The following is a 57,061-nucleotide window of genomic DNA, read 5'->3' on the forward strand; positions in this document are numbered from 1 at the left end:
AAGAGTGTCTGCAAAATTAGTGAAATTCCCTGCGTCGAGCCAGCAGTAATCAATAAGTCCTGATTTTTTAAGGAGAGCTGGAATTTTTGGGCTAATTTTTTTGTAATTGTAGCCTTTAAGGGCAAATAACCAGTATCCCGCAAATTTTTTTCTTCTTTAATAATTTGGTCCCAGGATAAAGCCGGAAATTTAAAAGCCGGAATTAAGTCCTGGGGTAGCTCGCCATTGGCTAAATCGATTGTTTGCAAGTTTTTACGCAATTGGTGTTGTGCTTTACTGTAAGGATCTTGCTGACTGCGACTGGCCAGTAAATGCTGCCATTGAAATTGCGGTGCTTGCCGCGAGCCCCACCGACCCTTGGCGACTTCGGTTCCGCTGCCTTGTTTGCGGACAAGCCAGCCTAAACTGGTTAACTCTTCTAATGCATGGTTGACAGTGGAACGGTTAACGTGATAAAAGTCGGCCATTTTTCGCTCGGGCATGAGGCGATCACCAGGGGCTAATTTTCCAGATTCGATTTCTGCGATGATAACTTCCATTAGTTGTTGGAACAAAGGTGTTTTACTTTTACGGTTTAAAGTCATAAATGCTCCTTTGTAAAATTAAGATTTTGCTTTCTAGAAATTATAGTCCAAAAATTAATTGGTTGGTTTCAAAATAAACCAATTGGTCGTTTCCGTCAAGAAGTACAAGCCCTATACTTAAAATTAGTATCCGCAAAAATGAGTTTAGCAAAAATGGGCTAATAATAGGTATTTAAAAAGGAGTGGTCAAATGAAAAAGGTATTAACAATTGCGGGTTCTGATTCTACCGGTGGTGCCGGATTGGAAGCCGATTTGAAAACCTTCGAAGAATACGGTGTTTTTGGTTTTGCGAGTATTACTTCGATCGTCACAATGGATCCCAAAACAGGTTGGTCCCATGAAGTGACGGAATTACCGGCTGAACTGTTGTTAAAGCAACTTATTTCTGCTTTTGCCGGAGCGGATATGGCAGCTTTGAAAACAGGGATGATGGGAAATGATGCCAATATTTTAGCGGCTGTTGATTTTTTGGACAAGCAGCAGGTGGAAAATATAGTCGTCGATCCAGTTATTGCCTGTAAAGGTACGGCGCAAATTTTGCAACCGGAAGTAGTTACGGCAATCAAAAAATATTTATTACCGCTGGCGACGATTACCACCCCTAATTTAGTAGAGGCCGGAATTTTAGCGGAGCTAGGTGATTTGAGCAATCTTACGGATATGAAAAAAGCGGCCCGGGCCATTTGGCAACAAGGGGCAAAAAACGTTGTCATAAAAGGCGGTCATCGCTTAGGAAGTGATAAAGCTATTGATCTATTTTACGACGGGGCTGAATTTGTCACCTTTGAAAATGAATTGTACCAAACCGATTTCAATCATGGTGCGGGCTGTACTTTTGCTGCGGCAGTGACAGCCGGTCTGGCTAAAGGGGCTCCGATGAAACGAGCTGTGGCGATGGCCAAACAATTTGTCGCCGCTGCTATTAAAGAAGGCGTGCAGATTAATCCTTATGTCGGACACGTCTGGCATGGTGCTTACAACAAGGCGCAAAAAAGAATGGAGGCCATCCAATGAAAAAAGATTTTTCCGTCCAAGCAATTGTCTTAGTAGCGTTGTTTACTGCTTTGACTGTAATCGGAACCACGATTAAAATTCCACTACCCACCGGAGCTTTTGTCCATTTAGGCAATGCGGTATTATTATTGGCAGTTTTATTATTAGGCTACTTTAAAGGTTCATTAGCAGGTGGGTTGGGATTTTTCATCTTTGATATGTTAAACGGCTACGCCACAGAAGCACCGTATTTTATTTTGGAGAGCTTTATTGTTGGTGCAGCAGCCTATGGGGCATTACTTCTTTTTAAGAAAAAACCAACAGCGCTTTGGCAAGTTGTTGTCATTGGTTGTGTGACAGGGATTGCAAAAGTGGCAATGACCCAAATCAAAAATACAGTGATGTTAGTCATCGCCGGAGCGGACGTACAGGCAGCTTTTGTAGGCGCAGCGGCGAAATTACCAGCAACGTTAATCAATGTTAGCATGACTGTTTTGATTGTAGCCTTTTTGTACTTTCCGCTAAGAAAAGCTTTGACTGCTACGATGAAACGTTCTTTTGTTTAATTTAAAAGCTACTGTTTGTAAAAATAGTTTTGGCGAAGTGTTAAGGCGCTAAAACCATAGAATACAGACAGTAGTTTTTTTCACTTGGTGGGGAATGTTCGTGTTTTATCCGGTTTTCAGCGTAGTAAAAAGCGATTATCTCTTAGAAAAAATATTAACAAGCTTGTTTTGGCTATGGTTAGCAATTAAGAAATTTCTTTTCATTATTGAATAATAAAAGTGAAGGGGATCTTTCAAGTATTATTTACCTAAAAACTAGATAAATTCCCTGCCTTTTTTAAAAATATTCGTCTTTTCAAGCAGTTTAAATTATGTTATTATTTGTTCGCAGTGAAATCTGTGCTGTAGTTATTCATTATGGGAGGATATTATGTTTAAAAAAGTTTTGAAAGTGGGTTTGGCAAGTGCGGCAGCGATGCTTTTACTAGCTGGCTGTGGTAATTCTTCATCAAATGATAGCAAAGGTGAAAAAGATGCCGATGGTAACATCAAGTTGGAAAAGCTGACAATTGGTTTTGTACCGTCTCGTGACGCAGATGAAATCGTAACAGCTACTGAACCTTTGAAAAATCTTTTGAAAGACCAAATGAAAAAAGAAGGCTATAACATCGAAAACGTGGATATCTCTGTTGGTACGAGTTATGAAGCGGTTGGTGAATCATTGTCTTCTGGTACGCTTGATGTTGGTTTCATTCCAGGTGGGACGTATGTCTTATACGAAGATGGAACAGACGTATTATTAACTGCAACACGGAAAGGTTTATCCATTGATTCAGACGATGCGAAAGTTTGGAACGATGAAAAACCAACAAAAAACACAGACGAACAAGTTGCTTACTACCGCGCATTGATTATTGCAGGTCCTTCAGCAAAAGGCCAAGCTTTAGCTAAAAAAGTTAACGCTGGTGAAAAATTGACTTGGAATGATTTAAACAGTGCTTCTTGGGCAATGGCAAACTCTTCATCTTCAGCAGGTTACATCTACCCAACCTTATGGATGAACAAAAACTACGATAAAACATTATTAGATTTAAAAGATGCGGTTCAATCTGACTCTTATGCAAGTTCATTTGCCCGTTTAGCGGCTGGTCAAATCGACGTTGTGATGGCCTATGCCGATGCACGTTTAGACTATGTTGACACTTGGACAAAAGAATTTGGTCGTAAAAATGATATTTGGTCTGAAACAAACGTTATCGGTGTAACAGACCCAATCTATAACGACACAATCAGCGTCAGCAAAAATGCACCAAACATGGACGCAAAATTGAAAAAAGCACTAAGCAAAGCCTTTATTGAAATTGGTAAAACAGATGAAGGTAAAAAAGTAATCAGCATTTACAACCACGAAGGTTATAAAGAAGCAAAAGCTTCTGATTACGACGATGAGAAAAAAGCACAAGAATTAATCAAAAAAATTAGCGAATAATCGCGCAACTAGCACGAAAAATAGTAAAGCAGGGGTTGTGTTCATTAACACAATCCCTTCCTTTCTGTTTGCAATGCTGGAAATTTTTACGGGATAAGCCGAAATTTTAATGGTTCTTGCCAAGTAAAAGCTTTTACCTGAGGTAGGATGGCTTTGCAGTGAAATTAAAATTTCGTCTTATTGTGGGAAAAAGTGTTTTTCGACAGTAATTAGTAATTATTAAAACTTCAGTGTGAAAGGATACAGCAATGATTAAATTTGAAGATGTGCAAAAAGTTTATCCTAACGGTACCGTTGCACTAAAAGACATTAATTTAGAAATCCAACAAGGTGAATTCGTGGCAATTATCGGCCTTTCCGGCGCAGGGAAGTCTACTTTAATTCGTTGTATTAACCGCATGCACGACATTAATTCTGGCACGTTACTTGTTAATGATGTCAATGTTAGTCAATTAAAAGGAAAAGAAATTCGTGAATTCCGCAAAAATATTGGGATGATTTTCCAATCTTTTAACTTAGTAACACGTTCTACGGTTTTAAAAAATGTTTTGGTTTCTTCAGTGCCAGACATGCCTTTGTGGCGTCGGACCTTAGGGATTTTCCCCAAAGAAGATAAAATCCGTGCGCTAGAAGCATTAGATAATGTTGGAATCTTAGACAAAGCCTATACTCGAGTAGACCAACTTTCCGGTGGGCAACAACAACGGGTCGCTTTAGCCCGCACGCTAGCCCGCAAGCCAGGCATTATTTTAGCTGACGAACCGGTAGCTTCTCTTGATCCTGTTACAGCAAAATCAGTTATGGAAGATTTACGTCGTATCAATCGAGAAATGAATGTTTCTATTTTGTTGAATATTCACCATGTGGAATTAGCGTTAGAATATTGTGATCGTGTTATTGGGATTCGTCAAGGTGAAATCGTTTATGACGGACCAACCGATGTAGTGAATCAAAGCATCTTGGATGAAATTTACGGCAAAAATCAACCTGTGGAAGCGTAGGTGGTCAGCTTGTTTAAAAAGACATTAACTTTAAGTAATGGCAAACAAGTGACGAGCAAACGGTCATTTTTGCCAATTTATATTTTAATTACAGTAATCTTCATGTTTGTAGCAGCAGACGTAACGAATTTTTCATTTAGCACTTTAATTTTAAGAAGTAAACAGTTCTTTGTTATTATCGGCGACATGATTCCGCCAAATTGGAAATACATGAATCGGGTCTGGGGACCATTATTAGAAACAATTAAAATGTCATTGCTCGGGTCGATTATCGGTTCGCTATTGGCGATTCCTTTTGCGGTATTATCTTCTATTAATATTGTTAAAAATCGGTTCGTTGCCGGTGTTTTCAAATTTATTTTGAGCGTATTGCGGACATTGCCAACTTTAGTCGTTGCTTTGATTGCTACTTTCATTTTAGGTTTAGGGGCATTTGCCGGTACGATCGCTATCTTTATGTTTACCATTTCCTATGTTGGTAAAATTATGTACGAACAAATTGAAACAATTGATATGCGAACTTTTGAAGCGATGGAATCTTTTGGTTTAACTAAGATTCAAGCTTTCCGATATAGCATTTTACCAGAAATTTTACCTAATTATTTATCGACTTCAATCTTCTGTTTTGAAGGAAATGTCCGGTATGCGTCTATTTTAGGCTATGTTGGTGCCGGTGGTTTAGGTTTATTGTTAAATGAACGTTTAGGCTGGCGCGATTATGCCAGTGTTGGTTCCATTTTATTGATGTTAATTGTCACTGTTGCGCTAATCGAGATGTTAAGTGAATACTTGCGTCAGAAATTAAAATAGGGGGACGCCATGAATACATTAGTAGAAAAACAATTGGCAAAAGAGCCCAATAAAAAAGTACAATACGCTACGATTGCTTTAATCGTTGTCGGAATGTTTATCTGGTCGTTGACGGCCATTAAAATTAATAAAACCAGTACGGATGGCTCCCAAGTTGCCTTGAATATTTTAAAAGGGATTGTGACACCGGATCTGAATTTTCTTTTTGATTTCTCTAGTACTGGGGTTGCCTATTTATTATTTGAAACCATTTGTATCGGTTTTTTAGGAACTATTTTAGGTTCGATCTTTTCAATTCCGATTGCCTTTTTGATGTCACCTAGTATTATGCCTAAACCAGTTTACATTTTGACGCGCTTTTTGGTGGTCATTATCCGAACTGTGCCGGCTTTGGTTTATGGGTTGATGTTCGTACGGGTAACAGGGACGGGTCCTTTTGCTGGGGTAATGACGATGTCAGTCACTTCGATTGGGATGGTTTCTCGGCTTTATGTTGATGCAATTGAAACAATTGATACTGGCGTTTTGGAATCAATGACCTCAATTGGGGCTACGACCTTCGACAAAATCCGTTTTGGAATTTTACCGCAATTGCTAAGTAACTTTGTTTCGATTACGATTTATCGTTTTGATATGAATTTACGAGATGCGACGATTTTAGGTTTAGTTGGTGCCGGTGGTATTGGTTCGCCGTTGATGTTTGCTATTAACGGTTACAAGTGGAATCAAGTTGGCTCAATTTTAATCGGCTTAATCGTTTTAATCTTAATCGTTGAAGTCGTTTCAAATAAAATTCGTGCAAAATTAATTAATGGCTAAAAGTAAGGGCGATGACATTTTTTATGTCATCGCCTTTTTTGTGAAATTACCCATAACGAGTTTCTTCCTATATATAAATTGACTAAGCTTCAAAGGATAAAATGTCCTCAGATTAGCCAGTCTATTTTTTGCACATTACATCCTTGCTTGTGCTATTGCCTGGATTATCCTCTTTGAAGTGAGAATAGATGAATAAATTCTTCTGTCACCATCTGTACTTGAGGTGCAATCATTTTGAAAGATTCGTTGATGTCGATGAACTGATTGTTGCTATCAAACATTTCTTTGGCGATGTTTAGCGGTGGGTTGACAGACATGTTATACATATTCAAACCTTGGGTAACCAACTTCATTGCAAGTAATCCTTGGAAACCACCGTGCCCTCCGTAGACCATGATGCTAACGGGTTTGTGTTGCCATTCTTCATATAAAAAATCTAGCGCGTTTTTCATCACGGCAGGATACCCCCAATTGTATTGTGGGAAGAGTAAAACAAAACCGTCATAATTTTTAATTAGGGCGCTCCATCGTTTTGTATGTGCTTGTTGATAATGCCCTTTTGCAGGAATTTGTGGCTCATCAAGAAAAGGTAAATTGATTTTAGCTAAATCAATAATATCAACCATTAGCGCATCGTGTTTCATTTTGTCTTGTACCCAACGTGCGATATCGCCACCAATGCGATTAGGGCGATTGCTGCCTAAAATGATACCAATCTTTTTAACCATTTGCTCATCTCATTTCAATTTGTTATGTGCAACTTGCACACAATAAATTGTAGTTGATGTGTGCTATAATTGCAAATATGAAAACTGAAATATTTGATGCGCTTTTCACAATTGTCAACTTCTTTAATGATCCCAGACACGATGCTAAACTTTTAAAGAAGGCAGGGATAAGCAATGATCAAAATTTATTACCAGTAGTTGTTCGTGTTGGTAAAAGTGGAACAATAAGTGTGGGAGAATTAGCAGCGCAATTAGGAAAAAATCATTCTTCGACAAGTAGACAGGTTGATAAATTTGTGGAAAAAGGCCTCTTACTTTCCTATCCAAGTAAAGAAGATAAGCGTGTTAGAATCGTAACCTTAACCGAAGACGGAAAAAAACTTTATACCCAATTGACTAACGCGAGAAGTGAAGTGATGGAGGAGTTGCTTACTCACTTTACTTATGATGAAGTAAAAGAGATTAGTGTTAGTCTACAAAAGTTAGCAAAAATATTAGCTGAAAAAAATAAATAAGCCGATTAAAATACGCTACGCCGCATAGACAAGAAAGAAATTAACCATTTCTAGTATGGACTTTGCGGTGTAGTGTGCTCATTTTACGTCAATTATTTTTAATAAAGCTAGTTGGCTATTTTTTATCCAGCGTAACAAGTTAATAGAAAAAACAGAGATTTTTTTTATTTTTAAAATGAAAGCCTTTGCAAATAAAAAGTGGTGAAAAGTGCATGAAATCAATAAAAAATCCTTGCCAACACTACTTAGATATACTATAATCATAAAGGTGCTGCTTACAAATGTGTGAAAAGCACTGGTGGGATAAGGTTTTATTCTACCGGCTACGAAACGAGAGGTTGCGACACGCCCGGACGCTTTGCCATGGACGAGCGTGACGGAAATTTTCGTGGAGCTATGTCTACTTTTCAAAATAGGCGAAGGAGGGAAAACAATGGCAAAACAAAAAATTCGTATCCGTTTAAAAGCGTATGAACATCGTATTTTAGATCAATCAGCGGATAAAATCGTAGAAACTGCAAAAAGAACTGGAGCTTCTGTGTCAGGTCCAATTCCATTACCAACAGAACGCAGCTTGTACACAATTATTCGTGCGACTCATAAATACAAAGATTCTCGCGAACAATTCGAAATGCGTACTCACAAACGTCTAATCGACATTGTGAATCCAACACCGAAGACAGTTGATGCTTTAATGAAGCTAGACTTGCCAAGCGGCGTTAACATTGAAATCAAACTATAATTAATCAAATTAAGATGGAGGTGTAATCATGACCAAAGGAATCTTAGGGAAAAAAGTGGGAATGACTCAAATCTTCACTGAATCTGGTGAGTTAGTACCTGTAACAGTTGTTGAAGCTACTCCAAACGTAGTATTACAACTTAAAACAGTGGAAAACGACGGCTATGAAGCAGTTCAAGTCGGTTACCAAGATATGCGTGAAGTTTTATCAAACAAACCTGCGCAAGGTCATGTTGCAAAAGCAAACACGGCTCCTAAGCGCTTCATTCGCGAATTCAAGGATGTTGAGCTAGAGGGCTTAGAAGTAGGATCAGAAATCAAAGTTGATATTTTCGAAGCTGGAGATGTCATCGATGTAACTGGTACAACTAAAGGTAAAGGATTCCAAGGCGTAATCAAACGTCACGGCCAAAGCCGCGGACCAATGGCTCACGGTTCTCGTTATCACCGTCGTCCTGGTTCAATGGGTCCTGTAGCACCTAACCGGGTATTTAAAGGCAAACGTCTAGCAGGCCGCATGGGTGGCAACCGCGTAACAATCCAAAACTTGGAAGTTGTTCGTGTTGATGCTGAACGTAACGTAATCCTAATCAAAGGTAACGTTCCTGGCGCGAAAAAATCATTGATTACTATTAAATCTGCTGTGAAAGCAAAATAAGTAAACTTAAGGAAGGAGGAACTTAGGAATGCCGAATATTGCATTATTTAAACAAGATGGTAGCCAAAATGGCGAAATCACATTAAACGAAGAAATCTTCGGAATTGAACCAAATGAAAGTGTTGTCTACGATGCAATCATCATGCAACGCGCTTCATTACGACAAGGAACACACGCTGTGAAAAACCGTAGCGCAGTTCGAGGCGGTGGCCGTAAACCATGGCGCCAAAAAGGAACTGGTCGTGCTCGTCAAGGTTCAATCCGTTCACCACAATGGCGTGGCGGTGGCGTTGTCTTTGGACCAACTCCACGTTCATACAGCTACAAACTTCCTAAAAAAGTTCGTCGCTTAGCAATGAAATCTGTTTTATCAGCAAAAGTTGCTGAAAACAAAATGGTTGCAGTTGATGCATTAAGCTTTGACGCACCAAAAACAAAAGAATTCAAACAAGTTTTAGCTAACTTGTCAGTTGATTCTAAAGTATTAGTTGTACTTGAAGCAGACAACGACTTTGCTGCTTTATCAGCTCGTAACTTACCAAACGTGACTGTTGTTACTTCAAACAACGTATCTGTATTGGACGTAGTTTCAAGCGATAAATTGTTAGCAACTCAAGCTGCTCTGACTCAAATTGAGGAGGTGCTTGCATAATGAACTTACTAGACGTTATCAAACGCCCAGTGATCACTGAAAAATCTATGCTTGCCATGGATGACAAGAAATACACTTTCGAAGTGGACACTAAAGCGAACAAAACTTTAGTAAAACAAGCAGTTGAAGCTGCTTTTGACGGTGTTAAAGTGAAAAACGTTAATATCGTGAACGTGCGTCCAAAATTCAAACGCATGGGCAAATATGCAGGATACACAAAGAAACGTCGCAAAGCGATCGTTACTTTAACTGAAACATCAAAAGAAATTACAATTTTCGAAGCTGAATAAGCATTAAATTCTACTACTAAATAGGAGGGAAACAGGCGTGGCAATTAAAAAGTACAAACCTACCTCAAATGGTCGCCGTAACATGACAAGCTCTGATTTTGCTGAGATTACAACAAGCACTCCAGAGAAAACTTTGTTGGCACCGTTGAAAAACAATGCCGGTCGTAACAACAACGGTCGTATCACTGTACGTCACCAAGGCGGCGGTCACAAGCGTCAATACCGCGTAATCGACTTCAAACGTAACAAAGATAACGTTGTTGCTACTGTTAAAACAATCGAGTATGATCCAAACCGTTCTGCTAACATCGCGTTAGTACATTATTCAGACGGTGTTAAAGCTTACATCTTAGCTCCAAAAGGCTTAGAAGTAGGTATGACAGTGGTTTCTGGTCCAGAAGCTGATATCAAAGTTGGGAATGCATTACCACTTGCAAACATCCCAGTTGGTACTGTTATCCACAACATCGAAATGAAACCAGGTAAAGGCGGACAATTAATCCGTTCAGCTGGTACAAGCGCTCAAGTATTAGGTAAAGAAGGCAAATATGTCTTAATCCGCTTAAACTCAGGCGAAGTACGTATGATCTTAGCGACTTGCCGTGCAACAATTGGTTCTGTTGGTAACGAACAACACGAATTGATTAACATTGGTAAAGCTGGTCGTTCTCGTTGGATGGGTAAACGTCCTACAGTTCGTGGTAGCGTAATGAACCCTAACGATCACCCACACGGTGGTGGTGAAGGTAAAGCTCCAATCGGACGTAAAGCTCCAGTATCACCTTGGGGTCAACCTGCATTGGGTTACAAAACACGTAATAAAAAAGCTGCTTCAGACAAACTTATCGTACGTCGTAGCAAAGCTAAATAAGGTTTTTGACCATGTGGTCTACATTTTGGAAGGAGGTTCACCATGGGTCGTAGTTTAAAGAAGGGGCCTTTCGTCGATGAACACTTGATGAAAAAGGTCGAAGCACAACAAGGTGCCGAAAAGAAAAAAGTCATCAAAACTTGGTCACGTCGTTCAACAATTTTTCCGAATTTTATCGGTTTCACGATTGCTGTCTATGACGGACGCAAACATGTCCCAGTTTACATTCAAGAAGACATGGTAGGACATAAATTAGGTGAATTTGCACCAACCAGAACTTATCGCGGGCACGCTGCCGACGATAAGAAAACAAGACGTTAATATTTGAGGGGAGGATATCATCATGGCAGAACAAATTACAAAAGCTAAAGCAACTGCGAAAACAATTCGCGTATCTCCTCGCAAATCTCGTCTAGTGATTGATTTAATTAGAGGTAAAAGCGTTGCTGATGCAATTGCAATCTTAAAGTTCACACCAAATAAAGCTGCCGGAATCATCGAAAAAGTTTTGATGTCAGCAGTTGCGAATGCAGAAAACAACTTTGACTTAGATGTTGAAAACTTAGTTGTTTCCGAAGCCTTTGTTAACGAAGGACCAACAATGAAACGTTTCCGTCCACGGGCTAAAGGTTCAGCTTCACCAATCAACAAACGTACAAGTCATATCACTGTAGTCGTATCAGAAAAATAAGGAGGGATAATCAGTGGGTCAAAAAGTACATCCAATTGGAATGCGTGTAGGCATCATCCGCGACTGGGATGCAAAATGGTATGCTGAAAAAGAGTATGCTGACTTCTTACACGAAGATTTGAAAATCCGTAAGTTTATCGCGACTAAATTAGCTGACGCTGCAGTTTCTACTGTTGAAATCGAACGTGCTGCTAACCGCGTGAACGTTTCTATCCACACTGCTAAACCAGGTATGGTAATTGGTAAAGGTGGTTCAGAAGTTGAAAACTTACGTAAACAATTAAACAGCTTAACTGGCAAACGTATCCACATCAATATCGTGGAAATCAAAAAACCAGATTTAGATGCAAAATTAGTTGGTGAAGGAATTGCACGCCAATTAGAAAACCGGGTTGCGTTCCGTCGCGCTCAAAAACAAGCGATCCAACGTACAATGCGTTCAGGCGCTAAAGGGATCAAAACAATGGTATCTGGCCGTTTAAACGGTGCTGATATCGCTCGTAGCGAAGGCTACTCAGAAGGTACTGTTCCACTTCATACATTGCGTGCTGATATCGACTACGCTTGGGAAGAAGCAGATACTACCTACGGAAAATTAGGAGTTAAAGTGTGGATCTATCGTGGCGAAATCTTGCCAACGAAAAAGAACGCTCAAGACACTAAGAAAGGAGGGAAATAAACATGTTAGTACCTAAACGTGTAAAACATCGTCGTGAATTCCGTGGTAAAATGCGCGGAGAAGCAAAAGGCGGTAAAGAGATTGCTTTTGGTGAATTCGGCTTACAAGCTGTTGAATCACATTGGATCACCAACCGTCAAATCGAAGCTTCACGTATCGCTATGACTCGTTACATGAAGCGTGGTGGGAAAGTGTGGATTAAAATTTTCCCTCATAAATCATACACATCTAAAGCGATTGGCGTACGTATGGGTAAAGGTAAAGGGGCTCCTGAAGGTTGGGTTTCACCAGTTAAACGCGGTAAAATCATGTTTGAAATCGCCGGTGTTCCTGAAGAAGTTGCTCGTGAAGCATTACGTCTTGCTTCTCACAAATTACCAATGAAAACGAAGATCGTAAAACGTGAGGAAATGGGTGGTGAATCGAATGAAGGTTAAAGAAATCAGAGAATTAACCACTGCCGAAATGCTTGATCAGGAAAAACAATTGAAAGAAGAATTGTTCAACTTGCGTTTCCAATTAGCAACCGGTCAATTAGAAAACACTGCACGTATCAAAGAAGTACGTAAATCGATTGCACGCATCAAAACTGTGTTGCGTGAACAAGCGAAGTAATTGTGGAAGGAGGCCATTAGCGGTATGACTGAAAGAAATCAACGTAAAGTTTACCAAGGTCGCGTGGTATCTGACAAAATGGATAAAACCATTACTGTCGTTGTAGAAACAAAGAAAAACCACCCTATCTACGGTAAACGCATGAACTACTCTAAGAAATACAAAGCGCACGATGAAAACAACGAAGCAAAAGTTGGCGATATCGTGAAAATTATGGAAACTCGTCCATTATCTGCTACTAAACGTTTCCGTCTAGTAGAAATCGTTGAAAAAGCTGTAATTATCTAATTACACTTTGAAACTTGGTAGATAAATAAAGCGATAAAGGAGGATACAACCGTGATCCAATCAGAAAGCCGATTAAAAGTTGCTGATAACTCAGGTGCGCGTGAAATTTTGACGATCAAAGTCCTAGGTGGCTCAGGTCGCAAAACTGCTAACATCGGAGACGTGATCGTTGCTTCAGTTAAACAAGCAACGCCAGGTGGGGTTGTCAAAAAAGGCGACGTTGTCAAAGCGGTCATCGTCCGCACTAAATCAGGTGCGCGCCGTACTGACGGTTCTTATATTAAATTTGATGAAAATGCTGCGGTAATTATCCGTGACGATAAAAGCCCTCGTGGAACTCGGATCTTTGGCCCTGTTGCCCGTGAATTGCGTGAAAACAACTTCATGAAGATCGTTTCCCTAGCACCAGAAGTATTATAAGAAAACCTATTTTAAAAGGAGGTGCGAAACAGTAATGTTTATTAAAAAAGGCGACAAAGTCAAAGTTATCACTGGTAAAGACAAAAACAAAGAAGGCGTTGTTTTAGAAGCTTTCCCGAAAAAAGATAAAGTTGTAGTCGAAGGTGTTAACATCGTGAAAAAACACCAAAAACCTTCTCAAGCTGCTCCGCAAGGCGGAATCGTTGAAATGGAAGCTCCGATTCATGTATCAAATGTCATGATCATCGACCCATCAAACGGTGAAGCTACTCGGGTTGGCTACAAAGAAGTTGACGGTAAAAAAGTCCGCGTTTCCAAGAAAACCGGTGAAGTTTTAGATAAATAATTTAAGGAAGGAGGGGCAACTAAATGAACCGCCTGAAAGAAAAATACTCAAAAGAAGTAGTTCCAGCTTTAATGGATAAATTCAATTATAATTCAGTGATGCAAGCACCAAAAGTTGAAAAGATTGTTATCAACATGGGTGTGGGTGATGCTGTTTCAAATGCGAAAAATTTAGATAAAGCAGTAGAAGAATTAACTTTAATCGCTGGTCAAAAACCATTGATTACAAAAGCTAAAAAATCTATTGCCGGCTTCCGTTTACGTGAAGGTATGCCAATCGGCGCCAAAGTTACTTTGCGCGGCGAACGCATGTATGAATTCTTAGACAAATTGGTAAGTGTTTCACTACCACGTGTCCGTGACTTCCATGGTGTAAGTAAAAAATCATTCGATGGTCGCGGTAACTACACTTTAGGTATCAAAGAACAATTAATCTTCCCTGAAGTTGATTACGATTTGGTCGACAAAGTACGCGGGATGGACATCGTTATTGTGACAACAGCCAACACTGATGAAGAATCACGTGAATTGCTGACACAATTAGGCATGCCATTCCAAAAATAATTAAAGGAGGCGAACTACGTGGCTAAAAAATCAATGATTGCTAAACAACAACGTCCTGCTAAACATTCAACACAAGCTTACACTCGTTGCGAACGTTGCGGACGTCCACATTCAGTTTATCGTAAATTTAAACTTTGCCGTATTTGCTTCCGCGAACTTGCCTACAAAGGTCAAATTCCCGGCGTGAAGAAAGCTAGCTGGTAAACAAATACTCGCATAAAGGAGGTAAAGAACCCATGGTCATGACAGATCCAATCGCAGATTTTCTAACTCGCATTCGTAATGCTAACATGGTTAAGCACGAATCTTTAGAAGTGCCTGCATCAAAAATCAAGCGTGACATCGCTGAAATCTTGAAAAACGAAGGTTTCATCCGTGATGTTGAATATATCGAAGATGACAAACAAGGCGTGATCCGTGTCTTCCTGAAATACGGCAAAAACGGTGAACGTGTTATCACTAACTTGAAACGTATCTCTAAACCAGGCTTGCGTGCTTACGTTAAAGCTGACGAAGTACCAAAAGTATTAAATGGTTTAGGTATCGCCATTATCTCGACTTCTGACGGTGTAATCACTGATAAAGAAGCGCGTCAAAAAAATGTCGGCGGCGAAGTTGTCGCATACGTATGGTAATATAATCTTTTACAAGGAGGTGTCTTTAAGTGAGTCGTATCGGTAATAAAATCGTTGAATTGCCTGCTGGCGTTGAAGTTAAGCAAGATGGCAACAACATTACAGTCAAAGGTCCTAAAGGTGAACTTACACGTACTTTTTCTGCTGACATTACTATGAATGTCGAAGGAAACGTTGTAACTTTCACTCGTCCAAATGACACAAAAGAAATGAAAACAATCCACGGAACAACTCGTGCCAACTTCAACAACATGGTCGTAGGTGTTTCTGAAGGTTTCCAAAAAGCTCTTGAACTTATCGGGGTTGGTTACCGTGCCCAATTACAAGGCAAAAAATTAGTCTTAAACGTGGGTTACTCTCACCCAGTTGAGATCGAAGCGCCAGCTGGCGTTGAAATCGAAGTTCCAGCGAACACACAAGTGATCGTTAAAGGAATCAACAAAGAAGTAGTTGGCGAATTAGCTGCGAACATTCGTGGTGTACGTCCTCCAGAACCTTACAAAGGCAAAGGGATCCGCTATGTTGGCGAATTCGTACGCCGTAAAGAAGGTAAAACTGGTAAATAATAAAGGATATAGCCGAAGCCCGTATGAAAATTACGGCTTCACATCTTCCTTTTTTGAAGATGACTATATACTTTTCGCGGCTTAGGCCAGCAAATAGAAGAGGTGACAATTGTGATTACAAAACCAGACAAAAACAAGACACGTCAAAAGCGTCATCGCCGTGTCCGTAACAAAATCTCTGGTACTGCTGAGTGCCCACGTTTGAACGTATTCCGTTCTAACAAAAACATCTACGCGCAAGTTATTGATGACGTAGCGGGTGTAACGCTAGCAAGTGCCTCTGCCTTGGATAAAGAAATTTCAGGTGGAAATAAAACAGAACAAGCGCAAGCCGTAGGTAAATTAGTTGCTGAACGTGCTGCTGCTAAAGGTATTAAAGAAGTAGTCTTTGACCGTGGTGGTTACCTTTACCATGGCCGTGTGCAAGCTTTAGCTGAAGCTGCGCGCGAAAATGGACTAGAATTTTAGGAAAAGGAGGAACACCATTCATGACTTACATCGATCCAAATCATTTGGAATTAGAAGACCGCGTTGTTGCGATCAACCGTGTAACAAAAGTTGTTAAAGGCGGACGCCGTTTGCGTTTTGCAGCTTTAGTTGTAGTTGGCGATAAAAACGGACACGTAGGTTTTGGTACAGGTAAAGCACAAGAAGTACCAGAAGCTATCCGTAAAGCGATCGAAAGTGCTAAGAAAAACTTGATTGAAGTACCTATGGTGGGAACAACTATCCCTCATGAAGTTATCGGCGTCTTTGGCGGTGGGCGCATTTTAATGAAGCCAGCTGTTGAAGGTTCTGGGGTTGCTGCAGGTGGACCTGTCCGTGCCGTCTTAGAATTAGCAGGCGTTTCAGATATTACTTCTAAATCATTAGGTTCAAACACACCAATCAACGTTGTTCGCGCAACTGTTGAAGGTTTATCTCAATTAAAACGTGCTGAAGAAGTTGCTGCATTACGTGGCAAATCAGTTGAAGAAATTATCGGATAAGGAGGACAACAATAATGGCTGAATTAAAAATTACTTTAAAACGCAGTGTTATCGGACGTCCTCAAAACCAACGTGATACTGTTAAAGCGTTGGGTCTAGGTAAAGTGAATACAACTGTAGTGAAACCTGCTAATGATGCAATCAAAGGTATGGTTAACACTATTTCTCACTTAGTGGACGTTGAAGAAATTTAATCAAACTTAGTTTAACTTGTTAAGGAGGTGCCAACCCTATGAAACTTCATGAATTACAACCTGCAGAAGGATCACGCCAAGTACGCAATCGCGTCGGTCGCGGTACTTCATCTGGTAACGGTAAAACATCTGGTCGCGGACAAAAAGGTCAAAAAGCGCGTTCAGGTGGCGGTGTGCGTTTAGGCTTTGAAGGTGGTCAAACACCATTATTCCGTCGTTTGCCAAAACGTGGTTTTACTAACGTTAACCGTAAAGAATATGCAGTAATCAATTTAGATGTCTTAAATCGCTTTGAAGACGGTACTGAAGTAACACCTGTTACTCTAGTAGAAGCTGGAATCGTGAAAAACGAAAAAGCTGGAATCAAAGTTTTAGGCAACGGTGAATTGACTAAGAAATTAACTGTGAAAGCAGCTAAATTCTCAAAAACAGCCGAAGAAGCTATCACAGCTAACGGTGGGTCAATTGAGGTGATCTAATGTTTAAACTGTTGAAAGACTCTTTTAAAGTTAAAGATATTAGATCAAAGATCTTCTTTACCGTTTTTGCTTTATTCGTCTTTCGTCTAGGAGCACATATCACCGTTCCTGGTGTTGATGCTAGTCGCCTGCAAAGTATCGCAGAACTACCATTTTTAAACATGTTAAACATGGTAAGTGGTAGCGCGATGCAAAATTTCTCGGTCTTTTCAATGGGTGTGTCACCTTATATTACTGCTTCAATTGTGATTCAATTGTTGCAGATGGATATCGTGCCAAAATTTGTTGAATGGTCCAAACAAGGGGAAGTAGGTCGACGTAAATTAAATCAAGCTACGCGCATTTTGACATTGGTGTTAGCCTTTGTTCAATCAGTCGGGATTACAGCTGGATTTAATTCTTGGACACAGCTTGGCTTTGTGGATAACCCAGATGTGATGACTTTTGTTGTAATTGGTTTAATCTTAACTGCCGGTACAATGTTTGTAACGTGGTTGGGAGAACAAATTACTGAAAAAGGTGTCGGCAATGGGGTTTCTATGATCATCTTTGCTGGTATTATCTCTCGTTTGCCTGATGCGATTAAACAATTAGTTGAAGATTACTTCATTAATATCGAATCAAGTGAAATTTGGAAATCGGCATTATTTATGCTTGCTCTGGTAATTGCTGTTTTAGTAATTATCACGTTGGTCACTTATGTCCAACAAGCAGAACGTAAAATTCCGATCCAATATACAAAACGAGTTGCTGGCGCACCAACAAGCAGTTACTTACCGCTTAAAGTTAACGCTGCCGGCGTTATTCCAGTTATTTTCGCCAGTTCTTTCATTGCTACCCCGAATGCCATTTTACAAGCTTTAAGCGGCTCGTATCGTGGCGAAGGTTGGTATGAAGTAATGATGCAAATCTTTAATTATAATACGGTGCCAGGGGCAACGATTTATACATTATTGATTGTAGCATTTACGTTCTTTTACGCTTTCGTGCAAGTTAACCCTGAGAAATTAGCGGAAAACTTACAAAAGCAAGGAAGTTATATTCCATCGGTCCGACCTGGTAAAGGTACTGAAGATTATGTCTCCCGCTTATTGATGCGTTTAAGCGCAGTTGGGGCTTTGTTCTTAGGTCTAGTTGCTTTGTTACCAATCATTGCACAAATGGTCTGGAACTTACCACAATCAATTGGTTTGGGTGGTACAAGTCTATTGATCGTAATCGGTGTTGCACTGGAAACTGCTAAACAGTTAGAAGGTCTAATGCTGAAACGGAAATATACTGGTTTTATCAATTAGAGTGAAGGTGAAGTGTTGAGGGTCTTCCTCAACACCCCCACCATAAACTTACAGGAGGAGTTAGTATGAACCTTGTATTAATGGGATTACCTGGTGCAGGTAAAGGAACGCAAGCTGAAAGAATCGTTGCGGCGTATCAAATTCCTCACATTTCAACAGGTGACATGTTTCGGGCGGCTATGGCCAATGAAACAGCTCTCGGCCTGGAAGCAAAAGCTTATATGGATAAAGGTGAATTAGTGCCTGACGAAGTTACCAATGGTATCGTAAAAGAGCGCCTAGCAGAACCTGATACTGACAAGGGCTTCTTGTTAGATGGTTTTCCTCGGACAATTGATCAAGCAAAAGCATTAGATCAAATGCTTTCAGAACTTGGAAAAAAATTAGATGCCGTCGTTGAAATCCATGTTCCGTCAGAAATCTTAGTTGAACGCTTAGCGGGTCGCTATATGTGTCGCAATTGCGGCGCGACGTATCACAAAATCTTCAACCCAACTAAAGTTGAAGGCACTTGCGATCGTTGTGGAGGCCATGAGTTTTATCAACGAGAAGATGACAAACCTGAAACAGTCAAGAATCGTCTAGCTGTCAACATTAAAAGCAGTGAACCGATCTTAAGTTACTACAAAGATCAAGGTTTATTGCAGTCGATTGATGGAGATCGTGATATCGATGCAGTCTTTGCCGACGTGCAAAAGATCATCGGGTAACACGCGCAAACAGCTACCGACTTGCAAAGAAACTTTCTCTTGCTAAGTGTGATATATTATGATAGAATATGTCAGTCCGCCTTTAGCGTTAAATAAAGGCAAGTTTTGAGAATCTCAGGTGGGAACGCCAAGTTTCCGCCATTTTATCGTGTAAAGCGAAACAAGTACAAGGAGGTACTGTGCGTGGCAAAAGAAGATGTTATCGAAATCGAAGGTACAGTCGTCGAAACTTTGCCGAATGCAATGTTTAAAGTGGAATTGGAAAACGGACACCAAGTGCTCGCTACGGTATCAGGTAAGATCCGTATGCACTACATCCGCATCCTGCCCGGTGATAAAGTGACGGTAGAATTATCGCCATACGATTTATCACGTGGTCGGATCACATACCGTTTTAAATAATTGTACTCCGTAAACTTCAAGGAGGTATTATCATGAAAGTAAGACCATCAGTAAAACCAATGTGTGAACATTGTAAAGTAATTCGTCGTAAAGGACGCGTTATGGTGATTTGCCCAGCAAATCCAAAACATAAACAACGTCAAGGATAATCGGAGGTGTAACAAAATATGGCACGTATTGCAGGAGTAGATATTCCTCGTGATAAACGCGTAGTAGTTTCTTTAACTTACATCTATGGTATCGGAAACACTACTGCGAAAGAAGTGTTAGCTGAAGCTGGCGTATCTGAAGATGTTCGTGTTCGTGACTTAACGAATGAACAAACAGATGCTATCCGTGCAGCAGTTGACAAATTAAAAGTTGAAGGTGACCTTCGTCGTGAAGTCAACTTGAACATCAAACGTTTGATGGAAATCGGTTCTTACCGTGGTATCCGTCACCGTCGTGGTTTGCCAGTTCGTGGTCAAAACACTAAAAACAACGCCCGCACTCGTAAAGGTCCTTCTAAAACAGTTGCAGGTAAGAAAAAATAATAATCTAGTGAAGGAGGTTAAAACTTCATGGTAGCAAAAAAAGTGAATCGTAAACGCCGTGTCAAAAAGAATATTGAAACCGGTATTGCGCATATCCATTCAACATTCAACAATACAATCGTAATGATCACAGATACTCATGGTAATGCTTTAGCATGGTCATCTGCTGGTGCTTTAGGTTTTAAAGGTAGTAAAAAATCAACACCTTTTGCCGCTCAAATGGCAGCTGAAACTGCTTCAAAAGCAGCAATGGAACATGGATTAAGAACAGTTGATGTAACTGTTAAAGGCCCTGGTTCTGGACGTGAAGCAGCAATTCGTTCATTACAAGCAGCAGGTCTAGAAGTGACTGCAATCCGTGACGTGACTCCAGTTCCTCATAATGGATGCCGCCCTCCAAAACGCCGTCGTGTTTAATGAGTGCTGCTCAATTTGAGTTTCTACATTTTTACGTCATTGAACAAGACACTTTTCGTTTTGAAAGGGGTAAAAGATAAGAATGATTGAATTCGAAAAACCAAGAGTTGCAAAAATTGATGAAGAAAAAGATTATGGCAAGTTCATCGTTGAGCCTCTAGAAAGAGGTTATGGGACTACTTTAGGCAATTCCCTACGTCGTATTTTATTATCTTCATTGCCTGGGGCAGCGATCACAAGTATTCAAATTGATGGCGTCTTACACGAATTCTCCACCGTCAAAGGTGTGCGCGAAGATGTCGCACAAATCATTTTGAATATCAAAGGTCTTGCTCTTAAGATGTACACGCAAGAAGAAAAAACCCTTGAAATCGACATTACCGGTCCAGCGACTGTTACTGCTGGTGACATTATCGTTGACAGTGATGTAGAAATTTTAAACAAAGATATGTATATTTGTAGCGTTTCTGAAGGGGCAACTTTTCATGCCCGCTTGACTGTTCGACCTGGTCGTGGTTATGTGCAAGCTGATGAAAACAAACGGGAAGATATGCCAATCGGTGTTATTCCAGTTGATTCAATTTACACACCAGTGAATCGTGTTAACTACCAAGTAGAAAACACACGGGTTGGCCGTCGTGACGATTTTGATAAATTGACGATGGAAATTTGGACTGACGGTTCTATCATGCCGATGGAAGCGATGAGTTTAGCTGCGAAAATCATGACTGAACATTTGGATATTTTTGTGAATCTAACTGATGAAGCTAAAAATGCTGAAATCATGATTGAAAAAGAAGAAACACAAAAAGAAAAAATGTTAGAAATGACAATCGAAGAATTAGACTTGTCTGTTCGTTCATATAACTGTCTGAAACGTGCTGGCATCAATACAGTACAAGAATTAACCAACAAATCTGAACCAGAAATGATCAAAGTACGTAATTTAGGCCGTAAATCACTTGAAGAAGTGAAAGCTAAATTACACGATCTTGGTTTAGGATTACGTAAAGACGACTAATAGTCGCAGAATCAAAAAGGAGGGAATTCCACGTGAGTTACCGCAAATTAGGACGCACATCTAGCCAACGTAAAGCGATGTTGCGTGATTTAACAACTGATTTATTGATCAACGAACGTATCGTAACGACTGAAGCTCGTGCTAAAGAAGTTCGTTCAACTGCTGAAAAAATGATCACTTTAGGTAAACGCGGCGATTTGCATGCCCGTCGTCAAGCTGCTGCTTTCGTACGTAACGAAGTAGCAAGTGTACGGGAAGAAAACGAAGAAATCGTTATTGAATCAGCTTTACAAAAGCTATTTAACGATATCGCTCCTCGTTACGCAGAACGCCAAGGTGGCTACACTCGCATCTTGAAGACAGAACCAAGACGCGGCGATGCAGCACCAATGGTTATCCTAGAACTTGTTTAATATCACACTTTTCATCACTTTATCGATGTCCTTTAGAGTGTTATGATGTTGGAAGTAAATTCCGAGTCTAGCTCAGCGCCGCCCCTTAGTTTTACTAAGGGGCAGGCACTCATCATAAAGTGCTTTTTTTTTTACCCAAAATTTACTGTCAAGACAGTTTTAAAACAGAATGCCTCCTAAATTATTTTTTAACAGTTAAAAAAATGAAAGATTGTTTAGGAGACATTCAGTGATAACAATTTGTATTTGCCCTTATTTTCTGCTAAATTTAGTAGGAAAAGCTTTCAAATCAGCTTTTTTACCAGTAAATGTTCATTTTGTGAACAAGACTAAGGATTAAAGGACAGGAGTCGGCATGGAAGATATTATTGAACTTGTAGATATTAAATTCAGCTACGATCCAGAAGCTGAAAGAAATGCACTAGATGGTGTTAGCTTTAGTATCAAAAAAGGCGAGTGGGTTGCAATCGTGGGCCATAACGGTTCTGGTAAATCTACTTTGGCTAAAACAATTAACGGCTTGCTGTTGCCACAACAAGGAAGCGTTACAGTCGGTAAGAATTTATTAAATGAAGAGAACGTTTGGGACATTCGCCGTATGGTAGGAATGGTTTTTCAAAACCCTGATAATCAATTTGTTGGCTCAACGGTTGAAGACGATGTCGCCTTTGGGCTGGAAAATCAAGGAATTCCTCGTGAAGAGATGTTATTACGGGTGACAGATGCGCTAGAGCAGGTCCGTATGAGCGACTTCAAACAAAGAGAACCCGCACGTTTATCCGGAGGCCAAAAGCAACGGGTAGCCATTGCTGGTGTGGTAGCACTGCGTCCAGATATTATCATTTTAGATGAAGCGACCAGCATGCTAGATCCAGAAGGTAGAGAAGAAGTTATTGCGACCATCAAAAAAATTAAAGATCAAAATAATTTGACGGTTTTATCCATTACCCATGATATTGACGAAGCGGCCAACGCAAACCGAATTTTAGTAATGCAAGCAGGAAAATTGGCAAAAGAAGGAAGTCCGGCTGAAATTTTTTCTGCTGGCGAAAAATTAATTGAACTAGGTTTAGATTTACCTTTCCCTGAAAAATTAAAAGCGGCCTTAAAAGAGCGGGGCGTTGCTGTACCTGCTGAATACTTGACTGAAGAAGGGATGGTGGAGTGGTTATGGACATCCGTTTTGAACAAGTAGGCTTTACCTATCAACCGGGGACACCATTTGAACAACGTGCTTTGTATGATATTGATTTAGAAATTGCCACAGGATCGTATACTGCCATTGTTGGTCATACCGGGAGCGGTAAATCAACTTTATTGCAGCATTTAAATGCCTTATTAAAGCCCACTAGCGGCGCAGTTACAATTGGAGACCGTAAAATTATCGCTACGACAGATAATAAAAATTTAAAACCAATTCGCAAAAAAGTAGGTATAGTTTTTCAATTTCCCGAAGCACAACTCTTTGAAGAAACAGTCGCCAAAGATATTGCTTTTGGGCCGAAAAATTTTGGTGTCTCAGAAGAAGCCGCGAAAGCTTTGGCTGAAGAATACCTCGATTTAGTTGGCTTAGACGCCTCTTACATGGAGCGCTCACCATTTGACCTATCCGGTGGTCAAATGCGGCGGGTGGCGATTGCAGGGGTCTTAGCGATGGAACCAGAAGTCTTAGTCTTAGATGAACCAACTGCAGGGCTTGATCCCAAAGGGCGTAAAGATATGATGGAGATGTTTTTGCGACTACACCAAGAAAAAAATATTGCAATTGTTCTAGTTACCCACTTGATGGATGATGTCGCAAATTTTGCTGATTACGTATATGTATTGGAAAAAGGTGCCTTAGTAAAATCAGGTCGGCCTGTAGATGTTTTTCAAGATGTTAAATGGGTACAAGAAAAACAAATTGGCGTGCCGATGGCGACAGATTTTGCTTTGCGTTTACAAGAAAAAGGGATGCATTTTGATCGTTTGCCAATTACTGCTGAAGAGTTAGCAGATATGCTATTGGCAGGAGGTGGCAAAAAATGATGAATAAACTGATTTTTGGTCGCTATATCCCAGGAGATTCTTTGATTCATCGTTTAGATCCGCGGGCGAAACTAATTGCTAGTTTTTACTTTATCGCAGTTATTTTCTTTGCTAATAATTGGCAGAGCTATGCCTTTTTGGCACTGTTTACCTTAGGCTGTGTTGCGCTTTCCAAAGTTAAGCTTTCCTTTTTTATTCGCGGTGTGAAACCTTTAATTTGGTTGATTTTATTTACTGTCTTGTTGCAAGTCCTATTTACCACGGGTGGGAATGTCTTGTGGCATTGGTGGGTCTTTACGGTGACCGATTACGGATTGCTAAATGGTGCTTTCATTTTCTGCCGTTTTATTTTGATCATTTTTATGTCGACCTTATTGACGTTAACGACAGCGCCGTTGGAGTTATCCGATGCCATTGAATATATTTTGCGCCCTTTAAATGTTGTGCATTTTCCTGTTCATGAAGTTAGTTTAATGCTTTCAATTGCGTTGCGTTTTGTACCAACGTTAATGGACGAGACGGAGAAAATTATGAATGCACAGCGGGCTCGTGGTGTTGATTTTGGCGAAGGCAACTTAGTTCAAAAGATGAAAGCTATTATCCCGCTTTTAATCCCATTGTTTGTTTCTAGTTTTAACCGTGCGGAAGATCTAGCAACTGCCATGGAAGCACGAGGCTACTCTGGGGGCGAAGGTCGGACAAAATATCGGAAATTAGATTGGCATTTGCGCGATACCATGGTGGTAGTCGTCTTTGCAGCAGTTACAGTCTTGTTGATTTTGATTCGGAATTGAGGAAATAAATTTGCGCTATAAAGCTATCATTGCTTATGACGGTACAAACTTTCACGGCTTTCAACGGCAAGTGTCAGGGCGGACTGTCCAAGCAGAATTAGAAAAAACGTTAACGAAAATAAATAACGGCAATTTTGTCGAAGTTCAAGGCTCCGGTCGCACAGATGCTGGAGTACACGCCTTAGGACAAGTCATTCATTTTGACTTTCCCAAAGAGCGGCCTTTAGAAAAAATGCGCTTTGCACTAGATACGCAGTCACCAGCGGATATCGCTTGTAAAAGTGTTGAAATTGTTCCAGACGATTTTCATGTTCGTTATTTAGTTAAGGAGAAAACATATCAATTTAAAGTGGATATCGGTAAACCCCGCAGTCCATTTCGTCGCTTTTATGCCAGCTACTATCCTTATCCACTTGATTTGGCAAAAATTGAAGCAGCGCTACCGGCATTTTTGGGCACCCATGATTTTACTTCTTTTTGTGCTTCTGGTAGTTCAGTGGAAGATAAAGTTCGCACCATCCGGGTTGCAAAAATGGCCGTCAATGATAGTGGCGATGAATTGACGTTCACTTTTACTGGGGATGGCTTCTTATACAAAATGATTCGGATCATGGTGGGGACGTTATTAAAGATTGGCAATGGCCACATAAAAGCAGATGCTATTCCCGCCATCATTAAAGCTAAAGATCGTAATTTAGCAGGACCAACAGCTCATCCAGAAGGTTTGTATTTGGTTGAAGTGAAATATGACTAAAAAAGCGTTGTTGCGCTGTCTGAATACAGACAGCGCAACAACGCTTTTTATAATGGCCACGTAGCTAAAATTCCACAAAATTTGAAGAACAATTTAGTAGAATTAAATCTTAATGCTCGTGGACTGAGCGAGTTTGTTCCGCTTTTCTTTGATAAAAGCGGTCAAAGAAGTAAAAGAGGATAAGACAAGTGATAAACAGAACAACACCAAGGATAAAACCTGGTGGTAAGTAGCTTAATGTAATGGTGTGACTTCCTTGTTTTACTTTGACGCTGACAAAAGCATCTTGAAAGGCAGTAACTGGGACTTTCTTGCCATCGATTTTGACTTGCCAGCCTTTATCAAAGGGAATCGTCGTCACGAGTAATTGGTCAGAGGTAGCTGTAAAGTTACCGGTGGCACTGCGATTTCCGGTTTTTAGTGGCACGCCATTAGCTTGCAATTGTTTCATGGCCGTTGTATAAGCAGTCGTATCTAATGTGACAACTTGTGGGTTTTGTAACCCGATGGATTTAGTCCCATAAAAACTAGCAGTAAAGGTGATCGTGGTCTCTTTGTCGTAATAGCCAAGATCATAATATTGACCGCTAATATTAATTTGCGTTTTGCGCTTTTGCCCGTTGATTAAAATCGTGACAGTCGAGCTTTCTAATTCAGCGAAGTCTTCTGGATAAAGACTTAGGTAAGCTTGCTGGTGGGCTGGTATGGTCACGCTCCAAGTAATATCTTTTGCTAAATTGGCTTTTTGCTCTGTTAGGCGTAAAAAGTTTCCATTATCTGTTACAGTCGCGTTATCGGTTTTGACTAAAGATAAGGGGAGAAAGTCAAAATAACGGAGATTTTCGCCGCTTAATTTATTCACTAAGTTTGTTTGACTTGTCAAATTATCATTGGGCGGTTGGACGATTTTTGCGGCAGTGTTATCCGTTAAAAAGGCTAAAGGTAAGGCATAATCGTTTTCATATAATTGATAGTCAGCATTTTTGGCCTTTTCTTTAAAACCAAACTTATTTAACGGTGTTTTCGTTAAGTTGTATTTGATCCCCGTCAAGCCATCCATTAATAAGGTATTATTCGTATAGCGGATATTTAGGTTGGTACCACGCGAACGAAAACCCAATTGATCCAAGTAGCTGGAGGAATGACGATTCCGAATGGAAGAAAACATGCTGATCCCACTGTAACCATAATTAAAGCTGTCGTTACTAGAAACAGGATCAAGATTTTCTAAGCGATAAAATGTCTTGTTTGCGGCTTTGGTTTGATCTACAAGATTTTTAATCGCTGGATAAGGTTCAGTATAAAGACTGCGGGAAGCGTAATTCCAATCGTTTAAAATGCCGTGTACCATGCCGTTGGTATTAATCGCCGCTTCGCTGCAAACAACTGCCAACAGTAAAATGCGCGCGGTCTTTTTCGTGAAACTATTTTTAGCAGTAAAAGTAAAAACTAAAATATATAAAAGTAAAAAGCAAATCGTTAAGACAAAAGAACCAAATTTTACATAAGTGTATTCATGATCGCCTCTAAGCCCCATGGCTAAACAGAATACAAGCATCAAACCAATCATGATTGCTACTAGTTTGGGCCAGTGTTGGACCTTGAATTGTTCCCAGCCATAACCGGCTAACATAATCACTAAAAAAGAAAATAAGTAGGCATAACGGAATAAAAACATATTCGGTGCATGCATTCCTTGCCAGAATAAGTTCAATGGGACTAGATAAAAACTGGCAATTAAAATGGCAAATAAAGCAGCAAAAAGAATTTTTTCCTTGCGGCCAACCGCTTTGGTAACAAAATAAAACAAACAAAAGGCTAAAGGCAATAAACCAATGTAAATAAAAGGAATACTCCCGTATTTGGTAGTATCGTAGACCCCAATCATATTTTTCATGATAATATCTAAAAAACTAGTGGCTTCAGTTTTTAATTGGGTAATCTGGGTAAGTTCCTCACCGTTGGTCCGCAAATCCAAAACAGCCGGTAGAATAATAATCATGGCAGCTCCGCCAGCTAATAAAGAAGTTATGCCATAAGGTAGAATTGCATTTTTGTTCTTTTTGAAATTGCCAATAAGGCGTACAAGAAAATAAAGAACAGAAAAAATACCGATCATAAAACCCATGTAAAAGCTGGAAATAAATAAGAGCAGATAACTAAAAAATAAAAGACGCGGTTTCTTCAATAATATGAGTCGATCGATACCCCAAATAATTAAAGGCAGGTATACTAAGGCGTCAATCCACATGATAATTTCAGAATGGGCAACGATAAAAGACATTAAGGCATATGTTGTCGCTAAGGCGACATGAGCCCATTTATCAAGCTTAAAAGTATGTTTGGCATAAAACCAAAAGGCCAAACCGGCACTGCCGACTTTTAATAAAGTTAGAAAGTAGAGGGCGTCTGGCATCAACTGATTTGGAAAAAATAGCACTAAGGGTGTAAAAATTCCACCTAAATAATAGGAGATTAACGAAAGATAATTTAGCCCCAAAGAAGTATGCCACGAATACAAAAAGCTCTGTTTGCCGAGCATTGCGTTGCGGAAGCTCGCATGAAAGTTAGAAAACTGAGAAAAAGCATCACTGGCTAAAATACTCCGGCTGCTACCGGGATAAATCCCGATGGTTAAATAAATAAAGGCCAAAATAAAAAAAGGCAGGCCAAAACTCGCCAACATTAAAAGGCGATTTTCTTTTAGAAAAGACTTCACTTGCTGCATTAGGTCACCAAATTTCTCTAGATTAAAATTAAAACTCGTCTATATTTTATCACAACTCTGTGTCGCTGAAAGCTTTGGTAAAAAAAGAAAAAACTCTTTTAAAATTTGAAGAAGGAATAGGGGCAGAAAAAGTGAAATAGTCAAATAAATCAGCAAGAAAAAAGCGAATATGCGAATTGGTATATTCTCATTTTGGGGGGTGAAGCGTCTTGACACTTTACAAAAAATGCAGTATTTTTAGGGTATTAAAAAAACATATTTCGTCTCAATATTACACGGTTAATATTGGCACATATCTATAAAAAAGACTGGCTTTGTGTCAGTCTTTTTTTGCGTTTTTGTAGGTTGTGATGTTTTTGTTAGTGGGTTTCAAATTTATTTTTATAATAACGTTCTTTTTCTATTGGTCACTTTTTGTAAAAAAATTAGGATTTTACGCAAAAAGATACAAAAAAACCGTCTGAGTTTCCTCAGACGGTGTATTGTAGTCTAGTGTCAATTAAACGCGCTCAACTTTTCCTGATTTCAAAGCACGAGCTGATACCCAAACTTTTTTAGGTTTACCATCGATTAAAACGCGAACTTTTTGTAAGTTAGGTTTAACTGTACGTTTTGTAGCGTTCATCGCATGGGAGCGGTTATTTGCACTTGATGTTTTACGACCTGTAAAATAGCAAACTTTTGCCATGTGACTAGTTCCTCCTTTGACTTGCTATGGAGCGCATATTAGGGCTCATACTAACTGAATTTACCACAAACGATACAATTATGCAAGCTAAATTTGCCGGCAAATATTGACTTTTATCTTTAAACCATGTAAATTAAACAACGTTGCAGGCTTTATCAAAGTTTTTACTGCCGTTAGCTCTTTCTTTTATTTAAAGGGTAGCTATGATAAAATACTATAGAAGAAAATGGGGGAATTTGTGCCCCTCTTTTGTTATATTCAATTGAAGAAATTCAAGGGAACAAATTTTGTAAAGCTTAAATTAAGGGGGCTTATTTTTATGGCTGTAAAAATTAATACTGCATCTGGCACAATCGAAATTACAAACGAAGTGATTGCCACAGTGGTCGGTGGCGCTGCTACTGACGTATTTGGCATTGTCGGCATGGCCAGCAAGAGTCAAATCAAAGATAATATCAATGAAATTTTACGTAAAGAAAATTATTCCCGTGGCGTTATCGTGCGACAAGAAGAAAACGGCGTTGCGGTGGATGTTTACACCATCGTCAGCTACGGAACGAAAATCTCGGAAGTTTCTCGTAATGTACAAGAAAAAGTGAAGTACAATTTGGAAAGTATGTTAGGTGTAACGGCTAATTCCGTTAATGTTTTCGTTCAAGGTGTACGTGTACTGCCAGATTAGGCAGGAGATCAGCTTTTGAGGGATCGATTCTAAGGAGGATTATCAGTGAAAGTAACGGAAATAAGCGCAAGTCAATTCCAGGAAATGGTCCAGGCTGGTGCTAGTCGTCTGCAAGTCAATGCAGAATATGTCAACTCGTTGAATGTTTTCCCGGTGCCAGATGGCGATACCGGAACCAACATGAATATGTCCATGACCAGTGGCGCTAAAGCTGTTTTAGATTCTGCATCAGAAAATGTTGGGGAATTAGCCAATGTTTTAGCTAAAGGATTGTTAATGGGAGCCCGAGGAAATTCCGGTGTTATCTTATCGCAATTGTTCCGCGGTTTTTCAAAACAAATTCCAGATGTGGCCACATTAAATGCCACAGATTTAGCCAAAGCATTTACCCATGGTGTGGAAACGGCGTATAAAGCAGTAATGAAGCCAGTTGAAGGAACCATTTTAACTGTGGCTCGCGTTGCGGCAGAATACGGCGAGAAAAAAGCAGCTGAAACAGATGACTGTGTAGAAGTTTTAAAAGCAGTTGTAAAAGGCGGAAAACGCGCCTTAGCCAAAACACCAGATTTATTGCCAGTCTTAAAAGAAGTTGGCGTAGTGGATAGTGGTGGTCAAGGTTTACTTTATGTTTATGAAGGCTTTTTATCTGCATTAACTGGAGAATATCAAGCGGATGAAACATTTGAACCAACCCCTGCTGCCATGGATGAAATGGTCAATGCCGAACATCACCGTAGCGTGCAAGGGCAATTAGCTACAGCAGATATTAAATTTGGTTATTGTACTGAAATTATGGTAAATATCGGTGAAGGACCAACTGTTGACAGTGAGTTTGACTATGAAACTTTCCGTAATTACCTAGATGGTTTAGGCGATTCATTATTAGTTGTCAATGACGATGAAATCATCAAAGTCCATGTGCATACAGAACATCCTGGTGAAGTCATGAATTATGGTCAAAAATTTGGGGCATTAGTTAAAGTTAAAGTAGACAATATGCGCTTGCAACACGAAACCATTTTAGAACATGACCATCAAGTTGAAGAATTTGCCACTGAACCAGCTAACTTACCACGGGTTCCTTATGCTGTAATCGCTATTGCAGCAGGTGAAGGAGTAGCAGAATTATTCCGGAGCTTAGGAGCAAATTATGTGATTTCAGGCGGTCAAACGATGAACCCAAGCACACAAGATATTTTAGATGCAATAAAAAAAGTCAATGCCGATAAAGTAATTGTGTTGCCAAACAATAAAAACATCTTCATGGCTGCTGATCAAGCAGCAGAAGTTGCAGAAATTCCAGTAGCAGTAATTGCTTCTAAAACTATTCCACAAGGTATGACTGCGATGTTGAGCTTTAACGAACAAGCAGACCTTGAGACTAACAAACAAGCGATGACAGATTCCTTAAAAGATGTTATCTCAGGCTCAGTGACGCATGCAATTCGCGATACCAACATCGATGGGATTGAAATTCATGAAGGCGACTTTTTAGGAATGGTCGACGGTGCAATTGTTATTTCAAATCCAGATCAAATGCAGACAGCTTTGACGACTTTGGAAAAAATGATCACACCAGAGACTGAAATTATTACCATTATTTTTGGTGATGAAGCCAAAGAAAAGGATGCAAAAAAACTGTCCGAAGCATTACTTGCAAAACATGGTGATTTAGAAGTCGAAATTCACGAAGGCAATCAACCGGTATATCCATACCTGTTTGCAGCAGAATAGAAAATAAAATTGACAAATTGCAGGTGAAACCAGCTACTTCCAAAAGATGAGCCTGGTTTCACTTTTTGTTTTCTATAAGGAAAGAATAAAATTTCCAGACAGATAACGCAGCAGATCTTACGAGTGAAAGCCAACACATTTTTTTAAGTCTTTATTTTGGTTTATTGCTAAAAAGTTGCCCAAGTTATTTTGACTTTTTTTATTTTTTACGAAAATTGAGGTGAACAGATGACTGCAGGACTAAAAACAGAAGTTGCTTATTTAAAAGGTGTGGGACCAAAAAGAGCGCAGGATTTAGCTAGCCTTGGGATTGTGACGGTAGAAGATTTACTAAGCTACTACCCTTTTCGCTATGACGATATTAAAGAACGTGACTTAACCGAGCTTTCTGATCAAGAAAAAGTTACCTTAAAAGGTGTCGTAGTGGCGCCGGCTGTGGTGAACCGCTTTGGGTACAAAAAATCAATGTTGAAATTTCGCATGATGCAAGATCATGTGGTTTTTAATGTCTCTTTTTTTAATCAGCCCTATTTAAAAGACAAAGTTGTTTTAGGCGAAGAATTGGCAGTTTATGGCAAGTGGGATGCCAAGCGAAAAGCAATGACGGGTATGAAAATTTTGGGCTCTGGCACAGATGATGATTTCGCCCCAATTTATCACGTCAATAAAAGTTTGAAACAAAAAACGTTAATCGATTTAATTCGCCAAGCTTTTGAACTTTATCAAAATCAAATTGACGAGAATCTGCCTGTATCCTTAAAAGAAAAATATCGCTTAATCGATCGTGACAAAGCGATGTATGCCATGCATTTTCCACGGGATAAAGAAGAAAGTCATCAAGCTAAGCGGCGCGTTGTTTTTGAAGAATTTTTCTTGTTCCAAATGAAGTTGCAGGCCCTAAAGCAAGCAGAAAAAGCTGCAATCAATGGTTTGGCGATTCAATATGATGTCAAGCGGTTGAAAACTTTTATTGATAGCCTGCCCTTTGAATTGACAGGTGCGCAAAAAAAAGTAACCAATGAGATTTGTGCCGACTTAAAGAGTCCCCAACATATGCAACGCTTATTGCAAGGGGATGTCGGTAGCGGGAAAACGGTCGTGGCGGCGATTGCTCTATATGCTACAATGACAGCTGGCTTTCAAGGAGCATTGATGGTACCAACAGAAATCTTGGCTCAGCAGCACATGGAAAGTCTAAACCAATTGTTTGATCCGTTGGAAGTTTCTACGGCTCTTTTGACAGGATCCACCAAGGCCAAAGAACGCCGGCTTATTTTAGCGCAATTGGAAAATGGTGAAATTGACGTCATTGTTGGGACCCATGCGCTAATCCAAGAAGATGTGACGTTTTCAAATTTAGGCTTAGTGATTACCGATGAACAACACCGTTTCGGGGTAAACCAACGTCGTGTATTACGGGAAAAAGGCTTGCGCCCAGATGTCTTATTTATGACAGCTACGCCAATTCCGCGAACCTTAGCGATTACGGCTTACGGGGAAATGGATGTTTCTGTTATCGATGAACTGCCAGCTGGTCGGATTCCGATTGAAACACGCTGGGTGCGACCGAGTCAGTTAGATGCTATTTTGGATTGGTCTTATCGCGAGTTAAAAAAAGGACATCAAATGTATGTTATTTGCCCATTAATTGAGGAGTCAGAAACATTGGATGTTAAAAACGCGACGGAGATTTATGAACATCTACAAGCTTTTTACGGGGATGATTATGCAGTGGGGATGCTTCACGGCAAAATGAAAAACCAAGAAAAAGAAGCGATTATGACTGACTTCAAGGACAATAAAATGCAAGTGCTAGTATCCACGACTGTCATTGAAGTTGGTGTTAATGTGCCCAATGCAACTGTGATGCTGATTATTGATGCCGAACGTTTTGGTTTAGCACAACTCCACCAATTGCGGGGCCGAGTGGGGCGAGGCGCAGAGGCTTCTTATTGTATTTTAGTTGCAGATCCTAAAAATGAAACGGGAGCTGCACGGATGAAAATTATGACAGAAACAAATAATGGCTTCATTTTAAGTGAAGAAGACTTGAAACTACGCGGCCCAGGAGAAGTATTTGGTTTCCGGCAATCAGGGATTCCGCAATTTATAGCCGGTGATTTAGTCGCAGATGCCAATATTTTGGAAGTAGCCCAAAGTGAAGCAAAAAATGTTTGGCGAATGAAAAACTGGCAAGTATTACCGGAATATCACGGATTGGCTGCAGCAATAAAAAATCAGACCAGTGCGCAATTCTTTGATTGATTATGCTATACTTTGTAGCATATGAAAAGCTTATAACCAGCTTATAGGCTGTAGTTAATGGTTTACAGGAGGTAATAACGAAATGATGAAAATCGCAGTCGATGCGATGGGCGGCGATAATGCACCCAAAGCAATTGTCGAAGGTGTCATGTTGGCAAAAAAAGATTTTCCTGATATTGAATTTCAATTATATGGTAAAGAAGCAGAAATTAAAAAATTCGTAACCGATGAAACAAACGTTAAAATTATTCACACGGATGAAAAAATTAATAGTGATGACGAACCGGTTAAAGCAATTCGTCGTAAAAAACAAGCTTCGATGGTCTTAGCAGCACAAGCAGTGAAAAATGGCACAGCAGATGCTATTTTTTCTGCGGGGAATACAGGGGCATTATTGGCAGCCGGCTTGTTTATCGTTGGGCGGATTAAAGGAATCGAACGTCCTGGTCTAATGTCTACGTTACCAGTAATTGGTAAAGAGGGCGGTTTTGATATGTTAGACCTTGGAGCAAATGCCGACAATAAACCAGAACATTTATTGCAATATGGCATTTTAGGCTCTTTTTATGCCCAACATGTCAGAGGGATCACAAATCCTCGCGTTGGTTTGTTAAATAATGGGACCGAAGAAACCAAAGGCAGCGAATTAACGAAAAAAGCTTTTGAACTCTTAAAATCAGAAAAAAGCATTAACTTCATTGGTAATGTGGAAGCAAGAGAACTTTTAAACGGCGCAGCAGATGTTGTCGTGACCGATGGCTTTACCGGCAATGCCGTTTTAAAAACAATTGAAGGAACAGCGCTAAACATGATGGCTCTTTTAAAAGAATCTATTTTAGCAGAAGGCTTCAAAGGGAAAATGGGCGCATTGCTGTTAAAAGATGGTTTGCGTAATTTGAAAAATGAAATGGATTACGCCAAATATGGTGGTGCTGTTTTATTTGGCTTAAAAGCACCAGTAATTAAAACCCATGGTGCTACAGGACCAGAGGCGGTCAGCTATACAATTCGTCAAATTCATACCATGTTGCAAGCAGATATGGTCCCGCAATTAGTCGCACAATTTGAGGCGCGGGAAGATGAAAAGGCGAATTAAAAAGCTTTTAAAACGACAATTACTTAAAAAAGGCTAGACAAAGTATTTAGAAACCCTTAAAATGTTTGGTAGCTATCTTTTGATATTGTCATAAACGTGGAGGTGAATACATTTGACGCGTGAAGAAGTATTTAAAAAAGTAGCAGCCGTGATTGCAAACCACTTTAACGTGGATGCCGATCAAGTTACTGATACTATGAGCATCAAAGACGACCTGAATGCAGATTCCATTAGCGTGATGGAATTTGTCTTGGAATTAGAAGATGAATTTGGTACCGAAATTTCTGATGAAGATGCCGAACAAATCGAAACAGTAGGTAGTGCAGTAGATTATATTGCCAGCCACTTGTCATAAGAAACCAGTTAAAACTGAATCTTTTGTCACTAAAAGAGTAAAGAAAGTTTACCTAAAATTTTCTTTACTCTTTTTTCTTTTAAAAAAAAACAAAATCATTTTGGCATTTTTGCGCATTATTTGTTGTTTAAATGCTTTTTTATGGTAGGATAAAAATACATAAAAATAAATATTTTTGTATGGAATTTCACTGGTAAGTTTACGTGAAAGTGCTTTTTTAGCGAGGAAATTAATCTTTAAAGTTATTTGTTGAGGGAATCTTTGTGAAATTGCATGAATTGTAGCTGAAATTTACGCTTTAATTTTTATAAAAGATTAGCTTAATAGCAAGTTTTTCTTCAAATTTACGAGAAATCAAAATTAATTTTGGGAGTTTTCTGAAAATTCTGCTTTCACAGCTCTTTAACTTGCATTATGATACACCTTTCTATATAATTATTAAGAAATATTAGCGGGAGTAATTGGAGACTGGGAGAAGACAGCATCTCTCCCATGCTTTTTTACATTTTCCGGCAAAAAATCTCCGCATTAGCGAAAGAGGGGTATTGGATTGTCACAAGATAATCAATTATTAGAAGTTCAAGATCTGCACACGGGCTTTCGTATTAAAGATGAATACTACGATGCTGTTGACGGTGTGTCATTTACTTTAGAACGTAACGAAATTTTAGCGATTGTTGGTGAGTCAGGTTGTGGAAAGAGTACACTTGCAACGACCATTATGGGATTGCATGATCCAAAAAACACCCGTATCACTGGTGAGATGCTTTATAAAGATTTGGACTTAGCCAATTTAAATGAAACTTTATATAACAAAATTCGCGGAAATGATATTGGGATGATCTTCCAAGATCCATTGTCAGCCTTAAATCCTTTGATGCGAATTGAAGACCAGATTAAAGAAGGTTTGGTTTATCACACCAATATGACCGCAGAGCAACGGCAAGCACGGGCGATGGAATTACTAGATCAAGTTGGAATTCCAAATCCCAAACGAGTAGGGCGCCAGTATCCCCATGAATTATCTGGTGGGATGCGTCAGCGGGTTATTATCGCGATTGCGATTGCAGCAAAGCCACCGATTTTGATTGCCGATGAACCAACTACTGCATTGGACGTAACCATCCAAGCGCAAATTTTAGATTTGTTAAAAGATTTACAAGAAGAAACGGAATCTGGCATTATTTTGATTACCCATGACCTGGGTGTCGTAGCTGAAATGGCTGACCGAGTAGCGGTAATGTATGCTGGTCAATTTGTTGAAGTGGCACCAGTAGAAGAGTTGTTTAACAACCCACAACATCCGTATACCCGTTCACTTTTAAACTCAATTCCGCAAGAAGACAATCACGATAATGAACTTCATGTAATTGAAGGGATTGTACCGACCTTGGTGAAAATGCCACGGACAGGTTGCCGTTTTGCACCACGGATTCCTTGGATTCCAGAAAGTGATCACGAGGAAAATCCAACCTTACACGAAGTTGGAAAAGATCACTTGGTGCGTTGTACTTGCTACAAGCACTTCCATTTTAAAGACGAAGGAGAAGTGTAAATGTCAGAATTAATTACGATTAAAGATCTGAAAATCCACTATCCAATTCGCAGCGGTTTCTTTAACCGCGTGACAGACCATGTCTATGCCGTTGATGGTGTTGATTTTGTCATCGAAAAAGGTAAAACATACGGTCTTGTAGGGGAATCAGGTTCAGGCAAATCTACAACCGGTAAAGCGATTTTAGGATTAGAAAAAGTTACCGGCGGAGAAATTATTTATAACGGACAGGATGTCACAAAACGCAATGTCCGGAAAAAAATGAATTACAACAAAGACGTTCAAATGATCTTCCAAGATTCTATGTCCTCTTTGAACCCGAAAAAACGCGTATTAGATATTATTGCAGAACCGTTACGCAACTTTGAACGTTTAAGCGATCAAGAAGAAAAAAATCGTGTAAAAGAATTATTGGATATCGTCGGGATGCCAGAAGATGCCTTATACAAATATCCCCATGAGTTCTCTGGTGGTCAAAGACAGCGTTTAGGTGTTGCCCGTGCAGTTGCAACAAATCCAAAACTAATTGTAGCCGATGAACCTGTATCTGCTTTGGACTTATCCGTTCAAGCACAAGTGTTGAATTTCATGAAACGCATCCAGCAGCAATATGATTTGAGTTATTTATTTATTTCCCATGACTTGGGTGTAGTCAAACACATGTGTGACAATATCGCTATTATGTATAAAGGCCGATTTGTTGAAATTGGCAGTCGGGAAGATATCTACAATGATCCACGTCACATTTATACAAAACGCTTATTATCTGCCATTCCTCGAATTGATGTACCAAATCGTGAGGCGCATAAAGAAAATCGCCGTCATGTGGAAGAAGAATACATCAAGCATCAAAAAGATTATTACGACAATGCGGGGCGCGTTTATGATTTACGCAAGATTACAGATACCCATTCTGTCGCATTATTAAACGAGGGGGCTAAATAAAATGTGGAAAACAATTTTACGACGTGTACTTTTAATGATCCCTCAAGTTATTATTTTGAGTATTTTAATCTTTATGTTAGCCAAAATGATGCCTGGGGATCCATTTACCGGGTTGATCAGTCCTACGACTTCACCGTCACGGATTGCAGAACTAAGAGAACAAGCTGGTTTAAATGATCCATGGCCGCAACAATATGTTCGTTGGGTTGGTAACGCCTTAAAAGGTGACTTTGGTATTAGTTATAACTACAAATATGCCGTTACGACAGTTATCGGACAACGGATCGGCAATACGGTTCGTTTGGCGATTGTTACAGTTATTTTGACTTATTTGATTGCTATTCCAATGGGGTTATTTGCCGGCAGATATCAAAACTCTTGGTTTGATAAATTTGTTGTTGCATATAACTTCATCAGCTTTGCGATTCCAGTATTCGTATTAGCTTTGATTATGTTGTTAATTTTTGGTTACCGTCTAGATTGGTTCCCTACCACGGGGAGTGTCTCGATTAACTCCAGTGCTGGGTCCTTTAAGTACTTCTTAGATGAGTTGTACCACGTCGCGTTGCCGGCAATTGTTCAAGCGTTACTGGGAACAGCTGTAACCATCCAATACTTACGTAGTGAAGTTGTCGATGCAAAACAAATGGATTATGTGCGGACTGCCCGTTCTAAAGGGGTACCAACCAACCGCGTGTTTACCCGCCATATTTTCCGAAACGCATCATTACCAATCGCTTCACAATTGGGGTATGAAATTGTCGCATTGATTTCTGGTTCAGTGGTTATCGAGCGTATCTTTAACTATCCTGGGATTGGGAACTTGTTCATTTCAAGTATCCAACAACGGGATTATGCTATCATCACTGCTTTGACGTTGATTTTCGGGATTGCTACTTTGATCGGGACATTGGTGTCTGATATCGTGATGAGTATCGTTGATCCGCGGATCCGCATTCAGTAGTAGGGGGATAGTAGAATGTCTGAAAAAAATACAACAGAAAAAACGGCTCCAGTTGAAAAAGTATCGGTTCCACCAATGGGAATTCGAATGATTGCCCGCGAATTTGTTAAAGATCGTTTGGCACTTTTTTCACTGATAGTCTTAGTTTTATTATTACTTTTTGCTTTTGTGGGGGCGTTGTTCTTTGACCAGAGTTTGGTCAATACCGTTAACCCAATTGACCGCTATTTGGAACCAGGATCAATTTCCATGGAAGGTCATAAATTACTTTTAGGTTCTGATGATGGTGGTCGTGATGTTTTAGGCTTGCTTGTAATCGGCGCACGTAACTCAATTTTTATTGGTTTTGCAATTACGATTGCGACATCGATTATCGGTGTGGGTATCGGAATTATGTCGGGTTACTTTGGTGGCATTTTCGATATGATCGTGATGCGTATAGTCGATTTCGTTATGATTTTACCCATCCAATTAATCATCATTGTGTTAGTAACCATTATTCCACGCTATACAGCACTAAGTTTGGTTATCATCATGAGTGCGTTTTATTGGACGGCTAAAGCACGGCTGTTTCGTGCTAAAACATTGTCTGAAGTTCGACGGGATTACGTTTCCGCTTCAAAAACATTGGGGACAAATGATTTTAAAATTATGTTTAGAGAAATCATGCCTAACTTAAGTTCATTAATTATTACCAACTTGACGATGAACTTTGCTGGTAATATCGGGATTGAAACAACATTGACTTTCTTAGGTTTTGGTTTACCAAACGAAACACCAAGTTTGGGGACACTGATTTCATTTGCAACCGATTCTGATGTCTTGGTAAACAAACAATGGGTTTGGGTACCAGCTTCAATTCTAATTTTAGTTTTAATGTTAGCCATCAACTACGTAGGACAAGCATTCAAACGTTCAGCAGATGCGCGTCAACGTCTAGGTTAATTGCGGTATAACCATCTCTTACAGATGTTTGTATAAAAAAAGTTTTTAGTAAATGTATGGGAGGAACGGAAATGAAGAAAAAAATCATGGGTATGGTATCATTGTTCAGTATTTTTGCATTAGCTGCCTGCGGTTCTGGCGGTTCAGACAACAGCAAAAATAATGACAGTGGTTCAGGTGACAAAGCAGCAAACACATCTTTTGAAATGGCAACAAAAAATGATAAAAAGGCAATTGACGGCGGCACTTTAGAAGTAGCAGTCGTATCAGATACTGACTTTACTGGTATTTTTAGTCCTGCCTTTAGCCAAATCACATTGGATGACTACTTTAGTGAACCAGCACAAGAAACATTGATTTCTGTTGATAAAGATTTGAAAATCAAAGAAGACAATCCAGCCTCAACAGTTAAAATGGATCCAGATAGTAAAACAGTTACCATGACGATTAAAGACGGCGTAAAATGGAGTGACGGCAAAGACGTTACAGCCGACGACATGATCTTCCCGTATGAAGTAATCGGACACAAAGACTACGCAGGTGTACGTTACAGTGATGCCCTACAACAAATCGAAGGTATGGTAGAATACCATGATGGCAAAGCAGACTCAATCAGTGGGATTGAAAAAGTTAACGACAAAGAAATCAAAATCAAATTCAAAAAATTCCTACCTTCAATTTTACAAGGTGGTAATGACCCAATCTTAGGTTATGCTATGCCAAAACATGCTTTTGAAGGCATTGCGATTAAAGATATGGAAGGTTCTGATCCAGTTCGTAAAAATCCTGTTACAATGGGACCTTATAAAATTAACAAAATCGTTGCCGGACAATCTGTTGAGTTTGTTCCAAACGAACATTACTATGGTGAAAAACCAAAATTAGATAAAGTTGTCATGACAAAAGTTGGTACAGCTGCAGCAGCTGAAGCTATGAAGTCTAAAAAATATGACATGTTCTATGAAATGCCAACAAACACGTATGATTCATGGAAAGACAACAAAGGTTACCAAATGTTAGGTCAATTAGACAATGCCTATGACTACATCGGCTTCAAGATGGGTAAATGGGATGCTGATAAAGGTAAAGTTGTAATGGATCAAAATGCTAAAATGGCAGATAAAAACTTACGTCAAGCAATGGGTTATGCCCTAGATAATAAAATTATCGGCGACCGTTTCTTTGCTGGTTTAAGAACGCCTGCTAACTCATTAATCGTGCCTCCATTTGGCGAATTATATGACAAAGATCTTAAAGGCTACACACAAGATGTAGATAAAGCGAAAAAACTATTAGACGATGCTGGCTTTAAAGATACTGATGGCGATGGTTTACGTGAAGACAAAGACGGTAAGAAATTAACAATCAACTTTGCTTTCCGTGACAACTCTGGTGTAGCAAAATCAATTGCAGATTACTATATCCAATCATGGAAAAAAATTGGTTTAGATGTTAAATTATCTGGCGGCCGTTTGATGGAGGTAAACAGCTTCTACGACAAATTAGGTGCTGACGATCCTGAAATCGACGTTTACCAAGCTGGTTGGTCAACTGGTTTTGATCCAAATCCAAGTGGTTTGTACGGAACAGTTGCACAATTTAACTTTACTCGTTTTGAATCTGAAGAAAATACGAAGTTGTTAGAAGAAATGTCTTCTGAAGATGCATTAGATTCTGCAAAACAAGTAGAAATGTATAAAGAATGGCAAGAATATGCTTTTGATCAAGCATTTGCAATTCCAACAATGTATATGTACACACTACGTCCTGTAAGTGATCGTGTCGTAGATTTCTCTATTCAACGTCAATACGATGCTTATCCATGGGCTACAATCGGTGTAAGTTCTGAAGAACGTTAATAATTGATAAGAAATGACCACGAATTTTCGTGGTCATTTTTTTATGGGAAAAACGTCTGTTTAAAAAATAGCGCGTTTTTTATTTTTTGCAGGTGAAATAGTTAAAAGTTCGTTGTAAATCAACGGAGATATCGTGAATAACATTTCCTAATCGCTAGAAAATCAGTATAATAGGAAGGTGAGTATTGAAACAAAATCCAACCTAAAAAGGACTGTCAATAATGGATAATCAATTACAAACTATGTTAAAAGAAAAATTTGGGATTGTTTTTAAAAACGTATCGTTATTAGAACAAGCATTTACCCATTCATCTTATGTCAATGAGCATCGCAATTTGAATTTAGCCGACAACGAACGTCTGGAATTTCTCGGGGATGCCGTTTTGGAATTATTGGTTTCTCGTTACTTGTATCGCCAATATCCCGATTTACCTGAAGGAAAGCTAACGAAAATGCGGGCGTCTATTGTGCGGGAGGAAAGTTTAGCTGCTTTTGCTAAAGAATGTGATTTTGACAAAGCAATAAAGTTAGGTAAAGGGGAAGAAAACTCTGGTGGCAGAACTCGTCCTTCACTTTTATGTGATCTTTTTGAAGCTTTCTTAGGAGCGTTATATTTGGATCAAGATTTAGAAACAGTTAAAGCTTTTATTCAAAAAGTGATTTTCCCTAAAGTTGCTGCGGGTGCTTTTTCACATGAGATGGATTACAAAACACGTCTGCAAGAAGTCTTGCAAAAAGGTGGCGACGTGCAGATTGATTATCGCCTGGTCAAAGAAGAAGGTCCGGCTCATGAACGGATTTTTTGGACAGAAGTGTATTGCGATGATCGTTTGATTGGTAAAGGCCAAGGAAAATCAAAAAAATTAGCCGAGCAAGCGGCGGCCAATAACGCCTTAGAAAAACTTGCATAGTAGAGATCAGAAGGGAGCCCGGAGCTTTCGTGTATTTAAAGAAAATTGAAATCGCAGGCTTCAAGTCTTTTGCAGATCGAACTGTAATCGACTTTGAAAATGGCGTAACGGCTGTTGTAGGGCCAAACGGTAGTGGTAAAAGTAATATCACCGAAGCAATTCGCTGGGTTTTAGGCGAGCAATCAGCCAAAAGTTTGCGCGGTGGCAAAATGCCCGATATTATTTTTGCCGGTTCTGATTCCCGCAAGCCATTAAATATCGCAGAAGTCACAGTGGTACTGGATAATAGTGATCATTACCTGCCACTTGACTATAGTGAAATCAGTGTGACACGCCGCTTACGACGCAGTGGTGAAAGTGATTTTTATATTAACAAGCAAATCTGTCGCTTAAAAGATATACAAGATTTGTTTATGGACTCAGGCCTTGGCAAAGAGTCCTTTTCTATCATTTCTCAAGGTAAAGTTGAGGCGATTTTTGCCAGTAAACCAGAAGATCGCCGCGGGATTTTTGAAGAAGCCGCGGGAGTTTTAAAGTATAAACAACGGAAGAAAAAAGCAGAGCAAAAATTATTTGAAACAGAAGACAACTTAAGCCGTGTCCAAGACATCGTCTATGAGTTAGAAGATCAACTGACTCCCCTCAAAGAACAAAGTCGCACTGCAAAAGAATTCTTGCGGCTGAAAGAAGAATTAAAGCGCATTGACGTGGCCCATACAGTCACAGAGATCAAAACAACGAAAGCTACTTGGGACAAAGCAGAAGAAAGTTTACAACAGTTAAATCAAGACCTAAAAGCTATAACGAATAAACTGACAACAGCAGAAAATCAATTGCAAAATAAGCGCCAAAAGCGACAAGAATTGGATCAGTGGTTAGAAAATGCCAATCAACAATTACTTTTTCTAACTGAAAGCTTAAAACAAGCAGAAGGTCAGCAAGAAGTCTTGTTGGAGCGCTCGAAACATACGCAACGTAGTTTTTCTGAATACGAAGAAAATTTAGCAGAGAATAAAGAAAAAATTGAACAGCTAGAAAATGCGAAACAAGAAATTATTCATGAACTTTCAGCTAAAAATGGGGCAGTACAAAACTTAGAAACAAGCGTTGCAGCATTAAAAGACGAATTAACGCGGCTACAAAAATCCACCAAAGAGCTCTTAGAAGAATTGCGGGGGCAATATGTGGAAAAAATGCAGGAGCACGCAAATATTGGAAATGATTTAAAATATTTAGAACGTCAATATTTACAAGAAAATGCTAAAAACCAGAAAACAATGACCAAACAAGGGGAGTTGCATAACCAAATCGCCACGCTCTCTGTGCAAAAAACAACACTAGCAGAAAAATTAACAGCAGCTGAAGAAAATTTGGTAGAACAGCGTAAAAATTACATTTTGGTCCAACAGCAAGCCCAAAAGTTACAACAAGAGTTTGAAATGGAACAAAAGAAAATGTATAGCTTGATGCAACAAGTGCAACAAGTAAGAGCAAAGCAAAAAAGTTTGCAAGATATTCAAGACAATTACACTGGTTTTTATCAAGGGGTCAAAATTGTTTTACAAAACAAAGAGCAGCTGACAGGAATTGTAGGCGCTGTGGCAGAGCTTATTCAAGTGCCAACTGAATACACCTTAGCAATTGAAACAGCTCTAGGAGGAGCCGCGCAACACGTTGTCGTGGAAAATGAAGGCGATGCAAGACAGGCGATCACGTTTTTAAAAGAACGTCGCGCTGGCCGTGCAACTTTCTTGCCTTTGACGACAATTAAAGGTCGCCATTTAAGTGAAGCGGTCATTAATATGGCAAGTAAAAATAAGGGCTTTTTAGGCGTAGCCAGTGAATTAGTTAAAGTTGCAGAAAAATTGCAGCCGATTTGTGACAACTTATTAGGCAGCACCTTAATTGCCCAAGAATTAAAGAGTGCCAATGAAATTGCCCGCGATGTGCAATTTCGTTACCGTGTTGTTTCATTAGAAGGCGATGTTATGAACGCTGGTGGCTCCATGACCGGGGGGGCGACTAAAAGAGGCAATCAAGGGAGTCTTTTTAGTCAAACCAATGAATTGCAAAACTTAACAACGGAACTTCAGACACTGGATACGCGCTTACTAGCAACTGAAAAACAAGTTCAGCGCATCGAAGAACGGGTAAAAGAAAAGACAGCTCAATTGGAGCAACTACGCAATAGTGGCGAAAGCGCCCGCTTAACAGAGCAAGAATTAACCAATCAAGTCAAAAATGTGACCCAAGAATTACAGCGCTTGGAAAAAGAGCAAAAAGTATTCGCTTATGAAAATCGAGAAGTGCAGCAATTTTTAACCGAATATGAAGAACAAAAAGCAGAGTTAACCGCAAAACAAGCACAAGTCGACCGCAAACGAGAAAGCATCAACAAAGAGATTCAACAATTGACCCAACAAGAAGATGTGATTGAAGAGAAAAGACAAGTGGCTAGTGCTGCTTTAGCAACAAAACAAGCAGAATTAGCAGTAGCGGTTGAAAAAGTCAGCAATTTAAAACAAACGCTTGAAAGAAATGACGCCGCGTTACAAGAAGCAAATAGGCGCCATGAAAGTTTAACTAATCAAATGGCTGCTTTAAACTCCAACTCAAGTGATCATGAACTGTCTGAAGAAGCCCTGCAAAAAAAAGTTGCAGATCTTCGGCAGAAAAAAGCCGATTTAGAGGGAGAATTGGCAGCAAACCGACAAGAGCGCAGTGTGTTGCAACAAGTTATTACCGCTGCAGATGAAGAAATGACGCAGTTGAATTTGGAACAAAAAACATTTTTATCGCAAAAAACCAAAGAAGAAGTAGCCAAAAACCGCGCTGATATTCACTTGGACAATCTTTTGGCTTATCTGCAAGAAGAGTATAGTATCACCTTTGAATTAGCTGTTAGAGAATATGACATAGTTTCAGATAGCCAACAAGCTAAAAATGAGATTCAACGCTACAAACGTGAAATTGAACGTTTAGGGCCAGTCAATCTAAACGCCATTGAGCAATATGAGCAGGTGCTAGAACGCTATACCTTCCTAACAAGTCAACGAGATGACTTGCTAGCAGCCAAAGATCAATTATTTAAAACAATGGATGAAATGGACGAAGAAGTGAAAGTTCGTTTTGGTGAAATTTTTGAAGCAATTCGTTTGCGCTTTAAAGAAGTCTTTCCACAAATGTTTGGTGGTGGTCGTGCAGAGTTGACGCTAACAGATCCGACAGATTTATTAAATACAGGGATTGAAATTGAAGCCCAACCACCTGGTAAAAAATTGCAAAACTTAAGTTTACTTTCTGGTGGCGAACGTGCGTTAACGGCCATTGCATTGCTGTTTTCAATTATTCAAGTACGTCCGGTACCGTTTTGTGTGTTAGATGAAGTAGAGGCTGCTTTAGATGAAGCTAACGTTACCCGCTTTGGGCACTATTTAAGTCGTTTCCAAGATGATACGCAATTTATCGTAGTGACCCACCGCAAAGGAACGATGGAAGCCGCTGACGTGCTCTATGGGGTGACCATGCAAGAATCTGGCGTTTCTAAAATTGTTTCTGTCCGTTTAGAAGACGTCGCTGAAGGCGGTAAGATTAAAACAGAAGTGTAAGAAAAACTTTCTGAACAATGACAAAAGCTTTTAGAAAGGAGTTTATTTGATTGATTAAGATGATCGCTATTGATCTTGATGGTACGTTACTAGATCAAGAAAAGAAAATTAGTCAACGTAATAAAGAAGCTTTGGCAAAGGCTAAAGCACAAGGGGTAAAAATTGTTTTATGTACAGGACGACCTTTACGGGCAATCAGACCTTATTTGGAGGAATTGGAGTTAAAAGAGGCTGGAGATTACAGTATCACGTTTAACGGTGGGCTCGTGCAAAAAAACGATACTGGTGAAGTAATGGCGAAATCTGTTTTAAGCTATGATAATGTACAAGAATTGGTAAAATTAGCGCATGATTTGGCGTTACCATTAGATATTGTTTCCGATGAAGTCGTTTATATTCTGCCTACAGCTCCAAATCACCAATCTATTTATTCCAAGTTAAATCCATTATTACACTTCCAACCCTTTTCACAAGCAGAATTAACGGAAGAATTGTTATACAACAAAGCAGTGGTTGCTTTTGAACAAGAATACTTGGATCAACAGTTGGCAAAAATCCCAGCTGAGTTCAAAGAACGTTATGAAATTATCAAAACACGCGATGTTTTACTGGAATTCATGCCAAAAGGTGTAACCAAAGCGTATGGCTGTAAATTGTTAGCAGAGCATCTTGGCATTACAGCTGCGGAAGTCATGGCGATTGGTGATGAAGAAAATGATCTACCGATGATTGAATACGCGGGAATGGGCGTGGCAATGGATAATGCGGTAGCGATGGTCAAAGAAGCTGCGGACGTTATCACTGCTAGTAATGTCGCAGACGGCGTAGCACAAGTAGTCGAAAAATACGTGTTACAATAAATGAAAGCAAAATTACGATAAGGAGGTTCAATATGGGCTTTTTCGATAAGATTAAAAAGGCTTTAATGGGGGAAGCTGAACCAAAAACTCCCGAAGAAACACAAGTGCCACCCGTAGAAACAAAGGAAAATCTGTCTGATGACAGACCGCAATCAAACCCGGATACGCCAGCTGAAAGTGCAGAAAGTATAGAAGGCACAGAAAGTACAGAAAATGCTGCGGATATACCGGCTGCTGCTGAAAAAGTAGCCCAAATACCTGCTACTACACAAGTTGAAATCCCAGCAGAAATCTCAGAAGAACAAAATATTACCGATTCCAAGGTCGAAAAGAAAGAAGATCCTGCAGAAGATAGTGCTGCTTTTGTTGTCACTGAACCAGCTGAGACTGTAAAAAAATCAACGGTTGAAGCAAATGCCAATCAGTCAGAAACTGTTGATTTCACACCACCTGTCAGTGAAGCTGCTACTTTTGTTTCCAAAGAAGAACAAGTAGAAGAAATTAAAGAACAAAAAGAGCCAATTGCTTCAGAAAATGTACAGGAAAAATATGACAAAGGGTTAAAAAAATCACGAAAAACTTTTGGGCAACGCTTAAATGAATTGTTTGCCAACTTCCGTAGTGTAGATGAAGCGTTTTTTGAAGAAGTAGAAGAAACCTTGATTGGTGCGGATGTTGGTTTTGAAGCAGCAATGAAAATTGCCGACGACTTACGCCAAGAAGTAAAATTACAGAACGTGAAAAAGCCAGCTGAAGTACAAAATGTTATGATTGAAAAATTGGTTGATTTGTATGATGAAGCCGGTAGCGATGAGGTCAATACGTTAAATATTCAACCTAATGGTTTAACAGTTATGCTTTTTGTTGGGGTAAATGGTGTCGGTAAAACGACAAGCATTGGTAAATTGGCTTATGAGTATAAACAAGCCGGAAAAAAAGTACTCTTAGCTGCAGCGGATACATTTCGTGCGGGTGCGATTGACCAATTAGTGGTTTGGGGTCAGCGCGCTGGTGTAGAAGTGGTTCGTGGCAATGCCGGGGGGGATCCGGCTGCGGTAGTTTATGATGCCATGGAAAAAGCGAAGGCACAAAATGCGGATATTTTATTAGTTGATACCGCGGGACGATTGCAAAATAAAGTCAACTTAATGAATGAATTGGAAAAAATTAAGCGTGTTATCAAGCGGGAAGCACCTGATGCTCCTCATGAAGTCCTATTGGTTTTAGATGCCACCACTGGACAAAATGCGATGGTTCAAGCTAAGCAATTTAAGGAAACGACGGATGTGACGGGGCTGATTTTAACAAAATTAGACGGAACTGCTAAAGGTGGGATTGTTTTAGCCATTCGAAATGAATTGCATCTACCGGTTAAATTAGTTGGCTTAGGAGAAGGTATCGATGACTTGGAACCTTTTGATCCTAATGAATTTATTGTCGGCTTGTTTAAAGGCTTAATAAAGGATGTATAAAAAAAGCCTGATGACTAGCATCTTTTAAAAGGTATTTTAAAACAGCAAGGTGAAGTTTTACTCGCTATCTGGGTGAAATTTCACCTTTGTCTTTAACTTTGAATAAAAACCTGGAGGAATGGTATGACACAAACAAGTTTATTAAAACGTTTAATCTTTTATTGTGGTTTTATTCTATTACAAAATCTTGTTTCAACGGTGGTCTTTTTGCCGAAAATTAGCGATGTGTTGCTCGCTTTAATTAGTGTGTTAGTCGCTGGCGGGTTTATTTATTTTTTAACAACGCGCTACCAAAAGCAGTTGCTGGTCTATAACCCCCGCGCAATTGGTCAAAAAAAAGTCGTAGGAAAATGGAAGTATGTGCTTTTAGGTGTCTTGGCGATGTTTGCTGCTAATATTGTGCTAGCAAATTTTTTGCCAGAAACAACGGAAAATCAAGCCGGGATCAATCAAAGCTTTTTGGTAAATCCCATCACCCTGACTGTCTATGGTGTGATTTTAGCCCCGATAATTGAAGAATTGCTGTTTCGCGGGATCTTTATGAATTACTTTTGGAATAAAGATACTGCCCGTGCAAAAGTTTTAGCCGTACTCACTTCGGCATTGTTATTTGGTCTAATGCATGAACCCCGCATTTCAATGGCATTACTTTTATATATGACTTTAGGAATTGTGTTGGCAAGTGTGTATCAAAAAACAGAAGATTTACGTTGCTCAATGCTAGTGCATATGCTCTATAACGGTTTAGGCTTTGTCGGTATGTTTTTAACATTGCAATAAGAAAAGCTGAACAAACTTGCTCAGACTGCAAAAAATAAGGATGGAATTTTCGAAAATTGCTCTTTAAATTTTTGGGAATTTCAACTTATTTCTTGGCAGGCTAGTATGTGAAGCTAGCCAATAAGAAAAGCTGAACAAACTTGTCCAGACTGCAAAAAATAAGGCTGGGATTTTCGAAAATTGCTTCTTAAATTTTTGAAAATTTCAACTTATTTCTTGGCAGGCTAGTATGTGAAGCCAGCCAATAAGAAAAGCTGAACAAACTTGTCCAGACTGCAAAAAATAAGGATGGGATTTTTGAAAATTGCTCTTTAAATTTTTGAAAATTTCAACTTAAAGCCAAAGAAAGCTAGTATGAAAAGCTGGGTAGGGATACTCCTACTAGTAAAAAAGATCGGAAAATGCAGCGTGAGATGCGACATTTTCCGGTCTTTTTGCAGTTTAAAACTATGATTCTTTACTACTGATAGGAATGATCAAACTGAAGGTAGTGCCTTCTTTTGAACTTGTGACCTCCATTAGCCAGCTGTTGCGTTTGACGATGGAAGAGACAATGAAAAGACCAAGTCCGGTTCCCCCTTCTTCTTTTCTAGTAGTTAGAAATGGTGTGAAAATCTGATCTTTAATACTTTTATCAATACCAGGACCATTATCTGAAACTTGAATCAGTGCTAATTTTTTATTTTGATAAATAAACGCGCCTTCTGTAATTTTTGCCTGCATCACAGCAGAAGGTGTGGTCAGTGAAACAGTAATAGTCGCGTCCGATTTCGCTTGATAGGCATTGGTGATTAAGTTATAGAGTAAAACTTGAACATCGTCTTGTTGGAATAAGGCATCGGCTAAAAGGTCGATTTCTTTTATAATGGTAACAGATTTTGGAATTAGAATTTTCATCGTTGTAACAGCTTCTTCGATTGCTTGATTTAAAGACTGTACTTTTTTCGTTTGATCTTTTTCTTTTGAAAAATGCAAAATTCGTTGCGAAAGTTGTTGTCCTTTTTTAGCGGCATAGTGCATATCTTCTAAATCTGCGATAAGTTCTGGATCATCTGTGTGTTCTGTCATTAATAGCTCAATATTACCAATTAAAGGCGTTAAAAAATTGTTCATATCATGTACGATTCCGGTTGTAACAAGACCGATTGTTTCCATTTTTGACTCTTGTAGGAGACTTTTTTCCAATTGGTGTTTTTCAGCTTCTAATTGCCGTTTTTCTTTTAAGCGTTGGTTTTCATTAGTTGTGTGCTGTTGTTTGGCAAGCAGGCGGACCATCAAAACTAAAAGCGATGCAACCATTAACAAAATTACAACAAGCCCTAAATTAATCAGTAGATCGTGCAAAATCCAACCGTTATCTTGGTAAAAGTCTGCTGTATTGGCAATGACAAAGCGCTCTTCGCCAATTTTTACCCATTGAAAGGCATTGAGTTTTAAAACAGAAGTTAAATCCGACTCATTCCACCAATAAGAATGATAACTTAGGCTGCCTTTTTCGTGCTTTTTTTGGTAGACATCGAGTTTTTCTAAATCAGTATAATTTAGGTTAGGAAACCGTTTTTTACGGCCAGTTATAATATTTAATCCTATTTGTTCTCGGGCCGGATGCATGACGACTTCCATTTTTTCATTTTTCATTAGAGGGTAACGTTGTTCTGTATCCGTTGGTTGAATTTTATCTAAGAATAATTGCTCTAAATTTAACGGTACGACAACTAACCCTTGTAGCTCTTTTTTTGTATTGTAAATTGGATGGTAGAGATTAAAAAAAGAGTTTTGCTGAATAAAATAGACTTTCCCATTTTGGTTGACTTGTCCTTTTAGTGCTTTTTGAAAGAAAGGATCTGTAGTCATTTTTTTACTTAAGATACTATTGGTCACCTGATTTTTAGCAGAATAATGACTTTCTAATGGTTGCCCCTCTTTATCAAAAAGAAAGATACCAGAAAAAGAGTGATTGCGCATAAAAAATTGCGTAATAAGATTATTTTGCTGTGGTAGTTGTAAGGCGGTATCCGTATTAATTGTATCCGTTACAAAACTGTCCAAGTCGCTGGCACTACTTGTAATTTCAGCTACAATTAATTTGGTACTTACCTCATTGACCTGTTCTAATTGTGTTTTTCCCATTTTTAAAGCTTCTTGTTGTATGTTATGATAGCCTAAAGCCGTGATGAGAATACCTGTTAAAGTTATCGCCATCACCGTGATAAAAAGTGCATTCATTTTTTTAGTTAACTTTTTCATTTTTTGGTAAGCCTTTCATTTTAACTTGGAGGAATTTGCGATGCGCAATGAAAAAATCTTAGTAGTTGACGATGATCCAGCGATTCGCCGCTTAATTTGGAAATCACTGCAATCGACTGGGATCCTGATTTATCAAAGTGATTCAATTGAAAAAACGATTGATATTATGAGTCGGGTGGAATTTGATTTATTTTTATTAGATATTAGTTTGGAATATGAAAATGACGGGTATCACTTAGCACAAATGATTCGCAATGAAAACAGCGTCGTACCCATTATTTTTTTAAGTGGTAAAACACAAGATCAAGATATCGTTACCGGCCTTGAAACAGGGGCGGACTTATATTTGACCAAGCCATTTTCGCCTGCTATTTTAAAGGCGCAAGTCTTGGCTTCTTTAGATCGTAGTTTGGTGTTAAAAAAGCATAATGGTCAACAAATTAAAACCAGCAATGTCTTAAAACTTGGTGAATTTACGTATGATAAAAAACGCTACCAGCTTTATAAAAACGATGTAGCACTTAAACTATCTTCCAAAGAAACACAACTTATGCAGTTTTTTATGGAAAATCCCAACCAAGTTTTTTCAAAGGAACAGATTTACCAAAGTGTTTGGGACGAAGAAAAAACCGATGCCAACACTATTATGGTCTTTATCAATCATTTACGCAATAAGATTGAAGATGATCCGAAAAATGCAAAATATTTGCAAACAGTGTGGGGAATCGGTTATACATTTGTCGCAACTATTTAAAATAGTCCTTCTAAAAGGGCAAAGTAGATGCCAAGGGATAATAAATCGGCGGCACCCCCAGGACTCCAATTGCGAGAAATTAAAATTTCATCATAGTGGATGAGCGCTCTTATTAGTTCTGCGTTGGTTAACCCTTTTGCATGGAGTTGCTGCATTTCTGCCTTTAGCGTAATAAGGGCTGTTGCTCCGCCGCGATGTAAGACGTTACTGTCTTCTAATTCACTCATTAAAAAGACCAATGCTCGTAATAATAATTCTTCACGGGGCAAATTACGATTTGCCCGCAGATAAGGAAGTAAAACTTCTCCTAAAGCCGGATAACCTGCTGCGGCTTGACCACGAATGCCTGTCGCTCCTTTAGCTAGGTAAAGCTTTTCACCGTGTGTCAGTTCTTTTTTTGATGCAACATTTTTAAAGTCGGTTTTTAATAAGTCTTTGGTAATGGCTTGACTTAATTTTAAAATATTTTCAGAGTCAGTTGCAGTCAAAGGCAACTGGCTTTTTTGTAGATGTAGTCCTGTCGCACCTAATAAAACCGCAAAAGAAAAATTGGCACCTTTATGGGTGTTGATTCCATTTGTCGCAGCAAACATGGCCGCTTCAGCTTGTTGGCCTAGTTGGCGTAAAGTATAAAACAGTTCAGCCGGAGTTCCCTGGTGTTGTAGTCCGGCTTTTAAATATTGAGAAAAATAAGGGGATAGCGCCAAGATGCTATCAATGAATAAATAAAAATCCATGTCTTTGTGAGCGCCGTTAGTTAGACGGTCCACTAGCCCTGGTTTTGGTGAAAGGGCAACTTCGTAAAAAAGCCCCTTTTTAGCTGCGACAACGACGGTGTGGTATTGGTTATTCAATTTGATGTGACTCCATTTCTTGTAAAATAAATTGTAAGGAGTGGTTTAAATGTTCATGGGTAATTAGCGTTACTTGGGTAATATCGTTTGTCACCATACCGCGATAAAGTAGCCAATGCTCCTCTAGTGCGCGATAACGCCGTTCAGATGAGCGAATGGCAATATCACGAAAATAAACGAGGTAGGCTTGTAGATCTGTCACAATAGTTTTCAAACGTTTCATCTGACTCTTTTCATAAATAAACGAATTGAAGTCAGAGAAGTTTTGTAAAACTTCATCGACTTTATCTTCTTGATTGAGGCGGTCGCCTTCTTCTAATAAAGCCCGCAAATCATCGAAATCTTTTGGGGTCATAAGCTGCATGGCCTTAATTGTCGCAAGTGTATCCAGCGACTTGCGAATATCATAAATTTCGTGGGCGTCTTTTATACTAATTCCTTTAACTACGATACCAACGCGGGGAACATGTTCGACTAATTGTTCTTCTACTAATTGGTGCAAAGCAAAGCGAATCGGGGTCCGGCTGATATTTAGCGTTTCTGAGAATTCTTTTTCGTTGATTCTCTCACCAGCAGGAATTTGACCTAAAATAATACTTTTTCGAAATGCTTCGTAAATAGAAAGTTTTAAGGGTTGATTTTGAGATAAGTCTAAATTATTTTTAACGGCTGCAATGGTTGCGTTCATTTTTATCAATCATCCTTTTATGGAAGTCTTTTTAAGTGAATTGGGACTTGATTTCTCGCCTCATCATATTTTCTATCTTGTTATTTGTCAACAAGCGTTTTTTCTTTTAGATAATGGTGGGTAATAAAAAGAAAAAAACCGGGTCGAAAGTGGCCCGGTTTTTTTTGTAACTTTATTTTTGTGGGATATAAAACGGTAAGTGACCGAATAACATAATCGTTACCACGAAGATGACGAAGATACAAGCGGCCCATTTCCCAGCTTCTCGTTGCCATTGTCCCATATCTAGTTTTGTTAAACGTAGTAGTAAGTAGATAAATGCTACTAATGGTGACAATAAGTGGAATGCTTGTCCCATTAATGAAGCAAGTGCCATTTGCATATTGGTAAAACCATAAGCACGACCTGCTTCAGCTAAGACTGGCATAACACCAAAGTAGAAACCATCATTTGAGATGAAGAATGTACCTGGTGCTGAAATTAATGCAATTACAATACCCCAGAAACCAGCAAGTTGTTTTGGAATAATGTAAGTGAAACTTGTTGCCAATGCTTCAGCTAAACCTGAACCTTGGAAAATACCCATGAAGACACCAGCAGCAAAAACTAGAATAACTACTTGAACAGCATCGCCACCGTTAGCGCCGATACGAGCTGACTGATCTTTTAAGACAGGGTAGTTTACGATTAACGCAATACAAGTACCTAATAAGAACAAGAACAATGGTGGTTGTGCAAACCAACCAGGTAAACCAATTTGATCTGCAAATGAACTCAATACTAACCAAGCAATTAAAACAATAGTCATGATTCCATTAAAAGCAAAAAGTTTTGGACGACGAATTGCCATTGTTTCTGGGTCTGTAACAGCAGTCATTTCTTCAATTTCTGCATCTGATAATTCTTTAATCCCTAAGCGTTTTCTTTCCTGACGTCCCATGTGAGGTGCTACTATAAAGATAACGAATAAAACAGAAAGAATCATACCTGGCATTAGGTAAGCTAGAATTTCAGCACCAACATCTAACACGGCCATTGCCCGTGCTGTTGGTCCGCCCCATGGCAATAAGTTCATGATTGTGTTTTGCAAAATAACCAAAACACCTAGGTTCATTAATTTCATATCTAATTTTTTATAGATTGGAATAAAAGCAGAACAGCAGATTAATGTTGTTGTTGTACCGTCACCGTTTAAAGAAACAGCGGCAGCTACAACTGCTGTGGCAATCAAAACTTTCATTGGATCGCCTTTAGCAAAATGGATCATTTTTTTAGTGATTGGATCAAAAAGACCAGCATCTAACATGATAGAGAAGTAAAGGATGGCAAATAATAACATAATCCCTGTGTTAGAGGTTGTTTTGATACCTTCCATAACCCAATCGCCGATATTGTTGCTACCGGCTACACCGTCAACGACAGGTGGTGCGGTTACACCAGCAGCCAGTGCGATTAAAGCAAATACTAAAGGAATAATAACTAATGACGTAAGTGGAGATAATTTCTTTTTCATGATAACGAACATGAAGACGATAATCATGAGGTAAGACAAAATAGTAAGTAACATTTCCTTCTTCCTTTCAAAAACAGTTTTTTTGTGCTAGCGCCAAAATGTGATGTAAAAGCTGGCTAACAAATGCATTTTTTCACAATTCTTCTGCTAACGCTTACATCATACGTAAGAATTTTCTAAAAAAAAACAAGCTTTTTAAAAAGGAACACGAAAAAAACAATTTGAGACAACAAATCTTATTTAGTCCTTAAAAAGTTATTAATAAAATCTTAACGGAGTGAAAATGTCGTTAAATCAACGTTTTGAAGCGTTTTTAGTAAAATGTGTGATTTTGAAACAGTAAAAGAACAATTTAATCAGAAAGCAAATCTTCTCAATAAAGTAAATCATTCTATAATGAGGATGTTGTAAGACAGTAACACCAAATTTTGAAATTATCTGTAGCCGACAAGGTTTAAGAAGATGAAAAGAAAGGAGTGAGTCGATGGGATTATGGGATTTTTTCCGTCAAAAGAAAACCGAAGAAGCGCAACCTATCTCACCTTCTGCAGTAGAGAAACAACCTACATCACCATGGCAGGAAGTACCCGCTTATATTGAAACAGATCCAAAAAATTATGAACTTGTTAGCGTTATTGCCTCCGCAATTATGGCCGGTGAACAGTCAGATAGCCAGTTTGTCGTGAAACGAATCTTAGAACGCAATCCTGAGGCCAAGCTCGTATCCATTATCTCAGCGAGTATTGCTGCAGGTGAACAAGAAGACAGTCAATTGACGGTCAAGAAAATCATGAAAAAATAAAACTATCTATGAAAGAGGAGAATGATTATGTTACGTAAATTCAAAATTGCAATTGATGGAACAGAGTATTTAGTAGAAATGGAAGAAATTGGCGGCGTTCCACAGCCGGCAGCAGCACCAGCACCACAAGCAGCTGCACCAGTTCAAACAGCTCCTGCAGCAGCGCCAAAAGAAGAAGCGCCACAAGCAACTGCCGCTACAACACCAGCAAGTGCAGATGCAATGACAGCTCCAATGCCAGGAACAATTTTGAAAATTTTAGTAAACGTTGGCGATGAAGTCAAAGAAAATCAACCAGTTATGATTTTAGAAGCGATGAAAATGGAAAATGAAGTTGTTGCACCAAAAGCTGGTACAGTAACAGGAATTCATGTGACACAAGGCCAAATGGTTAACCCTGGTGAAGCGTTAATTACAATTGGTTAATTTGATCGATTAGAAATGAAAATTTGATATAGGAAGTGAATTAAGTGGAAACTCTTTTAGAAGGAATTATCGGTATGGGACAAGAGCCGGGAAGAATTGTCATGATGCTAATCGGCGGCTTGTTGATGTACCTAGGGATTAAAAAAGAATACGAACCAACATTATTGGTGCCAATGGGTCTGGGAACAATTTTAGTGAACTTCCCAAATTCAGGTGTTTTACAAGCCGGTGGCGAAGCTGGTCCTTTCCAAGTATTATTTGATGCCGGAATCAGTACAGAATTATTCCCACTACTATTATTTATCGGGATTGGTGCCATGATCGATTTTGGGCCATTATTACAAAATCCGTTCTTGCTATTATTCGGTGCAGCTGCCCAATTTGGTATTTTCTTTACTGTTATCGTAGCCGTTTTACTTGGCTTTGATATTAATGATGCTGCTTCAATCGGGATTATCGGTGCCGCAGACGGTCCGACTTCAATCTTTGTGGCGAACACATTGAACTCAAAATATATGGGGGCAATTATGGTAGCGGCTTACTCATACATGGCCTTGGTACCAATTATCCAACCAGTAGCCATTAAAGCTGTTACAACGAAAAAAGAACGTCAAATCCGCATGACCTATCATGCTGGGGCGGTATCACAAACAGCAAAAATTTTATTCCCAATCGTTATTACGATCGTAGCAGGTTTGATTGCGCCAGTGTCATTGCCATTAGTAGGTTTCTTAATGTTTGGTAACTTGTTAAGAGAATGTGGTGTTTTAGATCGTTTGTCAGTTTCCGCACAAAACGAATTGGTTAACTTGGTAAGTATCTTACTTGGTTTAACAATT

The 57,061-nt window shown here is 39.2% G+C and carries 67 protein-coding genes (2 of these 67 running past the window's edge); 59 read left to right on the forward strand and 8 right to left on the reverse strand.

Annotation, left to right across the window (positions count from 1 at the left end; genetic code table 11):
* Positions 1–584, reverse strand: the beginning of a protein-coding gene (locus P3T75_RS01315; protein WP_282462022.1) for an aminotransferase-like domain-containing protein. The gene continues 850 nt to the left of window position 1, outside the view; the window shows 584 of its 1,434 coding nt (coding positions 1–584); it begins with the start codon at positions 582–584; the stop codon falls past the left edge of the window.
* Between the two features lie 190 nt (positions 585–774).
* Between P3T75_RS01315 and thiD the strand changes: the two genes are divergently transcribed.
* From thiD to phnE (P3T75_RS01345), 6 genes are all read left to right on the forward strand, one after another.
* Entirely contained in the window at positions 775–1,599 is an 825-nt protein-coding gene (gene thiD / locus P3T75_RS01320) for a bifunctional hydroxymethylpyrimidine kinase/phosphomethylpyrimidine kinase (RefSeq protein ID WP_282462023.1), read from the forward strand.
* Complete coding sequence (locus P3T75_RS01325; RefSeq protein WP_206903373.1) at positions 1,596–2,144, forward strand: ECF transporter S component; 549 nt, start codon at positions 1,596–1,598, stop codon at positions 2,142–2,144. The genes thiD and P3T75_RS01325 overlap by 4 nt, the downstream gene beginning before the upstream one ends.
* 370 nt (positions 2,145–2,514) lie before the next feature.
* Positions 2,515–3,573 carry a phosphate/phosphite/phosphonate ABC transporter substrate-binding protein gene (locus tag P3T75_RS01330; protein WP_206903374.1) on the forward strand — a complete coding sequence of 353 codons (1,059 nt, stop codon included), beginning with the start codon at positions 2,515–2,517 and terminating at the stop codon, positions 3,571–3,573.
* A gap of 248 nt (positions 3,574–3,821) precedes the next feature.
* The gene (phnC, locus tag P3T75_RS01335; protein ID WP_206903375.1) at positions 3,822–4,574 is read left to right on the forward strand and encodes a phosphonate ABC transporter ATP-binding protein; all 753 of its coding nucleotides are present in this window, start codon (positions 3,822–3,824) and stop codon (positions 4,572–4,574) included.
* A gap of 9 nt (positions 4,575–4,583) precedes the next feature.
* On the forward strand, positions 4,584–5,384 hold the full coding sequence (gene phnE / locus P3T75_RS01340; protein ID WP_282462024.1) for a phosphonate ABC transporter, permease protein PhnE: 801 nt from the start codon (positions 4,584–4,586) through the stop codon (positions 5,382–5,384).
* Between the two features lie 9 nt (positions 5,385–5,393).
* Entirely contained in the window at positions 5,394–6,203 is an 810-nt protein-coding gene (gene phnE / locus P3T75_RS01345; RefSeq protein WP_206903377.1) for a phosphonate ABC transporter, permease protein PhnE, read from the forward strand.
* A 164-nt stretch (positions 6,204–6,367) separates the two neighbouring features.
* Here phnE (P3T75_RS01345) and P3T75_RS01350 read toward each other — a convergent pair whose 3' ends face one another.
* Positions 6,368–6,931: an NADPH-dependent FMN reductase gene (locus tag P3T75_RS01350; RefSeq protein WP_282462025.1), complete on the reverse strand. Its 564-nt coding sequence runs from the start codon at positions 6,929–6,931 to the stop codon at positions 6,368–6,370.
* A 77-nt stretch (positions 6,932–7,008) separates the two neighbouring features.
* On the opposite strand from P3T75_RS01350, the gene P3T75_RS01355 reads away from it, so the two are divergent.
* From P3T75_RS01355 to truA, 34 genes are all read left to right on the forward strand, one after another.
* Positions 7,009–7,446 (forward strand): MarR family winged helix-turn-helix transcriptional regulator, encoded by a 438-nt coding sequence (locus P3T75_RS01355; RefSeq protein ID WP_282462026.1) that lies wholly within the window; start codon positions 7,009–7,011, stop codon positions 7,444–7,446.
* Positions 7,447–7,879: 433 nt separating this feature from the next.
* Entirely contained in the window at positions 7,880–8,188 is a 309-nt protein-coding gene (gene rpsJ, locus P3T75_RS01360) for a 30S ribosomal protein S10 (RefSeq protein ID WP_002290443.1), read from the forward strand.
* Positions 8,189–8,216: 28 nt separating this feature from the next.
* The gene (gene rplC / locus P3T75_RS01365; protein ID WP_206903378.1) at positions 8,217–8,846 is read left to right on the forward strand and encodes a 50S ribosomal protein L3; all 630 of its coding nucleotides are present in this window, start codon (positions 8,217–8,219) and stop codon (positions 8,844–8,846) included.
* Positions 8,847–8,874: 28 nt separating this feature from the next.
* Positions 8,875–9,498, forward strand: coding sequence for a 50S ribosomal protein L4 (gene rplD / locus P3T75_RS01370; RefSeq protein WP_206903379.1), 624 nt, complete (start codon positions 8,875–8,877; stop codon positions 9,496–9,498).
* Complete coding sequence (locus P3T75_RS01375; RefSeq protein ID WP_282462027.1) at positions 9,498–9,788, forward strand: 50S ribosomal protein L23; 291 nt, start codon at positions 9,498–9,500, stop codon at positions 9,786–9,788. Before rplD ends, P3T75_RS01375 begins: the two co-directional genes overlap by 1 nt.
* A gap of 37 nt (positions 9,789–9,825) precedes the next feature.
* The gene (gene rplB / locus P3T75_RS01380; protein WP_173103867.1) at positions 9,826–10,659 is read left to right on the forward strand and encodes a 50S ribosomal protein L2; all 834 of its coding nucleotides are present in this window, start codon (positions 9,826–9,828) and stop codon (positions 10,657–10,659) included.
* Between the two features lie 42 nt (positions 10,660–10,701).
* Positions 10,702–10,980: a 30S ribosomal protein S19 gene (rpsS, locus tag P3T75_RS01385; RefSeq protein WP_071864217.1), complete on the forward strand. Its 279-nt coding sequence runs from the start codon at positions 10,702–10,704 to the stop codon at positions 10,978–10,980.
* A 22-nt stretch (positions 10,981–11,002) separates the two neighbouring features.
* Positions 11,003–11,350, forward strand: coding sequence for a 50S ribosomal protein L22 (gene rplV / locus P3T75_RS01390; protein ID WP_173103866.1), 348 nt, complete (start codon positions 11,003–11,005; stop codon positions 11,348–11,350).
* 13 nt (positions 11,351–11,363) lie between these two features.
* Complete coding sequence (gene rpsC / locus P3T75_RS01395) at positions 11,364–12,029, forward strand: 30S ribosomal protein S3 (protein ID WP_206903380.1); 666 nt, start codon at positions 11,364–11,366, stop codon at positions 12,027–12,029.
* A gap of 2 nt (positions 12,030–12,031) precedes the next feature.
* Positions 12,032–12,466 (forward strand): 50S ribosomal protein L16, encoded by a 435-nt coding sequence (gene rplP, locus P3T75_RS01400; protein ID WP_010742757.1) that lies wholly within the window; start codon positions 12,032–12,034, stop codon positions 12,464–12,466.
* Positions 12,456–12,644 carry a 50S ribosomal protein L29 gene (rpmC, locus tag P3T75_RS01405; RefSeq protein WP_002288664.1) on the forward strand — a complete coding sequence of 63 codons (189 nt, stop codon included), beginning with the start codon at positions 12,456–12,458 and terminating at the stop codon, positions 12,642–12,644. Before rplP ends, rpmC begins: the two co-directional genes overlap by 11 nt.
* 24 nt (positions 12,645–12,668) lie before the next feature.
* Complete coding sequence (rpsQ, locus tag P3T75_RS01410; RefSeq protein WP_016173527.1) at positions 12,669–12,932, forward strand: 30S ribosomal protein S17; 264 nt, start codon at positions 12,669–12,671, stop codon at positions 12,930–12,932.
* Between the two features lie 51 nt (positions 12,933–12,983).
* Positions 12,984–13,352, forward strand: coding sequence for a 50S ribosomal protein L14 (rplN, locus tag P3T75_RS01415; RefSeq protein ID WP_016173528.1), 369 nt, complete (start codon positions 12,984–12,986; stop codon positions 13,350–13,352).
* A 34-nt stretch (positions 13,353–13,386) separates the two neighbouring features.
* Positions 13,387–13,698, forward strand: a complete 312-nt coding sequence (gene rplX / locus P3T75_RS01420) for a 50S ribosomal protein L24 (RefSeq protein ID WP_016173529.1) — start codon at positions 13,387–13,389, stop codon at positions 13,696–13,698.
* A gap of 23 nt (positions 13,699–13,721) precedes the next feature.
* Complete coding sequence (gene rplE / locus P3T75_RS01425) at positions 13,722–14,261, forward strand: 50S ribosomal protein L5 (RefSeq protein ID WP_230711069.1); 540 nt, start codon at positions 13,722–13,724, stop codon at positions 14,259–14,261.
* Positions 14,262–14,279: 18 nt separating this feature from the next.
* Complete coding sequence (locus tag P3T75_RS01430) at positions 14,280–14,465, forward strand: type Z 30S ribosomal protein S14 (RefSeq protein ID WP_016173531.1); 186 nt, start codon at positions 14,280–14,282, stop codon at positions 14,463–14,465.
* A 32-nt stretch (positions 14,466–14,497) separates the two neighbouring features.
* Positions 14,498–14,896: a 30S ribosomal protein S8 gene (gene rpsH / locus P3T75_RS01435; RefSeq protein ID WP_173103864.1), complete on the forward strand. Its 399-nt coding sequence runs from the start codon at positions 14,498–14,500 to the stop codon at positions 14,894–14,896.
* A 29-nt stretch (positions 14,897–14,925) separates the two neighbouring features.
* Complete coding sequence (rplF, locus tag P3T75_RS01440) at positions 14,926–15,462, forward strand: 50S ribosomal protein L6 (RefSeq protein ID WP_173103863.1); 537 nt, start codon at positions 14,926–14,928, stop codon at positions 15,460–15,462.
* A gap of 111 nt (positions 15,463–15,573) precedes the next feature.
* A complete protein-coding gene (rplR, locus tag P3T75_RS01445) occupies positions 15,574–15,930 on the forward strand; it encodes a 50S ribosomal protein L18 (RefSeq protein WP_016173534.1) in 357 nt (118 codons plus the stop codon).
* A 20-nt stretch (positions 15,931–15,950) separates the two neighbouring features.
* Positions 15,951–16,451, forward strand: a complete 501-nt coding sequence (rpsE, locus tag P3T75_RS01450; RefSeq protein ID WP_016173535.1) for a 30S ribosomal protein S5 — start codon at positions 15,951–15,953, stop codon at positions 16,449–16,451.
* 14 nt (positions 16,452–16,465) lie between these two features.
* Entirely contained in the window at positions 16,466–16,645 is a 180-nt protein-coding gene (gene rpmD / locus P3T75_RS01455; RefSeq protein ID WP_071864224.1) for a 50S ribosomal protein L30, read from the forward strand.
* Positions 16,646–16,683: 38 nt separating this feature from the next.
* On the forward strand, positions 16,684–17,124 hold the full coding sequence (gene rplO, locus P3T75_RS01460; RefSeq protein WP_016173537.1) for a 50S ribosomal protein L15: 441 nt from the start codon (positions 16,684–16,686) through the stop codon (positions 17,122–17,124).
* The gene (secY, locus tag P3T75_RS01465) at positions 17,124–18,419 is read left to right on the forward strand and encodes a preprotein translocase subunit SecY (RefSeq protein ID WP_206903382.1); all 1,296 of its coding nucleotides are present in this window, start codon (positions 17,124–17,126) and stop codon (positions 18,417–18,419) included. The genes rplO and secY overlap by 1 nt, the downstream gene beginning before the upstream one ends.
* Positions 18,420–18,484: 65 nt before the next feature.
* A complete protein-coding gene (locus tag P3T75_RS01470; protein ID WP_206903383.1) occupies positions 18,485–19,129 on the forward strand; it encodes an adenylate kinase in 645 nt (214 codons plus the stop codon).
* Positions 19,130–19,312: 183 nt separating this feature from the next.
* Entirely contained in the window at positions 19,313–19,531 is a 219-nt protein-coding gene (infA, locus tag P3T75_RS01475; protein ID WP_010754744.1) for a translation initiation factor IF-1, read from the forward strand.
* A 32-nt stretch (positions 19,532–19,563) separates the two neighbouring features.
* Positions 19,564–19,680, forward strand: a complete 117-nt coding sequence (gene rpmJ, locus P3T75_RS01480; RefSeq protein WP_002288710.1) for a 50S ribosomal protein L36 — start codon at positions 19,564–19,566, stop codon at positions 19,678–19,680.
* Between the two features lie 18 nt (positions 19,681–19,698).
* The gene (gene rpsM / locus P3T75_RS01485) at positions 19,699–20,064 is read left to right on the forward strand and encodes a 30S ribosomal protein S13 (protein ID WP_173103860.1); all 366 of its coding nucleotides are present in this window, start codon (positions 19,699–19,701) and stop codon (positions 20,062–20,064) included.
* Positions 20,065–20,091: 27 nt separating this feature from the next.
* A complete protein-coding gene (rpsK, locus tag P3T75_RS01490; protein ID WP_016173541.1) occupies positions 20,092–20,481 on the forward strand; it encodes a 30S ribosomal protein S11 in 390 nt (129 codons plus the stop codon).
* A gap of 82 nt (positions 20,482–20,563) precedes the next feature.
* Positions 20,564–21,502, forward strand: coding sequence for a DNA-directed RNA polymerase subunit alpha (locus tag P3T75_RS01495; protein ID WP_071864228.1), 939 nt, complete (start codon positions 20,564–20,566; stop codon positions 21,500–21,502).
* A gap of 32 nt (positions 21,503–21,534) precedes the next feature.
* A complete protein-coding gene (rplQ, locus tag P3T75_RS01500) occupies positions 21,535–21,915 on the forward strand; it encodes a 50S ribosomal protein L17 (RefSeq protein ID WP_016173543.1) in 381 nt (126 codons plus the stop codon).
* A 355-nt stretch (positions 21,916–22,270) separates the two neighbouring features.
* A complete protein-coding gene (locus P3T75_RS01505) occupies positions 22,271–23,110 on the forward strand; it encodes an energy-coupling factor ABC transporter ATP-binding protein (protein WP_282462028.1) in 840 nt (279 codons plus the stop codon).
* Positions 23,086–23,943: an energy-coupling factor ABC transporter ATP-binding protein gene (locus tag P3T75_RS01510; RefSeq protein ID WP_206903385.1), complete on the forward strand. Its 858-nt coding sequence runs from the start codon at positions 23,086–23,088 to the stop codon at positions 23,941–23,943. Before P3T75_RS01505 ends, P3T75_RS01510 begins: the two co-directional genes overlap by 25 nt.
* On the forward strand, positions 23,940–24,737 hold the full coding sequence (locus P3T75_RS01515; protein WP_206903386.1) for an energy-coupling factor transporter transmembrane component T family protein: 798 nt from the start codon (positions 23,940–23,942) through the stop codon (positions 24,735–24,737). The genes P3T75_RS01510 and P3T75_RS01515 overlap by 4 nt, the downstream gene beginning before the upstream one ends.
* 10 nt (positions 24,738–24,747) lie before the next feature.
* Positions 24,748–25,491: a tRNA pseudouridine(38-40) synthase TruA gene (gene truA, locus P3T75_RS01520; protein WP_206903387.1), complete on the forward strand. Its 744-nt coding sequence runs from the start codon at positions 24,748–24,750 to the stop codon at positions 25,489–25,491.
* Positions 25,492–25,600: 109 nt separating this feature from the next.
* Here truA and P3T75_RS01525 read toward each other — a convergent pair whose 3' ends face one another.
* Together P3T75_RS01525 and rpmB are read right to left on the reverse strand one after the other, a co-directional pair.
* Complete coding sequence (locus P3T75_RS01525; protein WP_282462029.1) at positions 25,601–28,219, reverse strand: YfhO family protein; 2,619 nt, start codon at positions 28,217–28,219, stop codon at positions 25,601–25,603.
* Between the two features lie 499 nt (positions 28,220–28,718).
* Positions 28,719–28,907, reverse strand: a complete 189-nt coding sequence (rpmB, locus tag P3T75_RS01530) for a 50S ribosomal protein L28 (RefSeq protein ID WP_016173549.1) — start codon at positions 28,905–28,907, stop codon at positions 28,719–28,721.
* A gap of 319 nt (positions 28,908–29,226) precedes the next feature.
* Between rpmB and P3T75_RS01535 the strand changes: the two genes are divergently transcribed.
* The 15 genes from P3T75_RS01535 (at position 29,227) to P3T75_RS01605 (ending at position 48,938) form a co-directional block, all read left to right on the forward strand.
* Complete coding sequence (locus P3T75_RS01535) at positions 29,227–29,589, forward strand: Asp23/Gls24 family envelope stress response protein (RefSeq protein WP_206903389.1); 363 nt, start codon at positions 29,227–29,229, stop codon at positions 29,587–29,589.
* 45 nt (positions 29,590–29,634) lie between these two features.
* Complete coding sequence (locus P3T75_RS01540) at positions 29,635–31,323, forward strand: DAK2 domain-containing protein (RefSeq protein WP_282462030.1); 1,689 nt, start codon at positions 29,635–29,637, stop codon at positions 31,321–31,323.
* A 228-nt stretch (positions 31,324–31,551) separates the two neighbouring features.
* On the forward strand, positions 31,552–33,588 hold the full coding sequence (gene recG / locus P3T75_RS01545; protein WP_282462031.1) for an ATP-dependent DNA helicase RecG: 2,037 nt from the start codon (positions 31,552–31,554) through the stop codon (positions 33,586–33,588).
* Between the two features lie 85 nt (positions 33,589–33,673).
* Positions 33,674–34,684 carry a phosphate acyltransferase PlsX gene (gene plsX / locus P3T75_RS01550; RefSeq protein ID WP_282462551.1) on the forward strand — a complete coding sequence of 337 codons (1,011 nt, stop codon included), beginning with the start codon at positions 33,674–33,676 and terminating at the stop codon, positions 34,682–34,684.
* Positions 34,685–34,796: 112 nt separating this feature from the next.
* A complete protein-coding gene (gene acpP, locus P3T75_RS01555) occupies positions 34,797–35,039 on the forward strand; it encodes an acyl carrier protein (RefSeq protein WP_071864237.1) in 243 nt (80 codons plus the stop codon).
* A gap of 550 nt (positions 35,040–35,589) precedes the next feature.
* Positions 35,590–36,594 carry an ABC transporter ATP-binding protein gene (locus P3T75_RS01560; RefSeq protein WP_206903392.1) on the forward strand — a complete coding sequence of 335 codons (1,005 nt, stop codon included), beginning with the start codon at positions 35,590–35,592 and terminating at the stop codon, positions 36,592–36,594.
* Positions 36,595–37,539: an ABC transporter ATP-binding protein gene (locus tag P3T75_RS01565; RefSeq protein WP_282462032.1), complete on the forward strand. Its 945-nt coding sequence runs from the start codon at positions 36,595–36,597 to the stop codon at positions 37,537–37,539. It begins immediately after the preceding gene.
* A 1-nt stretch (position 37,540) separates the two neighbouring features.
* Positions 37,541–38,503, forward strand: a complete 963-nt coding sequence (opp4B, locus tag P3T75_RS01570) for an oligopeptide ABC transporter permease (protein WP_206903394.1) — start codon at positions 37,541–37,543, stop codon at positions 38,501–38,503.
* 15 nt (positions 38,504–38,518) lie between these two features.
* Positions 38,519–39,448, forward strand: a complete 930-nt coding sequence (locus P3T75_RS01575; protein ID WP_206903395.1) for an ABC transporter permease — start codon at positions 38,519–38,521, stop codon at positions 39,446–39,448.
* 71 nt (positions 39,449–39,519) lie between these two features.
* Complete coding sequence (locus P3T75_RS01580) at positions 39,520–41,307, forward strand: oligopeptide ABC transporter substrate-binding protein (protein ID WP_282462033.1); 1,788 nt, start codon at positions 39,520–39,522, stop codon at positions 41,305–41,307.
* 221 nt (positions 41,308–41,528) lie between these two features.
* Entirely contained in the window at positions 41,529–42,218 is a 690-nt protein-coding gene (rnc, locus tag P3T75_RS01585) for a ribonuclease III (protein WP_230711062.1), read from the forward strand.
* A 29-nt stretch (positions 42,219–42,247) separates the two neighbouring features.
* Entirely contained in the window at positions 42,248–45,826 is a 3,579-nt protein-coding gene (gene smc / locus P3T75_RS01590) for a chromosome segregation protein SMC (protein WP_282462034.1), read from the forward strand.
* Positions 45,827–45,876: 50 nt separating this feature from the next.
* Positions 45,877–46,686: a Cof-type HAD-IIB family hydrolase gene (locus tag P3T75_RS01595; RefSeq protein WP_282462035.1), complete on the forward strand. Its 810-nt coding sequence runs from the start codon at positions 45,877–45,879 to the stop codon at positions 46,684–46,686.
* Positions 46,687–46,718: 32 nt separating this feature from the next.
* On the forward strand, positions 46,719–48,158 hold the full coding sequence (gene ftsY, locus P3T75_RS01600; protein ID WP_282462036.1) for a signal recognition particle-docking protein FtsY: 1,440 nt from the start codon (positions 46,719–46,721) through the stop codon (positions 48,156–48,158).
* 123 nt (positions 48,159–48,281) lie between these two features.
* Entirely contained in the window at positions 48,282–48,938 is a 657-nt protein-coding gene (locus P3T75_RS01605) for a CPBP family intramembrane glutamic endopeptidase (protein ID WP_206903401.1), read from the forward strand.
* 447 nt (positions 48,939–49,385) lie between these two features.
* Here P3T75_RS01605 and P3T75_RS01610 read toward each other — a convergent pair whose 3' ends face one another.
* Positions 49,386–51,185 (reverse strand): sensor histidine kinase, encoded by a 1,800-nt coding sequence (locus P3T75_RS01610; RefSeq protein ID WP_282462037.1) that lies wholly within the window; start codon positions 51,183–51,185, stop codon positions 49,386–49,388.
* A gap of 40 nt (positions 51,186–51,225) precedes the next feature.
* Here P3T75_RS01610 and P3T75_RS01615 point away from each other — a divergent pair, with 40 nt between their 5' ends.
* A complete protein-coding gene (locus P3T75_RS01615; protein ID WP_206903403.1) occupies positions 51,226–51,939 on the forward strand; it encodes a response regulator transcription factor in 714 nt (237 codons plus the stop codon).
* Here P3T75_RS01615 and citG read toward each other — a convergent pair.
* The 3 genes from citG to P3T75_RS01630 form a co-directional block, all read right to left on the reverse strand.
* Entirely contained in the window at positions 51,936–52,793 is an 858-nt protein-coding gene (citG, locus tag P3T75_RS01620; protein WP_282462038.1) for a triphosphoribosyl-dephospho-CoA synthase CitG, read from the reverse strand. The two genes, P3T75_RS01615 and citG, sit on opposite strands and share 4 nt — an antisense overlap.
* Positions 52,786–53,481, reverse strand: a complete 696-nt coding sequence (locus P3T75_RS01625; protein WP_206903405.1) for a GntR family transcriptional regulator — start codon at positions 53,479–53,481, stop codon at positions 52,786–52,788. The genes citG and P3T75_RS01625 overlap by 8 nt, the downstream gene beginning before the upstream one ends.
* A gap of 172 nt (positions 53,482–53,653) precedes the next feature.
* Entirely contained in the window at positions 53,654–55,048 is a 1,395-nt protein-coding gene (locus P3T75_RS01630) for a CitMHS family transporter (RefSeq protein WP_206903406.1), read from the reverse strand.
* A 430-nt stretch (positions 55,049–55,478) separates the two neighbouring features.
* Here P3T75_RS01630 and P3T75_RS01635 point away from each other — a divergent pair, with 430 nt between their 5' ends.
* The 3 genes in view from P3T75_RS01635 to P3T75_RS01645 are tightly spaced (at most 44 nt apart) and all read left to right on the forward strand, a layout consistent with a single transcriptional unit that may run on beyond the window.
* Positions 55,479–55,796 (forward strand): hypothetical protein, encoded by a 318-nt coding sequence (locus tag P3T75_RS01635; RefSeq protein ID WP_206903407.1) that lies wholly within the window; start codon positions 55,479–55,481, stop codon positions 55,794–55,796.
* A 27-nt stretch (positions 55,797–55,823) separates the two neighbouring features.
* The gene (locus P3T75_RS01640; protein ID WP_282462039.1) at positions 55,824–56,222 is read left to right on the forward strand and encodes an acetyl-CoA carboxylase biotin carboxyl carrier protein subunit; all 399 of its coding nucleotides are present in this window, start codon (positions 55,824–55,826) and stop codon (positions 56,220–56,222) included.
* Positions 56,223–56,266: 44 nt separating this feature from the next.
* On the forward strand, positions 56,267–57,061 hold the 5' portion of the coding sequence (locus P3T75_RS01645) for a sodium ion-translocating decarboxylase subunit beta (RefSeq protein ID WP_282462040.1). Its footprint extends 321 nt past the window's final position; only the first 795 of its 1,116 coding nucleotides appear in the window; it begins with the start codon at positions 56,267–56,269; the stop codon falls past the right edge of the window.

Source organism: Enterococcus montenegrensis (assembly GCF_029983095.1).
GTDB classification, from domain to species: domain Bacteria; phylum Bacillota; class Bacilli; order Lactobacillales; family Enterococcaceae; genus Enterococcus_C; species Enterococcus_C montenegrensis.

Coding starts and splice junctions, on each gene's coding strand:
- thiD (WP_282462023.1), top strand. CDS start 775: ATGAAAAAGGTATTAACAATTGCGGGTTCTGATTCTACCGGTGGTGCC.
- P3T75_RS01325 (WP_206903373.1), top strand. CDS start 1,596: ATGAAAAAAGATTTTTCCGTCCAAGCAATTGTCTTAGTAGCGTTGTTT.
- P3T75_RS01330 (WP_206903374.1), top strand. CDS start 2,515: ATGTTTAAAAAAGTTTTGAAAGTGGGTTTGGCAAGTGCGGCAGCGATG.
- phnC (WP_206903375.1), top strand. CDS start 3,822: ATGATTAAATTTGAAGATGTGCAAAAAGTTTATCCTAACGGTACCGTT.
- phnE (WP_206903377.1), top strand. CDS start 5,394: ATGAATACATTAGTAGAAAAACAATTGGCAAAAGAGCCCAATAAAAAA.
- P3T75_RS01350 (WP_282462025.1), bottom strand. CDS start 6,931: ATGGTTAAAAAGATTGGTATCATTTTAGGCAGCAATCGCCCTAATCGC.
- P3T75_RS01355 (WP_282462026.1), top strand. CDS start 7,009: ATGAAAACTGAAATATTTGATGCGCTTTTCACAATTGTCAACTTCTTT.
- rpsJ (WP_002290443.1), top strand. CDS start 7,880: ATGGCAAAACAAAAAATTCGTATCCGTTTAAAAGCGTATGAACATCGT.
- rplC (WP_206903378.1), top strand. CDS start 8,217: ATGACCAAAGGAATCTTAGGGAAAAAAGTGGGAATGACTCAAATCTTC.
- rplD (WP_206903379.1), top strand. CDS start 8,875: ATGCCGAATATTGCATTATTTAAACAAGATGGTAGCCAAAATGGCGAA.
- P3T75_RS01375 (WP_282462027.1), top strand. CDS start 9,498: ATGAACTTACTAGACGTTATCAAACGCCCAGTGATCACTGAAAAATCT.
- rpsS (WP_071864217.1), top strand. CDS start 10,702: ATGGGTCGTAGTTTAAAGAAGGGGCCTTTCGTCGATGAACACTTGATG.
- rplV (WP_173103866.1), top strand. CDS start 11,003: ATGGCAGAACAAATTACAAAAGCTAAAGCAACTGCGAAAACAATTCGC.
- rplP (WP_010742757.1), top strand. CDS start 12,032: ATGTTAGTACCTAAACGTGTAAAACATCGTCGTGAATTCCGTGGTAAA.
- rpmC (WP_002288664.1), top strand. CDS start 12,456: ATGAAGGTTAAAGAAATCAGAGAATTAACCACTGCCGAAATGCTTGAT.
- rpsQ (WP_016173527.1), top strand. CDS start 12,669: ATGACTGAAAGAAATCAACGTAAAGTTTACCAAGGTCGCGTGGTATCT.
- rplX (WP_016173529.1), top strand. CDS start 13,387: ATGTTTATTAAAAAAGGCGACAAAGTCAAAGTTATCACTGGTAAAGAC.
- rplE (WP_230711069.1), top strand. CDS start 13,722: ATGAACCGCCTGAAAGAAAAATACTCAAAAGAAGTAGTTCCAGCTTTA.
- rpsH (WP_173103864.1), top strand. CDS start 14,498: ATGGTCATGACAGATCCAATCGCAGATTTTCTAACTCGCATTCGTAAT.
- rpsE (WP_016173535.1), top strand. CDS start 15,951: ATGACTTACATCGATCCAAATCATTTGGAATTAGAAGACCGCGTTGTT.
- rpmD (WP_071864224.1), top strand. CDS start 16,466: ATGGCTGAATTAAAAATTACTTTAAAACGCAGTGTTATCGGACGTCCT.
- rplO (WP_016173537.1), top strand. CDS start 16,684: ATGAAACTTCATGAATTACAACCTGCAGAAGGATCACGCCAAGTACGC.
- secY (WP_206903382.1), top strand. CDS start 17,124: ATGTTTAAACTGTTGAAAGACTCTTTTAAAGTTAAAGATATTAGATCA.
- P3T75_RS01470 (WP_206903383.1), top strand. CDS start 18,485: ATGAACCTTGTATTAATGGGATTACCTGGTGCAGGTAAAGGAACGCAA.
- rpmJ (WP_002288710.1), top strand. CDS start 19,564: ATGAAAGTAAGACCATCAGTAAAACCAATGTGTGAACATTGTAAAGTA.
- rpsM (WP_173103860.1), top strand. CDS start 19,699: ATGGCACGTATTGCAGGAGTAGATATTCCTCGTGATAAACGCGTAGTA.
- rpsK (WP_016173541.1), top strand. CDS start 20,092: ATGGTAGCAAAAAAAGTGAATCGTAAACGCCGTGTCAAAAAGAATATT.
- P3T75_RS01495 (WP_071864228.1), top strand. CDS start 20,564: ATGATTGAATTCGAAAAACCAAGAGTTGCAAAAATTGATGAAGAAAAA.
- P3T75_RS01505 (WP_282462028.1), top strand. CDS start 22,271: ATGGAAGATATTATTGAACTTGTAGATATTAAATTCAGCTACGATCCA.
- P3T75_RS01510 (WP_206903385.1), top strand. CDS start 23,086: ATGGACATCCGTTTTGAACAAGTAGGCTTTACCTATCAACCGGGGACA.
- P3T75_RS01515 (WP_206903386.1), top strand. CDS start 23,940: ATGATGAATAAACTGATTTTTGGTCGCTATATCCCAGGAGATTCTTTG.
- P3T75_RS01525 (WP_282462029.1), bottom strand. CDS start 28,219: ATGCAGCAAGTGAAGTCTTTTCTAAAAGAAAATCGCCTTTTAATGTTG.
- rpmB (WP_016173549.1), bottom strand. CDS start 28,907: ATGGCAAAAGTTTGCTATTTTACAGGTCGTAAAACATCAAGTGCAAAT.
- P3T75_RS01535 (WP_206903389.1), top strand. CDS start 29,227: ATGGCTGTAAAAATTAATACTGCATCTGGCACAATCGAAATTACAAAC.
- recG (WP_282462031.1), top strand. CDS start 31,552: ATGACTGCAGGACTAAAAACAGAAGTTGCTTATTTAAAAGGTGTGGGA.
- plsX (WP_282462551.1), top strand. CDS start 33,674: ATGAAAATCGCAGTCGATGCGATGGGCGGCGATAATGCACCCAAAGCA.
- P3T75_RS01565 (WP_282462032.1), top strand. CDS start 36,595: ATGTCAGAATTAATTACGATTAAAGATCTGAAAATCCACTATCCAATT.
- opp4B (WP_206903394.1), top strand. CDS start 37,541: ATGTGGAAAACAATTTTACGACGTGTACTTTTAATGATCCCTCAAGTT.
- P3T75_RS01575 (WP_206903395.1), top strand. CDS start 38,519: ATGTCTGAAAAAAATACAACAGAAAAAACGGCTCCAGTTGAAAAAGTA.
- P3T75_RS01580 (WP_282462033.1), top strand. CDS start 39,520: ATGAAGAAAAAAATCATGGGTATGGTATCATTGTTCAGTATTTTTGCA.
- rnc (WP_230711062.1), top strand. CDS start 41,529: ATGGATAATCAATTACAAACTATGTTAAAAGAAAAATTTGGGATTGTT.
- ftsY (WP_282462036.1), top strand. CDS start 46,719: ATGGGCTTTTTCGATAAGATTAAAAAGGCTTTAATGGGGGAAGCTGAA.
- P3T75_RS01605 (WP_206903401.1), top strand. CDS start 48,282: ATGACACAAACAAGTTTATTAAAACGTTTAATCTTTTATTGTGGTTTT.
- P3T75_RS01610 (WP_282462037.1), bottom strand. CDS start 51,185: ATGAAAAAGTTAACTAAAAAAATGAATGCACTTTTTATCACGGTGATG.
- P3T75_RS01615 (WP_206903403.1), top strand. CDS start 51,226: ATGCGCAATGAAAAAATCTTAGTAGTTGACGATGATCCAGCGATTCGC.
- P3T75_RS01625 (WP_206903405.1), bottom strand. CDS start 53,481: ATGAACGCAACCATTGCAGCCGTTAAAAATAATTTAGACTTATCTCAA.
- P3T75_RS01630 (WP_206903406.1), bottom strand. CDS start 55,048: ATGTTACTTACTATTTTGTCTTACCTCATGATTATCGTCTTCATGTTC.
- P3T75_RS01635 (WP_206903407.1), top strand. CDS start 55,479: ATGGGATTATGGGATTTTTTCCGTCAAAAGAAAACCGAAGAAGCGCAA.
- P3T75_RS01640 (WP_282462039.1), top strand. CDS start 55,824: ATGTTACGTAAATTCAAAATTGCAATTGATGGAACAGAGTATTTAGTA.